We start from the raw sequence: 57,671 nt of genomic DNA, 5'->3' as shown, positions 1-57,671 counted from the left end.
CGAGGCCTCGATCAAGGAAGCCTTCGTCGAGCGCGTGGCCGAGGTCGCCAGGAGCATGAAGGTCGGCGATCCGCTGGACCCCTCCACCCAGTTCGGCGCCATGGTCAGCGAGCGGCAGATGAACACCGCGCTGGGCTACATCGCCATCGCCGGCACCCAGGGCGCGCGGCGGGTGCTGGGCGGCGGCCAGGTGCTGAAGGAGACCGGCGGCTTCTATGTCGAGCCGACCATCTTCGACCGCCTGCAGCCCAGCCACGCCTTGGCGCGGGAGGAGGTGTTCGGTCCCGTGCTGGGGGTGATGAGCTTCACCACCGAGGACGAGGCGATCGCCCTGGCCAACGACACCGTCTACGGCCTGGCCGCCGGCCTCTGGACCGCCGACGTCAACCGCGCCTTGCGCGGGGCGCGGCGACTGAAGGCGGGGCTCGTCTGGGTCAACGGCTGGGACGCCTGCGACATCACCATGCCGTTCGGAGGCTTCAAGCAGTCGGGCTTTGGCCGCGACCGCAGCCTTCACGCGTTGCACAAGTACGCCGACCTGAAGTCGGTGTCCGTGACGCTGAGGTGACCTCCATGACTCTGAATCTCGTTGAAACCGAGGCCTTCATCGACGGCCTCTGGGTCCAGGGCGACAAGACCTTCGACGTGCTCAATCCGGCCGACGGGACGGTGATCGCCCAGGTCGCCGATCTGGGGGCGGACGAGACGACGCTGGCCATCGACGCCGCCCACCGCGCCTTCCCGGCCTGGGCCGCGCGGACCGCCAAGGAGCGCGGGGCGATCCTGCGCAAGTGGAGCGACCTGATGCTCGCCCACGCCGACGACCTGGCCCGGCTGATGACCGCCGAGCAGGGCAAGCCGTTGGCCGAGGCCAAGGGCGAGGTCAGTTACGGGGCGGCGTTCATCGACTGGTTCGCCGACGAGGCCAAGCGCGCCTACGGCCATACGATCCCGACGCCGATGCCCGGCAAGCGGCTGGCCTCGATCAAGCAACCGGTCGGCGTCTGCGCCGCCATCGCGCCGTGGAACTTCCCGATCGCCATGATCACCCGCAAGGTCGGGCCGGCCCTGGCCTCGGGCTGCACCGTGGTGGTCAAGCCGGCGGCCGAGACGCCGCTGTGCGCCCTGGCCATCGCGCGCCTGGCGATCGAGGCGGGCGTGCCGGCCGGCGTGCTGAACGTCGTGACGACCACCAATTCCAGCGCCGTCGGCAAGACGCTGTGCGAGGACGGTCGGGTGCGGAAGCTGTCGTTCACCGGCTCCACCCCGATCGGCAAGGTGCTGTACGAACAGTGCGCCGGCACGATGAAGAAGCTCTCGCTGGAGCTGGGCGGCAACGCGCCCTTCATCGTCTTCGACGACGCCGACCTTGAGGCCGCCGTCGATGGCGCCATCGCCTCCAAGTACCGCAACACCGGCCAGACCTGCGTCTGCGCCAACCGGCTGATCGTGCAGTCGGGCATCCACGACGCCTTCGTCGCGCGCCTGGCGGAAAAGGTCGCGGCGATGAAGGTCGGGCCAGGCACGGGCGAGGGCGTCCAGATCGGTCCGCTGATCAACGAGAAGGCGATCACCAAGGTCGAGGCCCTGGTCCGCGAGGCCGTGGCCGGCGGCGCCAAGGCGGTGGTCGGCGGCGATCGTCACGCGCTGGGCGGCCTCTTCTACCAGCCGACCGTGCTGTCGGGCGCGACGTCCGCCATGCGCCTCTTCAACGAGGAGATCTTCGGTCCGGTCGCCCCGGTCGTGAAGTTCGAGACGGAACAGGAGGCCATCGACCTGGCCAACGCCACGCCGTTCGGCCTGGCGTCCTACTTCTACAGCCGCGACGTGGCCCGCTGCTGGCGCGTGGCCGAGAAGATCGAGGCCGGCATGGTCGGGATCAACGAAGGCCTGATCTCCACCGAGGTCGCGCCGTTCGGCGGGGTCAAGGAAAGCGGCCTGGGCCGCGAGGGCTCGTCCGAGGGGCTCGAGGAGTATCTGGAGACCAAGTACCTGTGCTTTGGCGGGGTGGCCGGATGAGAGTGTCTAGCGCCGCCATTTCAAAAGCTCCGTCATCCCGCGCTTCATGCGCGGGACCCATTCGTCCGTCGCACGTGAGGATGGGGCAGGGCGTGGAGATATCGGCGGCGCTTCACTTGCGGGCTGAACCATGGGTCCCGCGCATGAAGCGCGGGATGACGGCGGTGGAGGTGGCGAGATGATCGCCGAGCTCTCCAGATCGCTCGAAACCCTCCTCGCCGCCGAACGCGCCCGCTTCACGGCCGAGCATCCGCGCTCCGCCGCCATGGCCAAGGCGACGGCCGCCCACTGGCGCGGCGGGGCGCCGATGCACTGGATGAATGATTGGGCCAGCCCAAGCCCTATCTTCGCCGCCCAGGGCGTCGGGGCGCAGATCACCGACGTCGATGGCAAGCTCTATGACGACTTCTGCCTGGGCGACACGCCGTCGATGTTCGGGCACGGCGACCCGTCGGTGGCGGCGGCGGTGGCCGACCAGATCAAGCGCGGCGCGGGCTTCATGCTGCCGACGCCTTCCGCCGCCATCGTCGGCAAGCTGCTGGCCGAGCGCTTTGGCCTGCCGCTGTGGCAGGCGGCGACCACGGCCAGCGACGCCAACCGCGCGGCGATCCGCTGGGCGCGGGCGGTCACCGGCCGGCCGGCAGTCCTGGTGTTCGACGGCTGCTACCACGGCATGGTCGACGACGCCTTCGTGGTGCTGAAGGACGGCCAGCCGGTCATGAAGCCGGGCCTGCTGGGCCAGGTCCACGACCTGACCGCGACGACCTGGGTCGCGCCGTTCAACGACCTCGCCGCGCTGGAAGACGCCTTGGCCTCCGACCAGGTCGCCGCCGTCCTGGCCGAGCCGGTGATGACCAACTGCGGCATGATCCTGCCCGAGCCTGGTTTCCTCGAGGCCCTGCGCCGCCTGACCCGCGACGCCGGGACCTTGCTGATCATCGACGAGACCCACACGATCTCGACCGGCCCCGGCGGCTACACCCGCGCCCATGGCTTGGAGCCGGACGTCTTCGTGCTGGGCAAGGCCATCGCGGGGGGCGTGCCGGCGGCGGTGTGGGGCGTGACCACCGAGCTTTCCGCGCGGATGGACGAGGCCCAGGCGCGGATCGGCCCCGGCCAGTCGGGCATCGGCACGACGCTGTCGGGCAACGCCCTGGCCATGGCCGCCATGCGGGCCATGCTGACCGAGGTGATGACCGACGCGGCCTACACCCGGATGCTGGCCGGCGCCGAGCGGCTGGTGACGGGGCTGAGGGGCGTGATCGCGGCGCGCAAGCTGCCCTGGTCCGTCGTTCATGTCGGCGCGCGGGTCGAGCTGGTCTTCGCCGATCCCCCGCCCAGGAACGCCGCCCAGATGCGAAAAGTGCTGGACCACGAGGCGGTGGAAGCGCTGCATTTGTGGCTGATCAACCGAGGGGTGCTGATCGCGCCCTTCCACAACATGATGCTGGTCTCGCCCGTCACCGACGACGCGGCGATCGACCGGCTGGTCGCGGCCGTGGATGGCTTCGCGGCTCAAGTCGGAGAGATGGAATGATGAGCGGGACGCCAATGGAAACCCTCTCCCAGAGGGAGAGGGCGGGGCCCAAGGCGCAGCCTTGGGAGGGTGAGGGGTTTCACCTCGCGCCGGGCTCGCGCCCTGACTTTTCCGGAAGCGCTCTATCCCCTCACCCCCCCACGTCCTGCGGACGCGGGTCCCGCCCTCTCCCCATGGGAGAGGGGGCATGGTGATGGTCGCCGATCCCCAGGAATGCCGGGACTTCCTGGCCGCCAATCCGCAGGTGCGGTTCGTCGAGGTGTTTTTCACCAGCATGACCGGCGTGCCGCGCGGCAAGCGGCTGCGGGTGCATGAGCTGGAGGCAATCTACACTTACGGCCGCTTCCTGCCGGGTTCGATCCTGGTGGTCGACACCACCGGCGCCGACTGCGAGGACACGGGTCTGGTCTGGGAGGACGGCGACGCCGACCGCCGCGCGCGGCCCGTGCCGGGGACCCTGACGCTGGCGCCGTGGCTTGGCCCCGACGTCGCGCAGGTGATGCTGTCGTTATACGAGCTGGACGGGAAGCCGAACGACCTCGACCCGCGCCACGTGCTGCAAAGGGTGCTGGACCGCTACGCCGCCGACGGCCTGACGCCGGTCGCGGCCTGCGAGCTGGAATACTATCTGGTCGACCTGGAGCGGGGGCCGCGCGGCGAGCTCTTGCCCGCCAAGTCGGCCCTGACCGGCCAGGCGCCGACCGGCATCCAGGTCTACGGCCTGCCTGAGCTGGAGGCCCACGCCCCGTTCCTGCGCGAGCTGTGGGACACGGCGGATACGATTGGCGTGCCCCTGGAAGGCGCGATCTCGGAGTTCGCCCCGGGCCAGGTCGAGCTCACTTTGATGCACAAGCCCGACGCCCTGCGCGCGGCCGATGACGCGGTGCTCTACAAGCGCGCCGCCAAGGGCGTCGCCCTGCGCCACGGCTGCGAGGCGACCTTCATGGCCAAGCCGTGGAGCGACCGGGCCGGCAACGGCTTCCACGTCCATCTCAGCGTCAACGACGCGGCCGGGAACAACCTCTGCGCCAGCGAGGACCTCGAGGGCTCGGACCTGCTCAAGCACGCGATCGGCGGCATGAAGGCGCTGCTGGGCGAGGGCATGGCGATCCTGGCGCCGAACGCCAACAGCTATCGCCGCTTCAAGGCCAACAGCTACGCGCCCGTGGCGCCGACCTGGGGCGTCAACAACCGCACCGTATCCTTGCGCGTGCCTGCCGGTCCGCCCAAGACCCGCCACGTCGAGCACCGCGTGGCCGGCGCCGACGGCAATCCGTATCTCGTTTTGGCCGTGCTGCTGGCCAGCGCCCACCACGGCATCACGAACAAGCTCGATCCGGGTCCGGCGGTGGTCGGCGACGGCTACGCGGCGGCGGCCAAGGAGAACATCCGCCTGCCCAACAATTGGTTCGCGGCGGTCGACCTGTTCGAGAAGTCGGACGTGCTGCGCGACTACCTGGGCGATCGTTTCGTGGACATGTTCGTGTCGGTCAAGCGCACGGAACAGGCGCGTTTCTTCGAGGTGGTCACGGAGTTGGATTTCGATTGGTACCTGCGCAACGCGTGAGGCTGCGTGGTGAGTGGATTTCTCCCTTCCCCCTTTGATGGGGGAAGGGCGGGGATGGGGGTGACAGCGGTTCCGTGGTTAGCGCGCTTAGAGCGCTACCTGTCGGCGGTGTCACCCCCACCCCTACCCCTCCCCCATCCAAGGGGGAGGGATTTGGAGTGTGCTGCGAACGTGATGTCCGTCGTCGGACGACCTAGAGGGAGATAGGGACCATGAGCACCATCACGCGGAGAGGCCTGAACCGCCGCTCGCTCCTGACGGCCACCGGCGCCGCCGCGATCGGCCTGACCTTCACCGCCTGCGGCCAGAAGCCCAAGGCGCCGACCAACGGCGAAGAGCCCAAGCTGAACTTCTACAATTGGGACACCTATATCGGCGAGACCACGCTGGGCGACTTCAAGAAGGCCACCGGCGTCGACGTGAACATGAGCCTGTTCGCGACCAACGACGAGCTGTTCGCCAAGCTGAAGGCCGGTAATCCCGGCTTCGACGTGGTGGTGCCGTCGAACGAGTTCGTCACCCGCATGAGCCAGGCCGGCATGCTCGAGCCGCTGGATCACGCCAAGATCCCGAACATCAAGAACATCGACCCGTCGTTCCTCAACCCGGACTTCGACCCGGGCCGCAAGTACTCGATGCCCTACACCTGGCTGCTGCTGGGCATCGGCTATCGCAAGAGCAAGGTCCAGGGCGTGCCCGACAGCTGGAAGTGGCTGTTCGACAGCGACAAGTACAAGGGCCGCATCGCCCTGTTGTCCGAAAGCGCCGACCTGGTGCGCCTGTCGGCCAAATATCTGGGCCATTCGGTCAACAACATCCCTGAGGACATGCTGCCCAAGATCGAGCAGATGCTGATCAAGCAGAAGCCGTTCGTGAAGGCCTTCCACGACGATAACGGCCAGGACCTGCTGGCTTCGGGCGAGGTGGATCTGGTCCTCGAATACAACGGCGACATCGCCCAGGTGATGAAGGACGATCCGGATCTCGACTTCGTGGTGCCCAAGGAGGGGTCGCTGATCAACTCCGACACCCTGTGCATCCCGAAGGGCGCGCCGCGGCCCAACAACGCCCACGCCTTCATCAACTACCTGCTGGACGCCCAGGCCGGGGCCGAGATCAGCAAGACGATCCTCTACCCGACCCCCAACGCAGCGGCCAAGGCGCTGATGCCGGACGACTACAAGAACAACAAGGTCATCTTCCCGCCCGCCGACGTCATGGCCAAGTGCGAGTACGGCGCCTTCGAGGGGGCCGAGAAGGCCAGCCAGTACGAGGAAATCATCACCCGGGTGCGGGCGGCTTAGCGCTGATCTCTCCTCCCCCTCCGGGGGAGGTGGCCCGGAGGGCCGGAGGGGGCCAGCTCGGCCTATGCGGAGCAGCCCCCTCAGTCGCGGAGTTTATCCTCGGGCGCGCGCTTCGCGCGACCCGGGGGCGACAGCTCCCCCTGAGGGGGAGCAGATTGGAAAAGGGGGAGTGGGATGGAGCAGAGCTGGAAACAGGCCAAAGCCGTCTTCGCCGCGGCGCTGGGACCGCCGCTGGTGTGGCTGGTGCTGTTCTTTCTCGCGCCCATGGCGATCGTCTGGGCCTACAGCTTCGGCCACAACGCGGGCCTGACCGAGATTCAGATCACCGGCACGTTCCACAACTACGCCCGGGCGATCGAGCCGCTGTACCTGAAGATCTTCCTGAAGTCGGCCTGGGTCGCGGCCCTGACCACGGCGCTGTGCCTGGTCGCCGGCTTCCCGGTGGCCCTGGCCATCACCTTCGCCTCCGACAAGGCCAAGGCGTGGCTCTTGCTGCTGATCATGCTGCCCTTCTGGACGAACCTCCTGATCCGCACCTACGCCCTGATCGCCGTGCTGCGCACCGAGGGCTATGTGAACCAGGGGCTGGAATGGCTGTGGAACGGCGGCAGCGGGCTCGCCGCCCTGGTCGGCCTTCAGCCGCTGGGCGACTTCCAGCCGCTGGGCCTGCTGCACAACAATTTCGCGGTGATCCTGGGCCTGGTCTACGTCCACCTGCCGTTCATGGTGCTGCCGCTCTATTCGGCGCTGGATCGCCTCGACAAGTCGCTGCTGGAGGCCAGCCTGGACCTCGGCGCCGGGCACCTGCGGACGATCTTCAAGGTCGTGGTCCCGCTGGCCATTCCGGGCATCGCCTCGGGCGTGCTGATCACCTTCATCCCGGCCCTGGGCGCCTATCTGACGCCGGACCTCTTGGGCGGGCCCGACAGCCAGATGATCGCCAACGTCATCGAGCGCCAGTTCAAGCGCGCCAACGACTGGCCCTTCGGCGCGGCGATGTCGTTCCTGCTGATGTACCTGACCTTCATCGCCATCGCGATCCAGGCCGTCCTGGCCAAGAAGACGCCGGAGGCCAAGGGATGAGCGCCTTCAACCCGACCTTCCCGGCGAATGCCGGGACCCAGATTCAGTCTGAACGATTGGGGTGTTCGCGCCTCTCGATCTATTCCGCTGGTCCGACGCCAATGGGTTCGATCTGGGCCCCGGCATTCGCCGGGGAAATCGGATTGGAGGGGGCGCTCTAATGCCGAAGAAATCACCCCCCGGTCCGCTGGAGTACCTGCGCCGCTGGCCGATGCGCCTGTGGCTGGCCGCCGTCGGAATCTTCCTCTACGCGCCGCTGATCGCCCTGATGGTGTTCAGCTTCAACGACAGCCGGCGCAACATCGTCTGGAAGGGCTTCACGCTCAAATACTATGAGAAGCTGTTCAACGACTCCGCCCTGCTGGAGGCCTTCGCCAACAGCCTTACGATCGCGGCGGTCTCGACCGTGGTCAGCCTGGTCATCGGGGCCCTCGCGGCGCTGGTGCTGTGGCGTTTCCGCTTCCCGGGCAAGACGGCCCTCGACGGGGCGCTGGCCCTGCCGATCGTGGTGCCCGAGATCTGCATGGGCGTGGCCATGCTGGTGTTCTTCGCCAAGGTCATGCCCTGGCCGCAGGGAATGCCCTGGCCGCTGAACCTGGGCGCGATCATCATCGCCCACGTCTCGTTCTCGTTCCCGTTCGTCGCGGTGGTCGTTCGGGCCCGCATGGCCAGCTTCAACCGCGAGATGGAGGAGGCGGCCCGGGACCTGGGCGCGGGCGAGTTCCGCACCATCAAGGACGTGATCCTGCCGCACATGGCGCCCTCGCTTGTCGCCGGCGCGCTGCTGGCCTTCACGCTGAGCCTGGACGACTTCGTCATCACCTTCTTCACCGCCGGGCCCGACACGGTGACCTTCCCGGTGAAGGTCTATTCGATGGTCCGCTTCTCGGTGACGCCCGAGGTCAACGCGGCCTCGACGGTGCTGATCGTTCTGACCGTGCTGCTGACGGCGGCGGCGCTGAAACTGCAAGGCAATCCAGCCGCCACGGCGGGTCATGGGGCGGGGGACGCGAAATGAGGCTCCACTCTCTTCCGACCTTCCCGGCGCCACGGGTCGCGCCTTGCGCGCCCGAGCGTAAACTCCTGCACGGGACCCAGATTCAGCCTGAGCTTTCGCCCTTCCTGGCTTCTTCCAGCCTTATGATCTGGACCCCGGCATTCGCCGGGGAGGTCGGGATTTTGTGTGTCGGGGGACATCCGCAATGACCGCGCCAAAACCCATCATCACCTTCGAGAACGTCACCAAGCGCTTCGGCAAGTTGGCGGCCGTCGACAACGTCTCGCTGACCGTCAACGAAGGCGAATTCTTCGCCCTCTTAGGACCGTCCGGCTGCGGCAAGACCACCCTGCTGCGGATGCTGGCCGGCTTCGAGACGCCGACCGAGGGCCGGATCCTGATCGACGGCCAGGACATCGTGAACGTCCCGCCCAACAAGCGGCCGGTGAACATGGTGTTCCAGTCCTACGCCGTCTTCCCGCACATGACCGTGGCCGACAACGTCGCCTACGGCCTGAAGGTCGACCGCGTGCCCAAGGCCGAGCGCGACGCCCGCGTGGCCGAGGCGCTGGAGCTGGTGCAACTCGGAGGCCTTGGCGAGCGCAAGCCCGACCAGCTGTCCGGCGGCCAGCGCCAGCGGGTCGCTCTGGCGCGCGCCCTGGTCAAGCGGCCGCGCGTGCTGCTGCTGGACGAGCCGCTGTCGGCCCTGGACGCCAAGCTGCGCGAGCAGATGCGCACCGAGCTGTGCACCCTGCAGGAGAAGGTCGGGATCACCTTCATCATGGTCACCCACGATCAGGACGAGGCCCTCGCGCTCGCCTCGCGCTGCGCGGTGATGAGCAAGGGCGTGCTGCAGCAGGTGGCCACGCCCAGCGACCTCTACGAGTTCCCCAACAGCCGCTTCGTCGCCGACTTCATCGGCCAGGTGAACCTGTTCGAGGGCGTGCTGGCCGTCGACGAGCCCAGCCACGCGGTGATCAAGTCGCCGGACCTGCCGGTCGACATCTTCCTGGACCACGGCGTTACCGGGCCGCGCGGCGGGACGGCCTGGGCGGCGATCCGCCCCGAGAAGATCGAGCTGCACAAGAAGGAAGGCGACGAGCCGCCAAACCTGGGCGACTGCCCCAAGGGCTTCAACGCGGTGGCGGGCGTCATCAAGCACGAGGCCTATCTGGGCGGCTCCTCGACCTACGAGGTCGAGATCGCTGGCGGCCGGCGCGTGAAGGTCCAGCGCTCGAACCTGACGCGCTGGGACCAGGAGGATTTCAAGCTGGGCGAGACGGTGTGGCTGTGCTGGCACGCCTGCTCGCCGGCGGTGTTGTTGTCGTGAGTTCAGTCAGAAGCCCAAACAAATGGTGTCATCCCGGACGGCCCGCAGGGGCGATCCGGGACCCAGGGCCAAGCGCAGTGCGGCTCTTCCTGGGTCCCGGCTCTCCGCTTCGCTGCGGCCGGGATGACACGAAGATTTAGTCGATAAACCAAACCGCCTGGTCCCCTATTTTGCGAGGTCAGCGGGATAATGAAGGCAGGGAAAGCGTCATGACCGTCCCCATCCGCAACCACGACGTCGCCGAGCTCAAGCGTCTCGACCTCGCCCACCACCTGCCGGCCCAGGCCGACCACAAGGTCATCGCCGAGCTGGGCGGCAGCCGCATCGTCACCCGGGCCGAGGGGGTCTACATCACCGACGGCGACGGCCACCGCATCCTCGACGGCATGGCCGGTCTGTGGTGCGTCAATGTCGGCTATGGCCGCACCGAGCTGGCCGAGGCCGCCTACGAGCAGATGCTGGAGCTGCCGTACTACAACACCTTCTTCAAGACGACGACGCCGCCGACCGTGAAGCTGGCGGCCAAGATCGCCGAGAAGATGGGCGGCCACCTGACCCACGTGTTCTTCAACTCGTCGGGCTCGGAAGCCAACGACACGGTCTTCCGCCTGGTTCGCCACTACTGGAAGCTCAAGGACCAGCCCCAGCGCAAGGTCTTCATCAGCCGCTGGAACGCCTATCACGGCTCGACCGTCGCGGGCGTCTCGCTGGGCGGCATGAAGCCGATGCACAAGCAGGGCGACCTGCCGATCCCCGGCGTCGCCCACGTGATGCAGCCCTACCCATTCGGCGACGGCTTCGGCGAGGACCCCGCCGCCTTCCGCGACCGGGCGGTCAAGGAGATCGAGGACAAGATCCTCGAGGTCGGTCCCGAGAACGTCGCGGCCTTCATCGGCGAGCCGGTGCAGGGCGCGGGCGGGGTGATCATTCCGCCGGACGGCTACTGGCCGGCGGTGGAAGCGCTCTGCCGCAAGTACGGCATCCTGCTGGTCTGCGACGAGGTGATCTGCGGCTTCGGGCGCCTGGGCCAGTGGTTCGGCCACCAGCACTACGGGATCAAGCCGGACCTGATCGCCATGGCCAAGGGGCTGTCGTCCGGCTACCTGCCGATCTCGGCGGTGGGCGTGGCCGACCACATCGTCGCCGAGCTGCGCGAGAAGGGCGGCGACTTCATCCACGGCTTTACCTATTCGGGCCACCCGACCTGCGCGGCCGTGGCGCTGAAGAACATCGAGATCATCGAACGCGAGGGCTTGGTCGAGCGGGCCCGCGAGGACGCCGGCCCCTATCTCGCCAAGGCGCTGGCCCGGCTGAATGACCATCCGCTGGTCGGCGAGACCCGGTCGCTCGGCTTGATCGGCGCGGTCGAGATCGTCCGCGAGAAGGGGACCAACCATCGCTTCCTCGACAAGGAAGGCGAGGCCGGTCCGATCGTCCGCGACATCTGCATCAGGAACGGCCTGATGGTCCGCGCCATCCGCGACAGCATTGTCTGCTGCCCGCCGCTGGTCATCACCCACGCGCAGATCGACGAGCTGGTCGGCATCATCGAGCGGTCCCTCACCGAGGCCGAGCCCATCCTACGGGCGCTGAAGCCTGAGGCGTGACGGCAAGGGCGTCTTCTGGTAGGTTACATGTAACTTTCGCGGAGAATGAGCCATGGCCTCGACGGGAAACGCGAAGCCAACACGGGTGAAGGTCCAGGAACATCGCGCCCGGCTTCGGGCGCAGGGCCTGCGGCCGATCCAGATCTGGGTGCCGGACGTGCGCTCGCCGGAGTTTCGCGCGGAGGCGCGTCGACAGGCGGCCTTGGTCGCCGCCAGCGAACATGCCGCTGACGATCAGGCATTCATCGACGCGATTTCCGAATGGAACGACGAATGAAGCGGGGAGACATTTGGACGGTCTCCGGCGGCAAGGACTATGCGAGCAAGCCTCGGCCAGTGGTCATCGTCCAGGACGACAATTTCGAGACTACCGACTCCGTCTCTGTGTGCGGTCTGACGACGGATCAGAGTGATGCGCCGCTGTTTCGTCCTCCCGTCGAACCGAGCGCTGGGAACGGGCTGCGTGTGACGTCGCGAATGATGATCGACAAGATCACCACAGTCCCAAAATCCAAGGTGGGGGAGCACATCGGGCGACTTGGCGATGAAGACGTCGTTCGGCTGAACCGGGCGATGATGGTTTTCCTCGGCTTGGCTTCGTCGCCGCAGCCGAGCTCTCGGAGCGCGTCATGAAGCCCAAGCACAACAAGGCCAAGCGCGAGCACACGCTGGACCGGGGCGTTTCGACCCTGGAGGAGGCGGGGGCCTGGTTCGCGCGCCAGAGCATCGAGGAGATCGAGTGCGTGGTGCCGGACCTCGCCGGCGTGGCGCGCGGCAAGATCATGCCGGTGCGCAAGTTCCTCGGGACTCCGTCGATGAACCTGCCGCTGGCGGTGTTCTACCAGACCATCACCGGCGACTTTCCCGAGTTCGAGGGGGCGGTGAACGCGGTGCAGTCCGACACCGACATCTTCCTGACGCCGGACTTCGCCACCCTGGCCGCCGTGCCGTGGGCGCAGGATCCGACGGCCCAGGTGATCCACGACGCCTTCCACCCCGACGGCCGCCCGGTCGAGGAGGCGCCGCGCCAGGTGCTGCGGCGGGTGCTGGCGCTCTATGACGAGAAGGGCTGGCACCCGATCGTGGCGCCGGAGATCGAGTTCTATCTCGTCGATCGCAACACCGACCCGGACTATCCGCTCAAACCTCCGATCGGCCGCTCCGGGCGTCCCGAAACCGGCCGCCAGGGCTATTCGATCAGCGCGGTCAACGAGTTCGACGCCCTGTTCGAGGACATGTACGAGTACTCCGAGCGCCAGGGCCTGGAGATCGACACCCTGATCCACGAAAGCGGCGTGGCGCAGATGGAGATCAACCTGCGGCACGGCCATCCGCTGGAGCTGGCCGACCAGGTCTTCATGATGAAGCGCACCATTCGCGAGGTGGCGCTGGAGCACGAGATCTACGCGACCTTCATGGCCAAGCCGATGGCTAGCGAGCCCGGCAGCGCCATGCACATTCACCAGTCGATCGTCGACAAGAAGGGCCGCAACCTGTTCTCGGACTCCGAGGGCCAGGAGACCGATCTCTTCCACGGCTTCATCGCCGGCCAGCAGACCTTCCTGCCGGCGATCATGGCCATCCTGGCGCCGTACGTGAACAGCTACCGAAGGATCGCGCGGGACTCGGGCGCGCCGGTCAACACCCAGTGGGGCTACGACAACCGCACCTGCGGCCTGCGCGTGCCGCCGTCGGATCCGGCCAACCGGCGCCTGGAGAACCGCATCCCCTCGTCGGACGCCAACCCCTACCTGGCGATCGCGGCTTCGCTGGCGGCCGGCTATCTGGGCATGGTCCAGGGCCTCAAGCCCGCCGAGCCGGTCGCAACCGACGCCAGCGTTAGAGGCGTCGAGCTGCCGCGTAGCCTGTCGGAGTCGCTGAAGCTGTTCGAGGCCTGCCAGCCGCTGGTCGACATTCTCGGCCCCACCTTCTGCGCCGCCTATGACCGCGTGAAGCAGGCCGAGTACGAGACCTTCATGCGCACGATCAGCCCGTGGGAGCGGGAGTTCCTGCTGCTGAATGTGTGAGCGCGGACATGACCCTTCTCCCTCAGGGAGAAGGGGGACCCGCGCCGAGGGCGCGGGGGATGAGGGGTTACAGCGGTGACCGACGAACCCCCTCACCCCTACCCCTCTCCCCATGGGAGAGGGAACTGGTACGCGGACACGGTTCCCGATTTTCCCGACTTGCCGCCCCTCGACGGCGACGTCCAAACCGAGGTCTGTGTCGTTGGCGCGGGGTTCACCGGCCTGGGCGCGGCCCTGGCCCTCGGAAAGCGCGCCATCGTCCTCGAAGCCGCCCATGTCGGCGCCGCCGCCACCGGCCGCAACGGCGGTCAGGTCCATACCGGCCAGAGGCGCGACCAGGCCTGGCTCGAAAAGACCGTCGGCCAGAACGACGCCCACGCCCTGTGGCGCCTGGCCGAGGACGCCCGCGTCCACTTCAGGACCCTGACCGACACCATCGCCTGCGACTGGCGGCCGGGCATGATCCACGCGCGCCACAAGCCCCATGGCGAGGTCGAGGACGCGGCCTACGTGGCGCTGATGGCGATCGAGTACGGCTACGAGCAGCTGGAGCTGATCGGCCAGGATGAGCTCGCCCACGAGTTGGGGACCGACGTCTATCACGGCGGCCTGGTCGACCGCGGCGGCGGCCACGTCCATCCGCTGAAGCTGGCCCAGGGCATGGCGCGCGAGGCGATGGCGGCCGGCGCCGTGCTCTACGAACACACCCGCGCCGAGGCCTGGCGGCGCCAGGGCGGCAAGATCGTCGTCGAGACCGGGCGAGGCCGCGTGACCTGCGAGCGGCTGATCATCACCGGCGATGGATGCCTGAACGCCATGGCCGGCGGAGCGCGGGCGCGGGTCATGCCGATCAACAACTTCATCGCCGTCACCGCGCCTTTGGGCGCTCTGGCCGATGAGATCATCCGCTCGAACGCGGCGGTCTCCGACAGCCGCTTCGTCGTGAACTACTTCCGCAAGACGCCGGACGGCCGGCTGTTGTTCGGCGGCGGCGAGAACTACCGCCCCGGCTTCCCGCGCGACATCGCCGGCCTGGTCGCCAGGAACCTCGCCAGGGTCTATCCGCGGCTGGCCGATGCCCCGATCACCCACGCCTGGGGCGGGACCCTGGGCATCACCCTGAGCCGCATGCCGTTCGTCGGCGAGGTCGCGCCCGGCGTGCGCGTGGCCTCCGGCTATTCGGGGCAGGGGGTGATGCTGGCGCCCTATGTGGGCCGGCTGCTGGCGGAAGAGAACGCCGAGGCGCTCGACCTGCTGGCCCGCGTCCCGACGCCGCCGTTCCCCGGCGGGCGATGGCTGCGCTGGCCGCTGACCGTGGCGGGGCTCAGCTGGTACGCGCTGCGGGACCGGCTGTGAGCCCGCCATCCGCCACTTCGATCGTTTCGCGCCTGGGCGCCCCGTTGGAGGCCGTCGTTTGACCGTGAAGACCTCAAGCCGTAAGCCGCTCGGACTCTGGATGTGCGTGGCCCTGGTCGTGGGCAACATGATCGGGTCGGGCGTGTTCATGCTGCCCGCATCCCTGGCACCCTATGGCTGGAACGCGGTGATCGCCTGGCTGATCACCATCGGTGGGGCCCTGTGCCTGGCCCTGGTCTTCGCGCGGCTCGCCCAGGCCTTTCCCCGCGCCGGCGGGCCGTTCGTCTACACCGAGGAGGCGTTCGGCCGGCCGGCGGGTTTCCTGGTCGCCTGGTCGTACTGGATCTCGGTCTGGGTCTCCAACGCCGCCATCGCCATCGCCGTCGTCAGCTATGCGAGCGTGTTCGTCCCGGCCCTGGCCAGGACGCCCGGCCTGGCGGCGCTCGCGACCGTCGCGGTGGTCTGGGTCGTCACCGCGATCAACTGCCTGGGCGCGCGGGCGGCGGGCTGGACCCAGCTATGGACTACGGTGCTCAAGCTGTTGCCGCTGGCCGGGGTGGCGGCGCTGGCGGGACTGATCCTGCTGCGCAAGGGACCGGCGGCGGTGGCGCCGTTCGAGCCCTCGGCCCTGTCGGGCGGCGGCATCACCGCCGCCGCCACCCTCACGCTGTGGGCCTTGCTGGGCGTGGAGTCGGCGACCGTCCCGGCCGAGCAGGTCGACCGGCCGCAGCGGACCATTCCGCGCGCCACCCTGCTGGGCGCGGCCTTCACCGGCCTCGTCTATCTGCTGGTCTCGTCGGGGGTGCTGCTGCTGACGCCGGTCGCGGTGCTGAAGACCTCGAACGCGCCGCTCGCCGACTTCGTGGCCTATCACGGCGGCGGCGACCTGCGGCTGGTGCTGGCGGCCTTCGCCGCGATCAGCGCCCTGGGCGCGCTGAACGGCTGGATCCTGCTGCAGGGCGAGATGCCGGCGGCGATGGCGCGGGACGGCGTCTTTCCCGCCTGGATGGCCAAGACCAGCGCCAACGGCGCGCCGGTCCGCGCCCACCTGCTGACCAGCGGCCTGGTCACGATCCTGGTGCTGACGAACTACGCCAAGTCGCTGGCCGACGCCTTCACCTTCATGGCCCTCTTGGCCACCGCCTCCAGCCTGTTCGCCTACCTGTTCTGCGCGCTCGCCGTGCTGAAGCTGGGGCGCGAGGGGCGGATGCCGCTGTCGCCGGGCCTGGCGATCGTCGCAGGCGTCGCGGCGATCTATTCGGCCTGGACCTTTTACGGGGCGGGGTGGTCGGTGACCTTCTGGGGGCTGGTGCTGCTGGCGGCGGGCGCGCCGCTCTATGTCTGGATGCGGCGCGGAGCGGGTCGCGCGGCGGCGGGGGGAGACTGACGCCCTGTCGCGCACCGCCCCGCGGCTGCGCCGAGAGGGGCGTCGTGCGCCCTGGCGCATGAAGGGCGCCCCCGGCGCTTCAAGCGCGTGCTTGGAGGGGTTAAAAAACGGTCATATTTCAAGCATTGGCGATATGATCCCATAAGCCATTCTCGTTATTTTGCGTTCCGAACGAATGATACCCGAGGCGTCAAAACATACGCTGGGGGTATTGCATGAACTTCGAGTCAGTAAGCGGCTGTAATCGAGGCAATCTTCACCTGATTACACCCATCATTTTGGCATCTGTCCTTGGCTTGGGTAGCGTCGCCCAGGCTCAGGAGACGAAGAGCCCGGAAACCAAGAACGAGGTCGAGTCCGTCGTCGTCACCGGCAAGCGCGTGTCCGAGGCGGCGATCGCCGTCGGCACCGACCAGGCCACCGCCACCGTGTCGATCACCCGCGAGGCGCTGCTGTCGGCCCCGGCCGGCATCACCGGCCTGAAGATGCTGGAGTCCCTGCCGGGCTTCAACGTCCAGGCCAACGACGCCTTGGGCATGTACGAGTTCGGCAACTCGGTCACCGTCCGCGCCTTCAACTTCCAGCAGGTCGGCTTCCTGCTCGACGACATCCCGATGGGCCGCAGCGACCAGTTCGGCGGCAGCCCGATCTATCGCTATGTGGACAACGAGAACCTGCTGAGGGTGACCGCCTCGTCAGGCGCCGGCGACGTCTCCCTGCCCAGCTACGCCTCGCTGGGTCCGATCGTCGACTACTTCACCCAGCAGCCCGGCGAGACCGCCGGCGGCAAGGTCAGCCAGACGTTCGGCGAGGACAACCTGACCCGCACCTTCCTGCGTCTGGAGACCGGCGAGCATAAGGGTTTCTCCGCCTATGCCAGCGGCTCGGTCATCAACAGCGACCAGTGGCGCGGCCCGGGCACGATCGACCGCGAGCACTACGAAGGCAAGATCCGCTGGGACTTCGGGTCCGGCGACCTGACCTTCCAGACGGTGCACAACGACTATTTCGACTATGACTCCCCGTCGTTCACGATCGCCCAGTACAAGGGAACTGCGAACGACGTCTATGGTCGCAAGGGACGTGACTTCGGTTATGTCGGCTATATCGCCAACCTGCCGCCGACCTCGAGCGGCCTGAAGTACTCCAACGCGAACTACGCACAGTACTACAAGTTTGGCCTGAACGCCCGGACCGACCACCTCTACGGCGTCACCCTGCACAAGGATCTGGCCGAGAACCTGCGCTTCACCGGCACGGTCTATTACGAGAAGAAGGACGGCTGGGGCTCCAGCGGGGTGGGCTATGATACGGCCCTGACCTACTACAACCAGCAGAAGGCCGTGGTGCCGGGTCTGAACGCCCCGCTGGGCCTGCAGTTCGGCATCTCGCAGATCGACGGCATCCGCAAGGGCGCGACCGGCAAGGTCACCTGGACGCTGGGCGACCACAAGGTCGAGGGCGGCGCCTGGTACGAGGACGACGACTACCACCAGCTGTCGAACACCTTCAACGTCGCCGACGGCTCGCCGGAAGGCGCGCCGAACTTCAGCCAGCCAGTCTATCGGACACGCAACTACACCTCCAAGCGCGACACCTGGGAAGGCTTCCTGAAGGACACGGTCGTGCTGGCGGACGGCAAGCTGAAGGTCGACGCGGGCTTCCGCATGCTGAGCGTCGATTACCAGATGCTGGGCAAGCGCAATCGCGAGGACTTCCGTTTCAGCCAGACCGCCAATCTGCGGACCACCTGGGAGGATCTGTTCCTGCCGCAGGTCGGGGCGGTCTACACGATCGGCCGCGGCCAGGTGTTCACGTCGTACTCGGAGAACATGTCGCTGCCGCGTGGCGCCGACGCGGTCTACTACACGCCGGCGACCGTCAATGTGCCCGCGCCGAAGGCCGAGACCTCGAAGAACATCGAGCTGGGCTATCGCGCCAACCACCCGACCTTCAACGCGTCGGTGGTCACCTACTACACCAGCTTCCAGAACCGCCTGCAGTCGTTCAGCGAATATCTGCCAGGCACCACCACCCTGGAAACCTACTACCAGAACGTCGGCGGCGTGCACGCCTATGGCCTGGAGTTCAGCGGGCAGTGGAAGCCGGAAGCGCTGGGCGGCAAGATCTACTTCAACACCAACGCTTCGTATAACAAGTCGGTGTTCGAGGACGGCTTCTCGATCCGCAGCGCCACGGGGGTCACGGACTACCCGCTCAAGGGCAAGAGCGTCCCGGACTTCCCCGAGATCGCCATCCAGGGCGGCGTGACGTTCGAGCCGACCGAGTGGGCGGTCATCAACCTGTCGGCCCGCCACATCAGCGATCGCTACAGCAACTTCATGAACAACGAGAAGACCAAGGGCTACACGCTGTTCAACATGTACGTGGACCTCGGCGAAGGCTTCGACTACGGCCCGCTGAAGGACATCAAGGTCCGCATCAACGTCGATAACATCTTCGACAAGGATTATCTGGGCACGATCTCGACGGTCGTGACCGGCGCGGCCAACTACCGCTCCGGGCCGCACCGCACGGCGCAGATCACGCTGTCGACGAACTTCTAGGGCGCGTCACGGCCGAGCGGTCAAACCCGTTCGGCGAACGCGGAGGAAAGGGGGCGGGCGCCGACAGGCGTCCGCCCTTCGTCGTTTCGGCGCTCCCTGGCCTAGATGCGGCCCCCCCAAGCCTTGCGATGTCGCAAATCGTCCCGTTCCGGGAAGACGGTGAAAAACCGCACAGTTCTGACTGGCCCGGATCATGCATTGTGCGCCGCAGCACGAAATAATTTGTGCAAGCGCGAAACAACTGTCATCTGAGCGTGGTTAAAGCCACGATAGGTCGTCCAGGAGGTCTCCCATGACCGAGAACAACTACTACGTCCGACCCGTGTCCGGTGTCTGGCATGTCACTTGGAACGACTCGGCCGAGCTGATCGGCTGCTACTCCTCGCAACACGAAGCTGAAGCCCTGGCCAAACTGCTGGCCCGCCACATGCATGACCAAGGCCGAAAGGCTAAGGTTCACGTGTTCGAGCCGGAGGTCCGCACGCCCGCTTGGATGCGCAATCGCGTCGCCAATCAGGCCGCGGCCTAGCCTTCGACCACTGCGCCAGTTCGTGCTGGACGGGTAAGTATGCCCGCGCTAAACTTTAGATAAGTTATGCGCCCTCTGCTCGGTCCGCCAAGATCGAGCGTGACGTCTTTCCGGACTTGCTAGCCGGGGACGTTACGTTCCCCGAGAGGGGGCGCCCGGTCTTCCCGGCGAAAGCCGACGTCGAGACGCAGGGGTGGTGGGAATGGCGCCGCAATGACGGCGCGCCCCGGCGTCCACCAGTTCTGGCGTCGCCGGGAAGATCGGAACTACGCGCTCACGCGCTTTCTCCCCGCGGCGTCAGCGCCCTTCGAGCGACAGCCTGAGCGCCAGGGTAAAATCCCTGTCCCGCAGGATTTCGCGCGCGGCGTTGCGCCCGGGATTGCCCGAGACGCCACCGCCGGGATGTGTCCCGGCCCCGCACATGTAGAGCCCGGCGATCGGCGCCCGGTGGCTGGCGTGGCCCAGAAAGGGACGCGTGGCCCACAGCTGATCCAGCGACATGTGGCCGTGCATGATGTCGCCGCCGACCAGGCCGAACTTCCGTTCCAGGTCCAGCGGCGACAGGATCATCCGTCCCACGACCGACGCCTTGAAACCCGGCGCCCAGCGCTCGACCGTGTCGATGATCAGGTCGGCGGCCGCCTCGCGTTCGTCGTCCCAGCTGCGGCCGTCCGGTAGGGTTGGGGCGAACTGCTGGCAGAACAGGCTGGCCACGTGCTGGCCGGACGGCGCGAGGGAAGGGTCGATGGTCGAGGGGATCAGCATCTCGACGATAGGGGCCTTGCTGATGCCCTCGGCCTTGGCGTCGCGATAGGCCGCGTCCATGTAGTCGAGGCTGGGCGCGATCACGATCCCGGACTGGTGATGCTCGGCGACATCCTTGCCGGGCAGGCAGGTGAAGCTCGGCAGCTCCGACAAAGCCACGTTCATTCGGAACGTGCCCGAGCCGTTCTTGTAGCCGTCCACCGCTTTGCGGAAATCGCCGGGTAGGGCCGAGGGGGCGACGAGCTTCTTGTAAAGGAGCGCCGGATTGACGTTGGCGCTGACGATCGGGGCCATGATCTGACGGCCGTCGACGAGCTGGACGCCGACGGCCTTCCCGCCCCCTGGGGCGCTTTCGACATGGACCGCCTCGACCGGCGCGTCGAGCAGGATCTCGACCCTGGCCGCTTCGCAGGCCTTGGCCATGGCCTGGGTGATGGCGCCCATGCCGCCGACCGCGTGGCCCCAGGCGCCCTTCTTGCCATTCACCTCGCCGAAGGTGTGATGCAGCAGGACATAGGCCGAGCCGGGCGTGTCGGGGCTGGCGAAGTTGCCGACCACCGAGTCGAAGCCGAAGGCGGCCTTGACCGGATCGCTCTCGAACCAGCCGTCCAGCACGTCGCGCGCGCTCTTGGTGAACAGGTCCAGCAGGTCGCGCTTGCGCTCGCGGGGAAGCAGGGCCAGCCGCCCGCCCTGGCGGAGGGCGCGCAGGAAGCCCGGCAGGCCGTCGCCCAGGTTCGGCGGCGTCTCCTGGGCGAAGGCGCGCAGCACGTCGCCGATCTCGTCCAGCATGGCGTAGTAGGCCGGCAGCACCTCGGCGTCGCGGCGGCTGTACTTGCGGAATTCCTCCTGGGTGCGCTCCAGGCCGCCGCCCAGCTTCAGGTATTTGTCGTCGCTGAGCGGCAAGAAGTTCGAGATCGGCCGTTCCAGGAAGGTCAGGCCCAGCTCGCGCAGGCCCATGTCGGCGATCACGCGCGGGTTCAGCAAACTGACCGTGTAGCTGGCCGCCGAGTTGCGGAAGCCCGGGTGGAATTCCTCGGTCACCGCCGCCCCGCCGACCACGCCCCGCGCCTCGCAGACCGTGACCTTCAGCCCCGCCTTGGCCAGGTAGAAGGCGCAGACGAGGCCGTTATGCCCGCCACCGATGATGACGGCGTCGCGCGTCTCCGTCGCGGCCATGGTTCGTGCTCCCCCAATGCCTTGGCGGTCGCATCCTACGATAGCGACGCTTCGGCGGCGAAACCTTGGTCGCCCGGATGGACGTTGAACTCAAGCCCCGGCGCCTCTAGATCAGCGCCTGCTCTTTCCGGGAAGGACCTCCCCATGGCCAAGCTCCTGCCGCTCCAATCCTTCAGCCTGCAGGAGACCGAGGACGGCTATCGCCTGCTGGTCTCGGCCATCGGCGGGGAGTCGATCTACGTCTCGATCACGCCCGACCAGATGGACGACATCATCGACAGCCTCGAGAACGCCATGGGCGGCGAGGAAGGCGGCGAGGGCACGGACGAGGACGACGCCGAGTACTGAGCTGCGTCGCCCTCAGGCGCGGAGGTTGGCCAGGGCCCGCAGCCCCCGCGCCAGGGTCGCCCGCTTGCCGGCCGCGCCGAGCGAGATCCGCAGGCCTTCGGTCGTCACGCCGGGCGCTCGGAAGGACTCGGCCCCCACCAGCGCCAGCCCGCGCTCCCTGGCCGCCGCATCGGCGGTCGCGCCCGGCAGCCAGACATGCAGGCTCTCGAGGCCGCCAAGGGCGCCCGGCAGCAGCTCCGCCGCCAGGGCGCGCCGCGCGATCGCTTCCTCCCGGACGCCCGCCAGCACGCGGCCGGCGACGCCCTCGCGGATCCAGCTCGTGGCCACGGCGGCCATCAGCGGCGGCGGCATCTGGGCGATGGCGTGCAGGGTGGCCGCCAAGCCCTCGGCGCGTCCGGGCGGCGCGACGACATAGGCCAGCCGCAGCCCCGGCGACAGCGTCTTGGCGGTGGTCGCGACATGGAACACGCCCTCTGGCCACAGGCTGGCGAGGGCGGGCATTGGAGCGCCGGGCAGCAGGCCATAAGCGTCATCCTCGATGATGGTCACCCCGGACGCCCGCGCGACGGCCACGACCGCCTCGCGTCGGGCCAGATCCATGCTCGCCGCCGTCGGGTTCTGGAAGGTCGGGGTGCAGCAGATCAGGCGCGGCCGATGCTCCGCTATCAGCTGGGCCAGGGCTTCAGGTTCGAGGCCCACGGCGTCCAGTGGGCAGCCCACCACGCGCACGCCGCGCCGCGCCGCCGTTGCCAGCAGGCCCGGGTAGGCGAAGGCCTCGGCAACGATCACGTCGCCCGGCGCGGTCAGGTGGTCCAGCAGGGCCGACAGAACCGTCTGGGCGCCGCTGGCGATGACGATCCGCGCCGGATCGACCTCGCCCAGGCTCGGCGCCAGCCAGGCCGCGCCGGCGGCTCTCTGCGCCAGCGAGCCCGCGCCGGGGTGATAGGCCATCAGCGTCGCGGGATCGGTGCGCGCCAGGATCGCGCCCGTCGTCTCGCGCAGCAGGGCCGCCAGGTTCAGGCCCGCGGGTGGCGGCGGCAGGTTCATCGACAGGTCGACGAGGCCCGCCTCGCCCTCATCAGTCCGTGATCGGATGAAGGTGCCGCGCCCGGTGGTCCCCTCGATCAGCCCACGTTCGCGGGCCAGGGCGTAGGCGCGGGTGACGGTCGTGAAGTCGATGCCGAGCCGGCGAGCGACCTCGCGCTGGGGTGGGATCTGGTCGCCCGGCTGCAGCTCGCCCTCGGCCACGGCGTTCTCCAGGGCCTGGGCGATCCGCCGATAGGCGGGCCCGTCCAGCGCCGCCATGCGGCGTAACCACGCGGCGGCCGGATTCGGTGATCCCGGAGTTGCGCCCATGATCGCATATCCATACATTATCTGCATAATGTATGGATCAATCCTGCGATTGTAGGAAGGGGTCATTCGATGACCGACGACGTATTCTACGACTCTCCGACCCCGGTTGAGGCCGGCCTCAAGTGCTGCTGCCCCCGCTGCGGCCAGGGCAAGCTGTTCCAAGGCTTTCTGAAGCTGGCGCTCAAGTGCGACCAGTGCGGCCTGGACTACGGCTTCGCCGACCCGGCCGACGGCCCGGCCTTTTTCGTGATGAGCGGCGTCGGCATCGTGGTCACCGCCTTCTTCGCCTGGGCGGAGATCGTCTGGCAACCGCCGGTCTGGGTGCACCTGGTCACGACCTTCCCGGCGTTGATCCTGGGCTGCCTGGCGACCCTGCGGCCGGTGAAGGCCTGGCTGGTGGCCTCGCAGTACATCAACAAGGCCGAGGAAGGCCGCTTCGAGAGCCTGGGCCGGCACGATTTCGACGAGCGGCGGCTGTAGGAACGCAATGGCTCCGACCTCCCCGGCGAATGCCGGGGACCAGATGGAAAGGGACTGGCGTGTGCTCTACGAACGCCGCGCTTGTCCCATCATCCTCTGTGACCTGAGATCTGGGCCCCGGCATTCGCCGGGGACATCGGGCTGAAAAGTCACTTCAACAGCAGCTGTCCACGCCGGTTCAACTCGTCCTTGATCTTGCCGGCGGCCATGCCCAGCAGGCCCGGCAGGCTGACGTCGAGTCGGGCGTGGTCGTCCAGCACCTGCACGACGCCGTTGATCGTCTGGCCCATGGCGGCGGCCGAGAAGTTCAGGGTGTCGCCGGCCCAGCTCTGGGTGAATCGGCTGGGATCGCCGCCGGGGATCTGGCCGGCCATTTGCGACAGGCCCTCTTCCAGGCGGCGTTTGGCTTCGGCCGCGCCCAGCTGGTGGGGGATGTTGATGCTGACGGTCTTGGCCATGGCGATCCTCTGAAACTCCCCGGTCAAAACGCGGCCGGAGCGTATGCGGTTCTATACGTCCGTTTCTGGCGCAGGCGAAGGCCAAGGTCTCTTTCATCGCATGAGGGACACGAACGACATGACCGACTTCGCCATCACCCCGCCGTTCGCCGCGCCGCGCCGATTTGTTCGTCCCGGCCGTCCCAGTGGCCTGCTCGGCGCGATCCACTATGCCGGCGTGCTGCTGGTCTGGGCGGCGCTGTTCGTCGTCGACAGGCCCCTGGCGCTGAAGGTGATGGCCGAGCGCCGGGCGGACTCGCCCATCCCGCGTCGCTGGGGCTGGTGATCTAGGCCGAACGGCGCCATCCCTGCGGGCATGTCGATCGCCGTTTCCGCCCGCTCGGTCTCGCATCCGCTGAAGGCCCCGTTCCGCATCTCGCGCGGGGTCAAGACCGCCGCCGAGGTGGTCGAGGTGATCGTGTCCGCTGACGGCCATGCCGGGCGCGGCGAGAGCGTGCCTTATGCGCGCTACGGCGAGACGGTCGAGAGCGTGCTAGCCCAGCTGGCGCCGGCCTTGGCCGCCTCCGATCCCGAAGCCGCCTGCGCCGCCCTGCCGCCCGGCGCGGCGCGCAACGCCCTCGACCTCGCCCTCTGGGACCTGCGCGCCCGCCGCACCGGCGTCAGCGTCGCGGAAGCGACCGGGCTGCCGATCCCGAAAGACCTGATCACCGCCGTCACGGTCAGTCTCGATGCGCCCGAGGCCATGGAGGCCGCCGCCCGCGCCGTAGCTGACGCGCCGCTGATCAAGATCAAGCTGTCGGCCGAGGACCCAGCCGCGCGCCTACGCGTCGTGGCCGCCGCCGCGCCGAATTCGCGCTTCATCGTCGATCCGAACGAGGGCTGGACCTTCGAGATCCTGCGGGACCTCAAGCCCCTGCTGGCCGACCTGCCGATCGCCCTGGTCGAGCAGCCGCTGCCGGCCGGCGAGGACCAGGCGCTGGAGGGCTGGGACCCGCCGTTCACGGTCTGCGCCGATGAGAGCGTCCACGTCGGCGGCGATCTCGCGGCCCTGCGCGGCCGCTACCAGGCGGTCAATCTCAAGCTCGACAAGACCGGCGGGCTGACCGAGGCCGTGGCGATGCTGAAGGCCGCCCGCGCCCTTGGCTTTCAGGTCATGACCGGCTGCATGGTCGCCTCCTCCCTCGGCGTCGCGCCGGCCCTGCACCTGGGCGGGGCGAGCGACTTCGCCGATCTCGACGGACCCTGGTGGCTGGCGGTGGATCATCCGGGCGGCCTGCGGGTCGAGCGAGGGCGGATCACGCCGCCGAAGCCGGGGTTCTGGGGGGATGGCGCGCAGGCGGAAGGGCTGTGGCTTTAAAATCCTCCCCCTAGCGGGGGAGGCGGCGCGAAGCGCCGGAGGGGGAAGAGGCAAGGTCAGCAGGACTTCCCCCTCCGTCGTCGCCGCGCGCCGACACCTCCCCCGCTAGGGGGAGGATTTGATCCTCGTATTCCCCAGGTCGACCGCGCCCTCGCACGCCCCGCACCGCACCACCGGCGCCAACCGCGCCCCACACCGGTGTGTCAGGATTTCAGGACTTCCCTCGCTTCCAGCCAGCCACTGATCGCCCCAGGCCATCAGCGCCACGATCAGCGGGAAGAAGTCGCGCCCTTCCTTTGTCAGGCGGTATTCCCAGCGCTCCGGCCGCTCCTGATAGCGGACGCGCTCCAGCATGCCCCGCTCGACAAGCCGACCCAGCCGGTCGGTCAGGATGTTGCTGGCGATCTTCAGTTCGTCCTGGAACTCCGTGAACCGGCGCTTGCCATAAAAGGCCGCGGCCAGGACGTGGGCGGTCCAGCGGTCGCCCAGCACCTCGATCCCGCGCTCCAGCATCGGGTGCAGCGGCGATCCGCCGACGTCGTCGTGGCTGGCGCGGCGCGAGTGGCGAGCGGGCGGAGCGGGCTCCAGCCCCGCGCCGGGGCCGGGCGAGATCGTCACGTCACGGACCTTCACGGCCTCGCCGCAGGCCCTGCAAGCCAGCACCGGGCGCAGCGGCTGGCCGCAGGTCTGGTGGACGATCTGGTGCGAGGGACAGTCGGGGTCGAACCGCCAGCGCATCTCCCAGCCCAGCAACATCAGCGCCGAGTCGTAGAGATCGCGGCCCATGGCGGTCAGGCGATATTCGGAGCGCGGAGGCCGCGCCTGGTACTGGACCCGCGTCAGCAGGCCGGCGGTTTCCAGGCGCTTGAGCCGGTCGGTCAGCAGCGAGCGCGCGACGCCGGTCATCGCCGCGAAGCCGTCGAACCGCTTCACCCCCATGAAGGCCGCGTACAGCACCAGCAGGGTCCAGCGGTCGCCGATCAGGTTCAGCGCGCGGGCGGCTGAACTGCGACGGACCATTGCCGGCGACGCGGCGGGGGCCTTCTGCGGGACCATGAGGCTTGGTGGGACGCTTCGGCGCGGCGTGTCAACGGCGTGGACTCCGGACAGGTCGCTTGTATAATCGGACTAACTAGAAAATTGGGAGGAGCCGGCATGGTCTATGTGCTGGGCGGTTGGCAGAGCGACTTCGCCGCCAACTGGGCGCGCGAGGGCAAGGAACTGGCCGACGCCTTCGCCGAGGCGGTGGGGCAGGGGCTGGCCGCCGTCGATCTGGATCCCGAAGACGTCGAGACCGGCCACGTCGGCAACTTCGCCGCCGAGCTGTTCGCGGGCCAGGGCCTGCTGGGCGGCATGTTCGGCCTGGTTCACCCCGCCTTCGACGGCCTGCCAACCGCGCGCCACGAGGCGGCCTGCGCCTCGGGCAGCGTCGCCATCCTGGCCGCCGCGGCCGAGATCGAGGCCGGCCGCTATGATCTCGCCTGCGTCGTCGGCATCGAGCAGATGCGCAACGTCCCGGGCCAGAAGGCGGCCGAGAACCTGGGCAGCGCGGCTTGGGCCGGCCACGAGTTCCAGGACGCGCGCTTCCTGTGGCCGCGCGCCTTCTCCGACCTCGCCGACGAGTACGACCGGCGCTACGGCTTGAAGTACGAGCACCTGATGGGCATCGCCGAGGTGAACTTCGCCAATGGCCGGCGCAATCCCAACGCCCAGACGCGGAGCTGGGACTTCAGGCCCGACGCCTTCACCGCCGACGACGTCGCCAATCCGGTGGTCGAGGGCCGCACGCGCAAGCAGGACTGCGGCCAGGTGACCGACGGGACCGCCGTGGTGTTCCTGGCCTCCGAGGCGCGGGCCAAGGCCTATGCCGACGAGCGCGGCGTCGCGCTGGAGAGCATTCCGCGCATCAAGGGCTGGGGGCACCGCTCGGCGCCGCTGAGCTATGCCCGGAAGGTCGAGGCCTCGCGCGACGGGGAGTACGTCTTTCCGCAGGTGCGGCGGGCCATCCTGGACGCCCGCGCCCGGGCCGGGATCGCGCTCGATGTCTCCGGGATCGACGCGGTCGAGACCCACGACTGCTTCACCGCGACCGAATACATGGCCATCGACCACCTGGGCCTGACCGCGCCCGGCGAGAGCTGGAAGGCGATCGAGGCGGGGGATATCGCCATGGGCGGCAAGCTGCCGATCAACCCGTCGGGTGGCCTGATCGGGACCGGCCATCCGGTCGGCGCGACCGGGGTGCGGATGCTGCTCGACGCCTGGAAGCAGACCTCGGGCCAGGCCGGCGACTACCAGGTCGAGGGGGCCCGGACGGTGCAGACGCTGAACATCGGCGGGTCGACCACGACGACGGTGAGTTTCGTCGTGGGTACGTAGGACGGCGGCGTTCTCCTCCCCCTCTGGGGGAGGTGTCGCGGAGCGACGGAGGGGGCTTCTCCGCATCGGCCGCGCTGCCCCCTCCGGCCCTCTGGGCCACCTCCCCCAGAGGGGGAGGAGAAGTCCAAAGCTCACCGCCGCCCGTATCCACCTCATCCTCCGCCCAGAGCCCCCCATGCCGATCCTCACCGTCCTCGCCGTCAACGCCGCCGTTTCGGCGGTCGCGTTCCTCGCCCTGTGGGCCGTCAGCCTGCGGACGAAGGACGTCAGCTTCATCGACGCCTGGTGGGGGCCGAGCATGGCGCTGTTGGCCTGGAGCACACTGCTGCAGGGACCGCATACGCCGCACGGCCTGCTGCTGACGGGGCTCTGCACCCTGTGGGCGGCGCGCCTGGGGCTCTACCTGCTGTGGCGCTGGCGCAAGCACGGCGCGGACCGCCGCTATGTCGCGATCTTCGCCCACTACGAAAAGACCAAGAACTGGAGCTTCGCCACCACCTCGCTGATCATCGTCTTCGGCCTGCAGGCGGTGCTGGGCTATGTCGTCGCCCTGCCGGTGCAGCTGGGCCAGGGACCCGGCCCGCTGGGCGCGCTGGCCTATGCCGGCGCGGCGCTGACGATCGTCGGCATCCTGTTCGAGACCATCGGCGACGCCCAGCTGACCGCCTTCAAGGCCAATCCGGACAACGCCGGCAAGGTCATGGACCAGGGCCTGTGGCGCTACACCCGCCACCCGAACTATTTCGGCGACGCCTGCGTCTGGTGGGGCTTCTACCTGATCGCCGCCGAGACCGGCCTGGGCGCCTGGGCGCTGCCGGGCCCGGTGCTGATCACCGTCCTGCTGACCAAGTGGAGCGGCGTGCCGACCACCGAGGGCAAGATGAAGAAGTCCAAGCCGGGCTATGCGGAGTATGTGGCGCGGACCAGCGGCTTCGTGCCGTGGTTCCCGCGGAAGGGGTGACCTCAAAACCCCGTGTCATCCCGGCCGAAGCGTAGCGTAGAGCCGGGACCCAGGGGCGGCTTGCACAGCGTTCCCGCACCCCCTGGGTCCCGGATAGCCTCTACGAGGATTCCGGGATGACACGGATTGGGTTGGGGAGAGGGGCTCCCCTACGCCCCCAGTTTCCCAATCAGCGCCATCGCCGCCGCCGGGTTCCTCACCTTCGCCCCGGCGATGAAATAGGCGAACACGTCGCCGCGCTTGGCCCATTCGCGCGCCTGCTTCAGCACTCCATCGAGTTCCTCCGAGGTCATCCCCGTCGGCTCGTCCTCCTTGCTCGACATCAGCCGGGCATAGGTGAAATCGGCGGTCGGCTGGTCGATGCAGGGCCAGGTCGGCTCCTCGTCGTCGACGGCGTAGACGATGGCCGCGCCGTACTTGGCGGCCAGGTCGTAGAATTCCTGGCAGGCGAAGGTGGGGTTGCGGACTTCGAGCGCGTGGCGCAGGCGCAGGCCCTTCAGCTCCTTTGGCAGCAACTTCAGGAATCCCTCGAAATCCGCCGGATCGAACTTCTTCGTGCCCATGAACTGCCAGTTGATGGGGCCAAGCTTCGGGCCCAGCTCCTCAAGACCTTGGGACAGGAATTTCTCGAGGGACTCGTTGTTCTCCGACAGCACCTTGCGGTTGGTGCAGTAGCGGCTGGCCTTGACTGAAAATACGAAGTCGTCGGGCGTCTCGTCGCGCCACTTCTGCCAGCTATTGGGCTTGAAGGTCGAATAGTAGGTGCCGTTGATCTCGATGCTGGTCAGCTTCGACGACGCGTATTTCAGCTCGTCCTTCTGCTTGAGATCGTCGGGATAGAACGTCCCCCGCCACGGCTCGAACGTCCAGCCGCCGACGCCGGTTCGGATCTTGCCCATGCGCGGATGTTCCCTTGATGTTCCGGTGGCGCACCCTAGCATCGCGATCTGGCGGAGCAAGGGGTTCTCCTTCCTCCCCCTCTGGGGGAGGGGGACCGGCGAACGCCGGTGGAGGGGCCCTGTGAGGCGGCGACTTCACCGCCGCTTCGCGGACCCCCTCCGTCTCGACGCGTATTCGCATCGATCCACCTCCCCCTAATGGGGAGGAGAGATCAGTCGCTCAACACTCCACCCGGTTCACCGACAGGCCCACCGCCAGACCCCCCATCGAGGTCTCCTTGTAGATCTCGTTCATGTCCTCGCCGGTGCGTTTCATCGTGGCGATGACCTTGTCGAGGCTGACCGAGTGCTGGCCGTCGCCGAGTAGGGCCAGGCGCGCGGCGTCGATGGCCTTGATGGCGCCCATGGCGTTGCGCTCGATGCAGGGGATCTGCACCAGGCCGCCGATCGGGTCGCAGGTGAGGCCGAGGTTGTGCTCCATGCCGATCTCGGCGGCGTTCTCGATCTGGGCGTTGGTGCCGCCCAGCGCGGCCGCCAGGCCCGCCGCCGCCATCGAACAGGCCACGCCCACCTCGCCCTGGCAGCCCACCTCGGCGCCGCTGATCGAGGCGTTGCGCTTGTAGAGCGCCCCGATCGCCGCCGCCGTCAGCAGGAAGGTCCGGACCTGTTCGGGTGAGCCGTTGTGGAAGCGGACGAAGAACCGCAGCACGGCCGGGATCAGGCCCGCCGCGCCATTGGTCGGGGCGGTGACGACGCGGCCGCCGGCGGCGTTCTCCTCGTTGACCGCCATGGCCCACAGATTGACGAAGTCCATGGCGGCCAGCGGGTCGCTGATCTGGCGCTCCATCCGACCCTGGATCGTCTGGTGGATCTGGCGGGCGCGGCGCTTGACGGTCAGGCCGCCGGGCAGGACGCCGTCCTGGCGCATGCCGCGATCGATGCAGGCCTCCATGGCGCCGAAGATGCGGTCGAGGCCGGCGTTCATCTCGCCCTCGCTCATCCGCGCCTGCTCGTTGGCGGCCATCACCTGGGCGATGGTCAGCCCGGCCTCGTCGGCGCGCTGCAGCAGGTCGGCGGAGCTCTCGAACGGGTAGGGGACGGCGGGGCCTTCCTCGGGCGGGGCGTTGCTGCCCATCTCGCGCTCGTCGCGGACGAAGCCGCCGCCGATCGAGAAGTAGGTCCGTTCGGCCAGTTGTTCGCCGCCCTGGTCGTAGGCGGCGAAGGTCAGGCCGTTCGGATGCTGCGGCAGGCGCTCGTGGCCCAGCCAGACGATGTCCTTGGCCTCGTCGAAGGCCATGTCCCGCTCGCCGCCCAGCTTCAGGGACTGGGTGGCGCGCGCTTCCAGCAGCGCCGCCTCGCCGGCGTCGGGATCGAGGTCGGCGGGGACGAAGCCCATCAGCCCCAGGATCACGGCCCGGTCGGTGGCGTGGCCGCGCCCGGTCAGGGCCAGCGAGCCGTAGAGCCGCGTCTCGACCCGTGCGGCCTGCTCCAACTGGCCGGCCGCGCGCAGCCGCGCGACGAACAGCCCCGCGGCCGTCATGGGCCCCATCGTGTGGCTGCTCGACGGGCCGACGCCGAGTTTGAAGAGGTCGAAGACGGAGGCGGTCATGGGATGCTCTGGATACTCCAGCCCTCACAAGGTCCGATCTCCCCGGCGAATGCCGGGGCCCAGATCGAACCCACGAGCGCTTGCCGAACGGTCGAGGCCGCTGGCGCGTCACCTTCAACCGTTCAGGCTGAATCTGGACCCCGGCATTCGCCGGGGAGGTCGGGGGAGGGGACGGCGACCGCCCATCTCCGCCCATGGTCGAACCTTACTTCCGCTGCGCCGCCGTGGCGTCGCGCAGGGCCTTGAACTCCGAGCCGGCCTGCCATTGCGGCCATACGCGGCTGTTGGCGAGGTCGCGGCCGATCTCGTAGACGAGGCCGATGTCGGCGGCCTGGCCCGAGAGATCCCAGTCGGGCGACCATTCGTCGGCCGGCTGGTGGTAGCGGTTCTCGGTGTAGTCGGCCTCGGCCTTCTCGCCGGCTTCCTTGCCGCCCTTCACGAGGTCCGTGCCCGAGCCGATCGAGATGGCCGGCACGCCGCGCTTGGCGAACGGGAAGTGGTCCGAGCGGTAGAAGTGCCCCGCCTGCGGCGCGGGATCGGGCGAGAAGTAGCGGCCGTGGGCCTTGGCCTTGGCGACCAGCATGTCCTGAAGGTCGACCTTCCCGTCGCCCGAGGTGGTGATGTCCTTGGCCGGACCGGCCGCCGACAGCGCGTCGATATTGATGTCGCCGACCGTTTTGGCCAGCGGGAACAGCGGGTTGGCCCCGTAGTATTCCGAGCCCAGCAGGCCCTTCTCCTCGGCGGTCACGGCCAGGAACAGGATCGAGCGCTGCGGCGCCGGCTGGCTCTTGAAGGCGCGGGCCAGTTCAAGGATGGCGGCGATGCCGTCGGCGTTGTCGACAGCGCCGTTATAGATCTTGTCGCCGCGCACGTCGGGGGCGCCGACGCCCAGGTGGTCCCAGTGGCCGCTGTAGATGATGGTCTCGTCCGGATACTTGGTCCCGACGATGCGGCCGGCGATGTTCTTGGAGACGATCGTCTCGTGCTTGACCTTGTAGTCGGCCGAGAAGGTCGCGCCGGGCAGCACCACGGGCTTGAAGTCGCGGGTCTGGGCCTGCTTCTTCAGGGCCTCGAAGTCGAGGCCGGCCTGCTTGAAGAGGTCGACGGCGACGTCGCGCTGGATCCAGGCCTCCATCGAGGGGTGCGACTTGGCCGGCGCCTTGCGGACGATGTCGAACATCACGTTGGTGTTGGAGTTCTTGACCGTGTTCCAGCCGTACGAGGCCGGAGCCGTCTCGTGGACGATCAGCACGCCGGCCGCGCCCTGGCGGGCCGCTTCCTCGAACTTGTAGGTCCAGCGGCCGTAATAGGTCATGGCCTTGCCGCCGAAATCGCCGGAACCGGTCTCGAAGTCGGGGTCGTTGATCAGCACGACCAGGATCTTGCCCTTCAGGTCCATGCCCTTGAAGTCGTCCCAGTTGCGCTCGGGCGCCCTGACGCCATAGCCGACGAAGACCAGCGGCGCGTCCTTGATCGAGACGGCGTCGACATTGGTCATGGCGGCGCGGATCGCGACCTGCTCGCCCTGAGCCAGGGCTTGCGCCTTGCCGCCGATAGTGACGCTGGCGCTGACGGGGCCCGCGATCTCGAACTTGGCCAGCGGGACGTCCTGGGTCCAGGCGCGCTTGCCGTCCTTTTGCACGTCGCCGGCAGGAGACAGGCCGATGGCCTTCATCTGATCGACGATATAGCCGACGGCCTTCTTCTCGCCCGCGGTGGCCGGACCGCGGCCTTCGAATTCGTCGGACGAGAGGACCTTGATGTGGGCCGAGAGTTTGGCGGGGTCGATCTTGGGCGCGTCGGCCGCGTGGACCAGCATCGGCGCGGCGAGAAGGGCGGTGGCGAGCAGAAGGCGTTTCATCGCAACTCCGTTCGGGAGCAAAACTTGTCGGCGGCGCGGACCCTAGAGCGTGTCCGGGCCGGAGGGAACCGTCTAAGCCGACAAACCGGCGCGCCGGGAGCCTCTTGCCTGACCTAGGGGCCGCTTGCCCATAGTCCCTCCCAAACAACAGGGAGAGGACGCGCCATGGCCATCAAGACCCGCTTCACCGAGCTGTTCGGGGTGGAGCATCCGATCGCCCAGGGCGGCATGCAGTGGGTCGGCAAGGCCGAGCTGGTCGGGGCGGTGGCCAACGCCGGCGCGCTGGGCTTCCTGACCGCCCTGACCCAGCCGACTCCAGAGGCGCTGGCGAAGGAGATCGCCCGCACCCGCGAGATGACCGACAAGCCGTTCGGGGTGAATCTGACGATCCTGCCGGCCATGACCCCGCCGCCCTATGCCGAGTATCGCGCGGCGATCATCGAGAGCGGGATCAAGATCGTCGAGACCGCCGGCTACAAGCCGCAGGAGCATGTCGATCACTTCAAGGCCCACGGCGTGAAGGTGATCCACAAGTGCACCGCCGTCCGCCACGCGCTGTCGGCCGAGCGGATGGGCGTCGACGCCATCTCGATCGACGGCTTCGAGTGCGCCGGCCATCCGGGCGAGGACGACATCCCCGGCCTGGTGCTGATCCCGGTCGCCGCCGACAAGGTGAAGATCCCGATGATCGCCTCGGGCGGCTTCGGCGACGCGCGCGGCCTGGTCGCGGCCCTGGCCCTGGGCGCCGACGGCGTCAACATGGGCACGCGCTTCTGCGCCACGCGGGAGGCCCCGATCCACGAGAACTTCAAGCAAGCGATGGTCGAGAACGACGAGCGCGCCACCGACCTGATCTTCCGCACCCTGCACAACACGGCGCGCGTGGCCAGGAACGCCATCAGCCAGCAGGTCGTCGCGATCGAGCGGGCCGGCGGCGCGAAGTTTGAGGATGTCGCCGACCTCGTGAAGGGCGCGCGGGGCCGAGAAGGGCTGGAGAGCGGCGACGTCGATCACGGTGTCTGGACGGCGGGCATGGTCCAGGGCCTGATCCACGACGTACCGACCGTGCGCGAGCTGGTCGACCGCATCGTCTCCGAGGCCGAGGCCCTGATCCGCGGGCGCCTGGCGGGGATGGTCTCTTAGCGCTCGGCCAGAAGACGGCGCCTGTCGACGCCGGCCGGCGGTCGAGGCCAAGATCTTAGGATCGGATTCACTAAGAATGCTGCCGGTGTAATCTATACGTGTACCCAAAGTGGGGTGTCGTTAATTACGCGCAAATCTTTAGGCGCGACGAAATGGCCCGTCATCGAGGGCTCGACGACAGGGCTGTCACGCTCTATCGATCGACGAAGACCGATGTTCTGTAGTTTCTGGCCGTAGTTTCTGGGGGCATGACCATGGCGACCTACACCTTCTCCAAGATCACCGCCGCCGAAGCCCAGCGCTTCAACATCCTCAGCTACGACACCCTGGTCTTCACCTCCGGATCGGCGACCGACGTCGACATCGCGTTCTATCCGCAGTCGAACGGCTATGGCTCGTATCAGCTGACGCTAGGAACGCGGTCGGTGTTCTTCCCGCAGGCGGGCGTGAACTTCGGCCTGCCGGCGGCGGCCTCGGCCGACCGGATCAAGTTCTCCGACGGCTCGCACCTGTTCATCGGCGGCGTGGGCAATGACGCCTACGAGCCCACGGTCGCGGCCTCGACCCACGCGATCGCGGCGTTCGGCGGGGCCGGCGACGACATCCTGACCGGCGGCGACGCCGCGGACCACCTGGTGGGCGGCGTGGGCGACGACATCCTCGACGGGGCCGGCGACAACGACGTGCTGGACGGCGGCGACGGCGCCGATGTCCTGGTCGGCGGCGACGGCGACGACACCCTCACCGGCGGCGCGGGCGCCGACACCCTGCAGGGCGGTTCGGGCGCAGACCATCTGAACGGCGGCGCGGGCGACGATATTCTCGACGGCGGTTCGGGTAACGACACGCTGATCGGCGGCTCCGGCGCCGACAAGCTGACCGGCGGTCGCGGCAATGACGTGCTGGACGGCGGAACGGGCGACGACACCCTCGCCGGCGGCCTGGGTAACGACACCCTGACCGGCGGGGCCGGCGACGACATCCTGACGGGCGGGGCCGGCCAGGACGAACTGAGCGGCGGCGCCGGCGCCGACACCTTCGTGTTCGGCGTTTCGGATTCCCTGCCCTCGGCGCCCGACCACATCCTGGACTTTGACGAAGAGGACGCGCTGGACTTCACGGGCCTGGCGGCCGCCACGATCGCCAACTACCAGCAGTTGCCGGGCGCGACCTCCTACGAGGCGGCGCTGGTCGCCGCCAACGCCGCCTTCACGGCCAAGGCGGCCCTGCTCTATGTCGGGGCTCAGGTCGGCGACGACTTCTATGTTTTCGCCGACACCCTGGCGCTGCATCAGGTCGGCGCCGTGGTGGTGCTGAGCGAGGTCTCCGGCTTCGACGCCCTGACCGGACTGATCTGAGGCGGCCCGCCGTCACGCATCGGCCGCTCGACCCTCGATCGCGCGGCGCTCCTTCCAGCGGGCCCGGATGACCTCATCCGGGCCCGTTGTCTTTGTCGCGACCCTCTTGCCCGGACTATTCGTGCGGATGCGACAATAGAGCGCGGGGCTTTGACTGTGCAGTTTGCTCTGAGTTCGTATACCGGTGATCTTGCATCGCGCGGAGAACAATCTCAGATGATGAAAGATGGGCGATAGTACAGCCGGGTCAAAGTTGCGAGGGTACTGAAGCAAATTTCATCCATGGGTAGTAATCGCGTTTTCCGTGTCCTCTGTGCTACCCGTTTCGGGTTGCGATAGCGGTGCGTGTGCATTCACGCACTTGACCCGCTTCCATCCGGGGCGCATACATGCTGCTCAATCATGGGGTTGTTTTTGTAAGTTATTTCGCGGCGTGCGAGGCGTAAATAAAGGAATAATAATGATAAACTGGGAGTTGAAACGCGGATAGCTCTTCCGATTCTTGAATCTGCGAGCTCTACCAAGTCTCAACGATTAATTAGCCACGATGCGACGGAAAGCAGCAATTCGCGGTTCTTTTTCAGGTTTGAGAGTTTCCGTTTAAATCGAAAATTTCGAATTCATCTCTAATCAAGTGATCGCTGCACTGATTGGAACGAAGGAAGTGGCCAGTGAGCGACGTAAGCGCCCTGATGGATAAGTTGAAGACCACCGTCAGCTACAAGCAGTTCGACGCCCCGCGCGCCTCGGACCAGACTTGGCCTGTCCTGGAAAAGATCGCGCGCGCGCAGAGCGCGCTGGCGGATCCCCAGTCCCAATCGCTGGCCCCTGAGGCTCAGGCGACGGCCCCCGCGACGACCGCTGTCGCCGCCGGCGCGGCGGCCGAACCCGTGACGCAGGCCGTGGCTCCGGCGCCCAGCCCCGCTGCGGCCCCCAACCCTGCTCCGGCCAGCGGTTCGCTGTTCGCGCGCCTGCAGGTTGACGCTGCGTCGCCCAAGGCCGGCGCGTTCGGCCGCTACACCGTGGGTAAGCCGGCTGAGGACGGTCCCCAGGCCCTCTCGGAAATCTTCGAGCGTATCGGGCGGAAGGCGGTCTAATGGTTCTCCTCGTCGTGTCGTCACCCAAGGGGGGCGTGGGTAAGACGACGCTCGTCGCCAACCTCGCCGTGGCTTTGCGCCGGCGAGGCCGGCCCGTCACTGCAATCGATTTCGACTCCCAGAACGCGCTGCGTTTCCTGCTGGCGCCGGGCCATGACGGCGAGCTTGGGGTCGCGCGCTGCACCGCCCAGGGATTGCCTTGGTCGTCCGCCGTGGTCGACGGTCTGGATGGCGTGCGGGTCGCGCCGTATGGCGAGGCCACGACGGCCGAACGGCTGCGCATGAAGGATGTGCTGGTCGAGCCGACCCTGGCCGAGGCGCTGAACAGCCTCGCGCGGTCCCCCGACGAGATCGTGATCGCCGACACCACGCCCGGCGACGGACGCCTGCAGGAACGCCTCGAAGCCCTGGCCGACCTTAAGCTGATCGTGCTGCTGGCCGACGCCGGCTCGATGGCGCTGGTGCCGACCTATCGCGATGGGCTGATGCTGCGGCCGATGTCGGAGCAGCCCAACACCTTCGGGGTTCTCAACCAGGTCGATCCGCGGCGCCGACTGAGCCGCGATATCGCCGAGTTCATCGCGGCCCACGCCGCCGAGCGCTTCATCGGCGTCGTGCACTACGACGAGTCGCTGGCCGAGGCGGCCGCGCGGGGCGAGGCCGTCGTCGCCGTGGCCTCCGACAGCGTCGGGGCCATGGACATCGACGCGATCGCCGGACGTCTCGACCGACTGACATCCTCGGGGTCTCGCTGACCATGACCATCAAGGGGGCTCTGGACCTCGGCGACGGCCTGTTCGGCCGCGTCGCGGCGTCCGCGCCGGCGCGCTACGCGATCTTCGCGATGGCGGCGGCGATCATCGTGCTGGCGGTCATCGTGCCGCTGGACACCAGCGGCCAGCTGATCTTCGGCCTCGGCTCCTTCGCCGCGGCCGCCGCGATCGGCCAGCTCAGCGACGGCCGGCGGATGACCATCGGCCTGGTCGTGGTCTCGACCGCCCTGTCCACCCGCTACATGTGGTGGCGCACCACCCAGACGCTGCACTTCGACAATCCCCTGGCCGCCGGCCTGGGGATCGGCCTCTATATGGCCGAGCTCTATGCCTGGCTGATCCTGGTGCTGGGCTATGTGCAGTGCGTCTGGCCGCTCAATCGCAAGGTCCGCGAGATCACCGGCCCGCCCGAGACCTGGCCCACCGTCGACATCTTCATCCCGACCTACAACGAGACCCTGGAGCTGGTTCAGGACACGGTGTTCGGGGCGATGGACCAGGACTATCCGCCCGATCGCTTCAAGGTCTACATCCTCGACGACGGCCGCCGGCCGGAGTTCGAGGAGTTCGCGCGCAAGGTCGGCTGCGGCTACATCACCCGGACCGACAACAAGCACGCCAAGGCGGGCAATCTCAACAACGCCATCCCGCAGACCACCGGCGAGCTGCTCTGCATCTTCGACGCCGACCATGTGGCCACGCGCGCCTTCCTGCAGCTGACCGTCGGCTGGTTCCAGGCCGACCCGAAGCTGGCCCTGATGCAGACGCCGCACTACTTCTACTCGCCCGATCCGGTGCAGCGGAACATCCGCGCCGTGAAGGACATCCCGGGCGAGGGCGACCTGTTCTACGGCGTCGTCCAGAAGGGCAACGACTTCTGGAACGCGACCTTCTTCTGCGGCTCCTGCGCGGTGATCCGGCGCTCGGCCCTGCAGGAGACCAACGGCTTCGCCGGCGAGACCGTCACCGAAGACGCCCACACCGCGCTCAAGCTGCAGCGCAAGGGCTGGAACACGGCCTATCTGAACACGCGCCTGTCAGCAGGCCTGGCCACCGAGCGCCTGGCCCTGCACATCGGCCAACGCGCCCGCTGGGCGCGGGGCATGACCCAGATCTTCCGGATCGACAATCCGATGCTGGGGCCCGGCCTCGGGCTGGGCCAGCGCCTTTGTTACCTGAATGCGATGCTGCACTTCCAGTTTCCGCTGCCGCGCATCGTGTTCCTGACCTCGCCGCTGGCCTATCTGATCTTCCAGCAGAACATCATCGCCGCCGCGGCCTGGACCATCGTCACCTACGCCTTGCCGCACCTGCTGCTGTCGATCCTGGTCAACGAACGGATCCAGGGCCGCTATCGCCGCGCCTTCTGGGGCGAGGTGTACGAGTCGCTGATCTCGTTCCACCTGGTGGGCCCGACGATCCTGCCGCTGCTGGATCCGAAGAAGGGCAAGTTCAACGTGACGGACAAGGGCGGGCTGCTCGAGGAAGGCTATTTCGACTTCAAGGTGCTGCTGCCCCTGCTGATCACCACCGGCCTCCTGTTCGGCGGCATCGGTTCGGGCGTCGCCAAGCTGTTCCTGCCGCAATATTTCGACGTGCAGCTGGGCACCGTGCTGCTGAACGTCGCCTGGTCCAGCTTCAGCCTGCTGATCCTGATCACGGCCATCGCCGTGGGGCGCGAGACGCGCCAGGTCCGCAAGCACGAGCACCTGGGCGTGGCGCTGCCGGCGCGGCTCTATTTCGACGATGGCCACGTGATCACGACCGAGACGCTGAACATCTCGATGGGCGGGATGGCGGTTCCGGCGCCGGACGACGACGTTATCGAAGGACGAACCGTGACCCACGTAGAGGTGTTCGCGGCCGAAAAGATGTTTGGGTTCCCGGTCGAGATGTTGGGAAGCGGGAAGGGTGGGCTGAGGTTTATGTTCAGGGACATGACGCTGGAATCCCGGCGACAGCTGGTGCGGGTCGTGATGGGGCGCGCCGACGCCTGGCCGCTGATCGATGATCACGTCTCGTGGTCGGCCTGGCAGTCCTTCGCCGACCTGATGCGCGCCTCGATGTCCATCCTGTTCTGGTGGCGCTATCGCGACACGCCGCGGGCCTCGGTGGCCTACAAGCGGGCGGGGACCTCGGCCGCCGCGGCGCTCCTGGCCGTCGCCCTGGGGCTGGGCGCCCTAGGATCGAACCCGGCCCACGCCGCGCCGGTCGCCCGCGCCAAGGGAGAGACCGCCCCCGCCGCCGCGCCCGCGGCCAAGCCCTCCGGCGGCGTCCGCACCCTGTCGATGACCCTGGAGGACCTCAAGGTCAGCCGTCCGCTCAGGCTGATGGGCTCGGCGGGCGAGGCCGGCATCCCGGTCAACCTGCGCCAGGACGAGGTCGTCACCCAGGCCCAGCTGACCCTGAACTTCGCCTATTCGCCGCAGCTGTTGGCCGAGCTCAGCCACCTGACCGTCCTGCTGAACGACGAGGTCATCGGCACCGTGCCGCTGACCCCGGACGGCGCCGGCGGCGTGGTCGTCACCCTGCCGATCGATCCGGGCCTGTTCACCAACGAGAACCGCCTGGGCTTCCGCTTCATCAGCCACTACACGCGCAGCTGCGAGGACCCGCTGCACTCGACGCTGTGGGCCAATATCAGCAATACCCGCAGCCGCCTGAGCCTGACCCTGCAGCAGCTGTCGGTCGGCGACTCGCTGGCCCGCCTGCCGGGGCCGTTCTTCGACGCCACCGAAGGCCGCCAGCTGAAGCTGCCGTTCGTCTTCGCCGGCGCGCCCTCGAACGAACTGATCGCCGCCGGTTCGGCCGCCGCCTCCTATTTCGGCATGACGGCCAGCTTCCACGGCTTCTCGTTCCCGGTCCTGTTCGGCGACCTGCCCGAAGGCAACGCCGTGGTGCTGGCCCGTGGCGGCAGCCAGATCGGCGGCTGGACCGCGCCGGACGCCTCCGGCCCGGTGATCAGCCTGGTCCGCAACCCGCGCAACGCCTACGCCACCCTGCTGGTGATCTCCGGCGGGTCGGACGAGGACGTCCTGGCCGCGGCGCGCGTGCTAGCCTCCGCGCCCAAGAGCCTGTCGGGCCAGAGCGCCCAGGTCTCGCCGCAGCCGATCGCGCGGCGCAAGCCCTATGACGCCCCGCGCTGGGTCAACACCGACCGTCCGGTCCGGTTGGGCGACCTTGTCGGCCAGTCCAACCTGGAAGGCGCGGGCCTGCGCCCGGGTCTGCTGACCGCGGAGTTCCGCACCGCGCCGGACCTGTTCTTCTGGCCCAGCGCCGGCCCGAAGCTGACGTTCGGCTATCGCTACCCGGCCGGTCCGTGGCTCGACTATTCGATGTCGCGGCTCGATGTGCTGGCTAACGACAAGTACATCCGCTCGATCCCGCTGAAACCCGAGAAGACGGCCGAGAAGGTTCGCGACGCGATCGGCCTGTCGGCCATCCAGAACAAGGCCTCGGTGGACATCCCCGGCTACAACGTGTTCGGCCAGAACCAACTGCAGTTCTATTATGACCTCCACGCCAAGAAGAAAGGCGCCTGCGAAGGCACCCTTCCGGTCGGTGTGCGGGTGGGCATCGACGCCGACTCGAAGCTGGACATGACCGGCGCGCACCACTTCTCGCGCATGCCCGATCTGGCCTTCTTCGCCAGCTCCGGCTTCCCGTTCAGCCGCGTCGCCGACCTGTCGGAGACCCTGGTCCTGATCCCGGAGCAGCCGCAGCCCGACACGCTGCAGGCCCTGTTCACCCTGATCGGCCGCATCGGCGACGCCACCGGCGCGCCGGCCGTGGGCGTCACCATCGCCCGCCCGGGCGAGTCGCCCAGCCTGCGCGGTCGCGACATCCTGGTGGTGGGGCCGCTGTCCCTGGCCTCCCAGGCGGCGGAGCTGTTCCAGAGCGCGCCCGTGCGCGTCGAGGGCAGCCAGCTGCGCGTGGCCTCGACCTCGCCGATCGCGCGGCTGTTCTCGCGGTTCGGCTCCAATGTCGACCAGCGCGATCCCGCCGCGGCCGAGGCGGCCCTGGTGACGGTCGGCGACTTCGCCGGCGTGTCCAGCTGGCGCTCGCCGTTCGACAAGACCCGCGTCGTCGTCGCCGTGCTGGCGGCGAGCCCGGCGCGCCTGCCTGAGATCGTCAATTCGATGTCCAAGCCCGAGGCCAACGCGGCCATGCAGGGCGATCTAGCCATCGCGACCGACAAGAGCTTCAATAGCTTCCAGGTTGCGCCGGGATTCTGGTCCGGTCACCTGCCCTGGTGGGTGGCGGTCATGTGGTGGTGCAGCCGCAATCCGTTGCTGCTGGCCCTGGCGGTGATCGGCGCCTCCCTGGTAATCGGGGCGGGCTTCTGGGTCGTCCTCGGCGCCCTTGAGCGTAAGCGCCTGGCCGACACGGAAGTGGACCCGCGATGAAGATAGTCGCCTGTATCTCGTTGGCGTCGAGCCTGCTGGCCTCGACGGCCATCGCTCAGGTCCAACCGCGTCTGCCGACCGACAAGCCCGTGGCGCTGCCGCTGGTGCCGACCTCCAAGGGGCCGGCGCCCCAGGCGGTCGCGCCGGCGGCGCCGCAGGCCTCGCAGGGCGGCGTCGTGCAGGCGCTGCTGAACCAGGCGGCCAGCCAGCGCAAGCGGGGTCGAAAGGACCTTGGCCTTCAGGCCCTGCAGCGGGCCCTGACCCAGAGCCCGAATAATCCGCAGGTGCTGCAGCGCCTGGCGTCCTACGCCCTCGAGGACGGCGACATCGCGTCGGCTGATCGCTGGACCCGGCAGCTGCGCGCGGCGACCGGCGACTCCGACCCGCGCGTCGCGGCGCTGGACAAGGCGCTGAAGGCGCGGGCCGACGCTTCCGTGCCCAGCAACCCGGACGCCGCGGCGACCGAGATGCGGCAGGCCAAGAGCGACGCTAAGCCGGCGCCGGCCATCGACCCCAGCGGCGCGTCGCGCGCCGCCGGTTTCGAGGCGCTCGAGCGCAAGGACCTCGCCGCCGCCGAGCGCCTGTTCAACCAGGCCCTGCGCGAGCGGTCGAACGACCTCGACGCCGCCGGCGGCCTCGGAATCATCCGACTGCAGCAAGGCCGCTTCGCCGACGCCGAGGAGCTGCTCAAGCGCGCCAGCAAGGGAGCCTCCGGCGACCAGCGCTGGGGCGAGGCCCTGCGGTCGGCCCAGTTCTTCGCGACCCTGTCGCGCGCCCGCGCCGCCTATGAGGGCGGCCGCTACGCCCAGGCCGAGCAGGACGCGCGTCCCCTGGCGCTGGGCCAGAGCCCCGATCGCATCGAGGCGCAGGTGCTCTGGGGCCAGTCGCTGGCCGCCCTGGGGCGTCCGGCCGAAGCCGAAAACGCCTTCCGGGCGGCGCTCGCCACCGCGCCGCAAAGGGCCGAGGCCAGCGCCGGCCTCGCCCAGGCCCTGGCCGACCAGGCCCGCTATGACGAGGCCAGCCAGGTCGCCGCCACCCTGACCGGCCCCACGGCGGGACAGACCCGCGCCGCCATCGAGCGGGCGCGGGCCAACGAGCTGCAAAGGCGCGGCGACACCTTTGGGGCCGGCGCGGCCCTGTCGGCGGCGCTGTCGGCCAATCCGTCCAACCCCTGGTCGCGTTACGACTACGCCCGATTCCTGGCCGAGCAAGGCCAGGAGGCCGAGGCCCAGTCGCTGATGGCGCCGCTGTACCAGTCGAGCGATCCGGAGAGCCTGCAGGCCGCGGCGCTCTACTCGGAATCGCGCGGTCGCAACGATGAGGCCGTGGGCCTGCTGCGTCGCGTGCCCGAGGCCAGCCGCACGCGCGCGGTCAAGGACCTGATCGCCCGGGTCGATGCGCTCAGCACGATCGAACAGGCCAAGCGCTGGGGCGCCCAGGGCCGTCCGGTCGACGGCGTGAGCCTGCTGCGCGGCCTGCTCAGCCGCACGTCGCCCAGCTTCGGCGTGCGCGGCCGCATCGCCGAGACCCTGCTGGACCTGGGCGACAGCTACCAGTCCACCGCGCTGGCCCTGGAGGCCGCCCGCCAGCCGCCGGCCAGCTTCAAGCCGTCCGAGGCGGCCGGCTTCCTGGCCGTGCTGGCCCAGACGGGGCAGGACCCCGCCGCCATCAGCCTGCTCAACGCCGCCGCCCAGCAGCAGCCGCAAGGCGAGTACCGCAGCCTGGCGGCGCTCTACAGCGCCCGCCGCGCCGACCGCCTGCGCCTTGCCGGCGACTTCGCCGCGGCGTTCGACACCCTGTCGCAGGGCTTCGCCGTCTCGCCGCGCGATCCGCTGCTGCTGTCGGCCCTGGCGCGCCTGTACGACACCGGCGACCTGGCCCCGCAGGCCGCCCAGACCTACGAGGCCCTGCTGTCGATCAATCCGAACGACTACGACGCGCTGGCCGGCTCGGCCCGGGTCGCGGTCCGCACGGGCGACTACGACCGCGCCGACGGCCTGCTGCGCCGCGCCATCGCCATCCAGCCCAACAACGCCGATCTCTACTACCAGCTTGGCCAGATGGAGCAGGCGCGGGGCCGTGAACGCGCGGCCCTGAAGGCGTTCGAGCGCGCCCAGACCCTGCTGGCGCGGGGGCCGGGCGCCCAGCCGGGCGCCCCCGCCACCGCGGCCGGCGCCCTGGGCCCCAACCCGTTCGCCGTGCGCGCGATCGCCCAGGCGGCCGACGCGCCGACCTATGGCGCGCCGGCGGCGTCCTCGGGCTCGACCCCGGCCTTCGCCCTGCCGCAGCCGCCCTCGCAGCCGCAGGCCTACGCCGGCTACGCGCCCGCCGCCGCGCCGGTCCAGAGCTTCGCGCCCGTTCCGGCCAACGCGCCGCAGAGCGACTATGGCGCGAGCGCTGGGGGCGCGAGCCTGCCGGCCAATTCGAACCCGACGGCCATCCCGCCGCCGGCGACGCCGACCTATGCGGCGTCCAGCTACGCCGCGGCCCCGAGCTATTCGTCGCCGGCCTATCCGGCCTCGCCCTATGCGGCGGCCGGGCCCGCCGCCTTGGCGCCGCTGCCGACCCCCGCCCCGGCCTATGCGCCGCCGCGCCCCGACAAGGGCCGGACCCAGGTGGCGGGCTCGGCGTCGGACGCCAGCGCGCCGCTCCCGACCAAGGTCGGCCGCGAGATCGCGGCGCTGCGCCAGTCGACCGCGCCGCAGTTCGAGGGCACGGCCAACCTGCGCGCCCGCAGCGGCGAGGAGGGCACGAGCCGCCTGTTCGAGGCCGACACCCGGATCACCGCCTCGGTCTCGCCGTTCGGCGTCGGCCGGCTGGGCGTCGCGATCAATCCGGTCGTCATCAGCGCCGGCGCGCCCAACCAGGCGGCGATCGCCAACATCGGCGCCAACCCGCTGGTCGCGGCGGAGGCGATCGTCGCGGGCAACACCATCGTCCTGCCCGCTTTGGACAGCCGCAGCCGGGCCGGCGCCGGGATGTCGATGTTCTACGACTCCGGTCCGATCTCGCTGGACGCGGGCGTCACGCCGCTGGGCTTCATGCGCAAGAGCTTCACCGGCGGCCTGACCGGCCGGCTCGACCTGGGCGACGCCCAGATCCGCGCCACGGTCGAGCAGCGTCCGGTGACCGACAGCGTGCTGGCCTATTCCGGCGACCGCGACCCGCTGACGGGCGTGGAGTGGGGCGGGGTGATCAAGCGCAACGCCAGCCTCGGACTCTCGGGCAATTTCGGCTCGGCCGGCGCTTATATGGACGCGGCCTATCGCCAGCTGAAGGGTCTCAACGTCGCCAGCAACACCGGCTACGAGATCAACGCCGGGGCCTATTTCCGCCCCATCAACACCGACAGCGACGTGCTGCAGATCGGCCTGAACGCCAACCTGCAGGCCTATGACAAGAACCTGCGCTTCTTCAGCTTCGGCCAGGGCGGCTATTTCAGCCCGCAGCAGTTCGTCAGCGTCGCCCTGCCGGTCTCCTACGCCAAGGAGAGCGAGCACTGGCGCGCCAAGGCCGGCTTCAGCGTCGGCGTGCAGCACTACAGCGAAGACAGCTCACCGATCTTCCCGAACAATCCCGCGGCGCAGCAGGCCATCGAGACCTACGCCGCCGCCGACAGCACCGTCCTGGCGCGCTACGACTCGGCCAGCAAGACCGGCGTCGGCCTGACCGGCCAGCTTTTGGGCGAGTACAAGTTCCGCGGCGGTTCGGCCGCCGGGGGCGAGGTCTCGCTCGACACCTTCGGGATCTACAACGAGTACAAGTTCCGCTTCTACCTGCGGCGGATCCTGGCCAGCCAATAGGAACAACGGATGTTGAAGAGCCTTTCGTCCCGGACCGCGCCCGAAGCGGTCAAGGTCACCGAGACCTCGGACCTGCGCTACCTTGCCGCCCGCCAGTTCAGCGTCCAGTGGCGCGCCGTCCTGCTGGCCATGGCCGACGAGCTGTTCGAGAACTTCAGCGCCGAGGAGGCCTGGGGCTTCTACCGCCAGATCGGCGTGCGGGTGTCGCAGTCGGTCGTGCTGCCCGCCGTCACCACCCTGGACGAGCTGGAGGCCTCGCTGAACGCGGTCCTGGCCGAGATGGACTGGGGTTATGTCTCGCTGTCCCTGGCCGAGAACGCGATCGCCATCCACCACCGCGCCTATCCGGGCCAGCACCTGGAAGACGCCAGCGGCCACTGGCGGCGCGCCTTCGCCGCCCTGCTGGAAGGGGTCTACACCGTCTGGCTGCAGAGCCAGGGCGGCCGGCCGGAGATGGCCGCCACCCACCGCGAAGGCGCCGGCGACGAGGTCCTGGAATTCTCCTATGGCCTCTAGGCGCGCGGCCCTGCTGGCCGTGGTCGCGGCCCTGAGCTTTCAGGCCGTGACGATCAGCGCCTGCGCCGCGCCCACGCCCGGCAACTGGGCGGACTACAAGACCCGCTTCGTCCTGCCCGACGGGCGTGTGGTCGACACCGGCAACGGCAATGTCAGCCACTCCGAGGGGCAGGGCTTCGCCATGATCATGGCGACCGCCTACGACGATCCGGCCACGTTCAAGACGCTGTGGACCTGGACCGACCGCACGCTGTCGCGGCCCGACACGCGCCTGTTCAAGTGGCGTTACCAGCCAACCGGCGACCTGCACGTCGCCGACCCGAACAACGCCCTCGACGGCGACCTGCTGATCGCCTGGGCGCTGCTGCGCGGCGGTGAGCGGTGGAAGAAGCCCGACTATCTCGAGGCCAGCGCCCAGATCCGCAAGGCCATCCTGGCCAAGCTGCTGGTCAAGCAGGGCGACCGCCTGCTGCTCGCGCCGGGGATCGACGGCTTCGTCACCGCCCAGGGCATGATCTTCAACCCGTCCTACGCGATCATGCCGGCGCTGGACGCCTTCGCCGCGCGCGAGCCCAAGTCGCTCTGGCCGCAGGTCCGCGACCAGGCCCTTCGCGCCCTCCGCGACGCGCGCTTCGGCGCCGCCGACCTGACGGTCGACTGGGTCAAGGTCGACACCGCCGGCGCGATGTGGACGGACCCCGACCGCCCGCCGCGCTTTGGCTTCGACGCCATCCGGGTTCCGCTCTACATGTGCTGGTCGGGCCGCGGCGCCGACGCCTCGCTCGATCCCGTCAAGCGCTGGTGGACCTCGTTCCGCGCGGCGGGCAAGCCGGCCCCGGCCTGGATCGACGTGCGCAGCGGCGAGGTCGCCGAGTTCGCCGCGCCGGTCGGCATGGCCAGCGTCGCCGACCTGACTTTGACCGGCCGCGCTTCCGAGGCCCGGATCCAGAACGAGGACTACTATTCCTCGTCCCTGCTGATCCTCAGCCAGATCGCGGCCAGCGAGCGCCGGGATAAGGCCGCGCCGCCCCCCAAGCGGTGACGCCGAGCGCCGGGACGCCGTCGCGGCCTGGAGATCCGTTCCGGTTGAGCCGGCGCAATAGTGGCGATCCTGGATCGTCCGCCATGACGCCGCCGATGCGGCTGAATACACTTCAGGCTGTGTATCAGGCGGAGCCTCTTCAGGTGACCCGCCTTGGTTTATGGCTCCTGGTCTGAGGGTGTGCTAAGGGCGTTCACAGGGAGCCATGCCGGACTCGTCCGGTGGGCTTAAGGGGGAGCGGAGATTTCCCATGGCCGAAAACATAGCGGAGGGACCGACGACGACGCGGTTCGCCCTCCATCGCTCGGTCTGGCCCTATCTGATCCTGCTCGGCTTCGTGGCCTTCATGGCGTTCGACTATCACCCCAGCGCCAAGTCGGCGCAGGTCGAGACGCCGCTCGCCCTGCCGCGAATCCGGCAGATGGAGCTCAGCGGCGCCCAGTGGACCGTGAAGCGCCACCTGGAAGTCTGGGACAATGTCGCCTTCCGGGGCGACCATATCGAGCACCGCCAGGGGCGGGTCGCGGTCTGCGGCGAGGTGAGGCTCGGCGCGGACGCCGAGTTCCAGCCCTATATCGTGGTCAACGGCCGCGCGGCCCTGGCCCGCGACAAGCAGAGCGACCTGCACGCGGTCTGGGTCGAGCTGTGCTCGGTCGGCGGAAAAGATCCGCAGAGCGCGTCCTGACGGCCAGCTAGACGGCGATCGCAGCGCCTGGCGACGCCGCGCCAAACCGGACGCGCTGCAGACGGTTGTGGATGTCGGTGGCGGCGATGGCGGCCTCGGCGGTCGCCACGGCGATCTGGTTCAGGCCCCGGACGACGTCGCCGGCCGCATAGAGGCCGTCGACCGAGGTCTGCTGATGGCCGCTGACCAGAAGTCGGCCCTCGTCGTCGCGCTCGGCTCCGACCTGGCGGGCCAGGTCCTGCTGGCTGTCGAAGCCCAGCGCCAGATAGAGGCAGTCGAAGCTTTCCGCCGCCTCGCCGGCCCCGCGCACGGCGACCGCGTCGCCCGTCAGCACGATGTCGTCCAGGACGATGGATCGGCGCGAGACGCCGCCCTCGTCGCCGCGTGGCGCGTCCGGCCTCAGGTCCAGCAGGGTCACGGTCGCGGAATAGGTGGTCAGGAACGCCGCCTCCCGCGCGCCGTGATCGCTGTCGCCGAGCACGGCGATGCGCTGGCCGCTGGCCTCGTAGGCGTCGCAGATCGGGCACAGGCGCACCCGGGCGGCGCGGATGGCGTCCTCCACGCCCTCAAGGTCCGGCAGCCGGTCCACCACCCCGGTCGCCAGCAGCAGGAAGCGGGCGCGCACGATCGCCGGCGCGTCGCCGCCCTGGGCCGCGATCCCCAGCACGAAGCCGTCGGCGCCGCGGACTAGGCTCCGCGCCCGCCCGACCCGGAGCTCCGCGCCATAGCGGCCGGCTTGTTCGCGCAGGCGGCCCAGCAGCGCCTCGCCGCCGACGCCGTGCGGGAAGCCGGGGGTGTTGTGGCTCTCGGGGATCCAGCTGGCGCGCGAGGGCCCGCCGTCCAGCACCAGCACCTTGCGGTGGAAGCGCCCCAGATAGGTCGCGGCCGTCAGGCCCGCGGGGCCGGCGCCGACGATGATGGCGTCATAGGTGTCCGAGGCGGGGCTGTCCGTTGCGGGCGTCATCGGCTTGTCCAGGCGAAGAAACGCCCCGGCGGTCTCCGGAGCCGAGCAGCAACGGCCGGCCTCGACCCCGGTTCCCGCCCGCGCCGGACCTCATCGGAGGGGTCTTGGAACCGCCGAAAGGGGCCCTACGTTCTGTCCGCTTCCTCAGAGCAGGTAAGCGTCCATTGGATTGGAGAGAGCCATGCGGAGTATTTTCGTGGTCTCCCCCTTCGATGGGGGATGGTGCGTGAAGGTCGCCTCGACGGGTGAGGTGATGACCTTCGACACCGGCGGCCAGGCCGAGCGCCGGGCCCGCGCCCTGGCGGCGGAGGCCAGCCGCCACCTCAACACCGCCGAAGTCTGGATCCACGACGCCGCCGGCCGCCTGGTCGGGCGGTGGGTGAATGAGCGGTACGAGATCGTCGCGCCGGGCGAGGCGGTGGCGGCGTAGGGGGCGAGGTTGCTGGCGCGGCCCTCACGCCATCCCGGACACCAACCCAAGATGCTCAGCGAACGGCTCGAAGTCCCGGTCGCTGAACAGCAGCGCGTGACCGCCCTCGATGCATCGCGTCGCGATCAGGGTGTCGATGGTCTTGCGCGGCGTCACGCCTCGGGCGCGTAGGGCCTGGTAGTTGCGGGCGGCCTGGAGCGCTACGTCATGGCCGCCGATCTCGATCATCGGGAAGGCGCTCAGCGCCGCCAGGGCTTGGTCAAAGTCCCTCTGGCGCGTGAATCCTTGCAGCACTTCGGTCAGGATCAGGTCGCCGACCGCCAGGGGCTCCGCGCCTAGCAGGTTGTCCAGTCGCTCGACCTGGGGCGTGGATACGCCTCGGAAGAAGTCGATCCAGACGCTGGAGTCGACGAGGATCACGCCTCGTCGGTCCGCATCGCGTCGAGGTCGCCCTCCCAGGCCAGCTTGCCGCGCAACCCGCGGATCGCCGCCTGACGGCGCAGGTCGAGCAGGGTCCTGAGGCCCAGCTCGACAGCTTCGCGCTTGGTCTTGAGGCCCGTGACCCTGAGGGTCTCGGTCATCAGGGCGTCATCGATGACGATGTTGGTGCGCATAGTGTGTATCTTCTCTCGAATGTATACACATAGCATGGCTTGCGGGCCTCGGCCAGCGCCGCTCCCTCCACCGGCGGTCGTCGCGCCGCCTCCCGCAGAGGGGCGCCTGACGCCTCGCCCTATCGCCCCACCACCGCCCTCAACGTCACCCGCTCGGCCGGCGGCAGCGGGCGCCCCACCTGTTCCAGACACCCCGGCTCGACGCTGACAAACCGCGGCACGCCGCTGGCCCGCAGGCGCTGGTCCAGCACCGCCAGGCGCGGGACCAGGTCGGCGATCTTGTCCTCCGGCCGGGCCAGGTTGGCTTCGCGGCCGGTGGGGAAGGCGACGTCGTAGTTGAGGGCGAAGCTGTCGGCCTTGTCGCCTTTCACGCAGGCGGCGGCGATGCTGGTCGCCGCGCCCCAGGACCAGTATTCCCGAGGCTTGCCGTCCTTCAGCCAGCTGACGCCGAACGGCGTGGCGACGGCGACCTCCGCGCGGCCGAAGACCGCGCCCACGCCGACGCCGGCGGCGACCAGGGCCGCCGCCACGCCGACGACGGCCCAGCGCCTGCGCGCGGACAGCAGCGGCGGGACCTGGCGATGGCTCAGGCCGAACGCGCCGGGGATCAGGGCCAGCGGCGGGAAGGCGATCAGGAACAGCGCCCAGAAATAGGCCGACGGCTCCGCCTCGCGCCACAGGACCAGGACGTCCGGGATCGTGGCCACGACCGCCGCGTTCGGCTTGTCCAGAAACGCCTGGACGGCGTTCAGCCCCAGCAGCCCGGCGAGGGTCAGGCCGAAGGCCAGCGCCAGGCCCAGGGCCCGGCGCCCCAGGATCGCCCGGACGCTCTCTTGAGGTCGCTGCGGCCTCGGCGCGTCGCTCGCCAAGGCCCTAGCGCCGCTTCTTGCGGAACTCGGCGGCCTTCTCCTCGCGGATCTCGGCGCGCAGGCGCTTGGGGGCGGCCTTGTCGACCTCGTCGCCTGTGGCGGCCAGGACCTCGTTGGCGAACTCCAGGTCCATCAGCTTCATGCGCTTGATCTCGTCGCGCAGGCGGGCGGCGGTCTCGAACTCGAGGTTGGCGGCTGCCTCGCGCATCTTGGCCTCCAGATCCTTGAGCGCGGCCTTGAAGTTGTCGCCGCTGAACGGGCGGTCGTCGGTCTCGGACATGCCCATCGGCACCAGCACGCGGTCGCCGCGCTCGTAGGGGCTGTTGAGGATGTCCTTGATGTCGCGCTTGACGCTCTCGGGCGTGATGCCGTGCTCGAGATTGTAGGCGTGCTGCTTCTCGCGGCGGCGGGCGGTCTCCGCCATGGCCCGCTCCATGCTGCCGGTGATCCGGTCGGCGTAGAGGATGACCTTGCCGTCGACGTTCCGCGCGGCCCGCCCGATCGTCTGGATCAGCGAGGTTTCCGACCGCAGGAAGCCCTCCTTGTCGGCGTCGAGGATGGCGACGAGGCCGCACTCGGGGATGTCGAGGCCCTCGCGCAGCAGGTTGATGCCGACCAGCACGTCGATGTTGCCCATCCGCAGCTCGCGGATGATCTCGATGCGCTCCAGGGTGTCGACGTCGCTGTGCATGTAGCGGACGCGGATGCCCTGTTCGTTCAGGTACTCGGTCAGGTCCTCGGCCATCTTCTTGGTCAGGACGGTGACCAGGGTGCGGTAGCCCTTGGCGATGGTCTGGCGGATCTCGTCGACCACGTCGTCGACCTGGGAGGCGTTGTCCTTGGAGACCGGGCGCACCTCGACCGGCGGGTCGATCAGGCCCGTGGGGCGGATGACCTGCTCGGCGAAGACGCCGCCGGCCCGCTCCAGCTCCCAGTCGGCTGGGGTGGCGCTGACGTGCACCGACTGCGGCCGCATGGCGTCCCACTCCTCGAACTTGAGGGGGCGGTTATCCAGGGCCGAGGGCAGGCGGAAGCCGTACTCGGCCAGCGTCCATTTGCGGTTTCGGTCGCCCTTGTACATGGCGCCGATTTGCGGAACCGTCTGGTGGCTCTCGTCGGTGAACAGCAGCGCGTTGTCGGGGATGTATTCGAAGAAGGTGGGCGGCGGCTCGCCGGGCTTACGGCCCGACAGGTAACGGCTGTAGTTCTCGATGCCGGCGCACGAGCCGGTGGTCTCGATCATCTCCAGATCGAAGGTGGTGCGCTGTTCGAGGCGCTGGGCCTCCAGCAGCTTGCCGTTGGCGGTCAGCCACTCCAGCCGGTCCTTCAGCTCCTTGCGGATCTCGATGATCGCCTGGCGCAGGGTGGGGCGCGGGGTGACGTGGTGGCTGTTGGCGTAGACTTTGATGGTCTCCAGCTCGGCGGTCTTCTTGCCGGTCAGGGTGTCGAACTCGGCGATCGCCTCGACCTCGTCGCCGAACATCGTGACGCGCCAGGCGCGGTCCTCGTAGTGGGCGGGGAAGATCTCGATGGTGTCGCCGCGGCGGCGGAAGGTGCCGCGCTCGAAGGCCTGATCGTTGCGCTTGTACTGCTGGGCCACGAGGTCGGCGATCAGCTGCTTCTCGTCGACCCGCTGCCCGACCTCCAGGGTGAAGGTCATGGCGGTGTAGGTCTCGACCGAGCCGATGCCGTAGATACAGCTGACCGAGGCCACGACGATGACGTCGTCGCGCTCCAGGATCGCCCGGGTGGCCGAGTGGCGCATCCGGTCGATCTGCTCGTTAATCGAGCTGTCCTTCTCGATATAGGTGTCGGTCCGGGGCACGTAGGCCTCGGGCTGGTAGTAGTCGTAGTAGCTGACGAAGTACTCGACCGCGTTCTCCGGGAAGAACGACTTCATCTCGCTGTAGAGCTGGGCGGCCAGGGTCTTGTTGGGGGCCAGGATCAGGGCCGGGCGCTGGGTGCGCTCGATGACCTGGGCCATGGTGAAGGTCTTGCCCGAGCCGGTCACGCCCAGCAGCACCTGGTCCTGGTCGCCGTTCTGGATGCCCTCCACCAGCTCGGCGATGGCGGTCGGCTGGTCGCCGGCGGGCTGGTAGTCGCTGACCAGCTTGAATTTCTTGCCGCCCTCGGACTTGTCCGGGCGCGCGGGCCGGTGCGGGGTCCACAGCATGGGCATGACGCCGACGGAAACGTCGCCGACGGCGCCCCCGAGGGTGTCCATCACGAAGGGCGTCGAGACGTCCGAAACGCCGGGGTTTGGGCTGCGAGGCATGACCCCAAGGTAGGCGCGGGGACGCGCCACGGCTAGAGGGGCTGCTGACGGGGAATGGCAGCAGCTTGGCGGGAGGCGCGCGCGCCCTTGGGTTGCGGTGCGGCGCCGGAACGCTACTGTAGCGATCAAGAGGGGGCGTACATGCGGTTTGGATATGCTTTGTCGGGCGCGGCCACGATCGCGCTGGTGGCGACGGCCGCGAGCGCGGCGGACCGGGTGGTCTATTACGGCGCCCCGCCGTCCTGGGTGAAGCCGGCCGACCTGCCCCCGCCGCCGGAAGCCGAGCCCGGCGCCGCGTCGTCGCTGGTCCTCTATGACGAGCAGACCCGCTATGACGGCCTTTATGGCGAGACAACCCTGCGGACCGCCTCGAAGGTGATCTCCGAACAGGGGCTCGACGACCTCGGCTCCATCGTCGAGGACTGGGACCCCGAGACCGAGCGGGTCACGGTCAACCGCGTGGCGATCATTCGCGACGGCAAGGTCATCGACGTCCTCAAGAGCGAGAAGTTCGAGGTCCTGCGACGCGAGACCAATCTCGAATCGGCGATGCTGAACGGCCAGCTGACGGCGACGCTGCAGCTGAAGGACCTGCGGGTCGGCGACATCGTCGACGTCCAGGTCAGCCGCCGCTATCGCGATCCCCTCGGCAGCGGCCGCTTCGACTCGACGACGGCCCTGCAGGCGAGCGGGACGGTCGGCCGGATGCGCATCCGGCTGCTGTGGCCCAAGGGCGCGCCGCTGCGCTGGCGCACGACCGAGGGCTTTCCGAAGACGACCGTCACCGAGACGGCCACGGGCAGCGAACTGCTCGTCGACGCCAGCAACCTGAAGCACCGCCGCCTGCCGGTCGGCGCGCCGATGCGCTACGCCCAGGCCGGCACGATCGAATGGACCCAGCTTTCGGACTGGAGCGAGGTCTCGGCCCTGCTCGCCGGCCTGTACGCGACGGCTGGGACGCTGAAGCCCAACTCGCCGCTGCTGGCCGAGGTGGAGCGCATCCGCGCCGCCAGCCCCGATCCGCTGGTTCGCGCCACCCTGGCCCTGAAGCTGGTCGAGACCCAGGTGCGCTATGTCTATATCGGCATGGGCGCGGGGGCCTATGCGCCCGCCGCCGCCGACGAGACCTGGACGCGGCGGTTCGGGGACTGCAAGGCCAAGACCGCCCTGCTGATGGCGCTGCTGAAGGCGCTCGATATTCCGGCCGAGGCCGCCCTGGTCAACAGCGACGGCTGGGGCGATGGCATGGAGCAGCGCCTGCCCAGCCTGGCGCGGTTCGACCATGTCATCGTGCGGGCGACGATCGGCGACGAGGTCTACTGGCTGGACGGCACCCGCCAGGGCGACGAGGCCCTGGCCAACCTCCAGGTCCCCGCCTACGGCTGGGCGCTGCCCGTCCGCGCCAAGGCCGCGACGCTGGAGCGCCTGACGCCCAAGCCGCTGATGCTGGCCCAGGACAGCACCGTGGTGCGGATCGACGCCGCCGCCGGCCTCGAAACGCCGGCCAAGGTGACGGTCGAAGCCATCCTGCGCGGGGACCAGGCCATTTCGTCGGCGCGGACCTTCGCCAGCCAGCCCCGTGACGATGTCTCGCGCGGGCTGCGCCGAGGCTGGGGCAAGATGCTGGGCTGGGTGGATTTCGAGACGGCGGACTGGTCCTACGACGCGCCCAAGGCCGAGCTGACGATGCGCGCGACCGGGTCCGGCAAGCTGAACCTGGTCAACGATCCGCGGCTGGGCCAGCTGTGGCCGCTGCCGATCTCGGAGCTGTTCGCCCCCGGCTACGAGCGCGACTCCGAGCAGGACCAGACCGCGCCCTACGCCATCAACTATCCCTATTTCGACCGGACGGTGGTCTACGCCACCCTGCCCAAGACCGATCGCTATCGGCTCAGCGGCATGTTCGTGAAGCAGACGCTCGGCGGCTACGACGTGACGCGCGCCGCCTACCTCCGCGACAATCAGGTGCTGTTGATGCGCAGCTCCCGCGCGGTGGGGCCCGAGATCACCGCCGAGGACGCCAAGGCCAGCCAGGAGAAGGCGCGGCGGGGTTTCCAGGCGTTCGGCGGCTATGTCGTCGAGATCGTCAACGACAAGACCCCGGGCGCCGATCCGGTGGGCGAGGGCTTCCAGGCCCTGGGGGAGCGCCGCTACGACGCCGCCGAGGCGGCCTTCCGCACGGCGCTGAAGTCGCCGGACTTCGAGCGCGGCGCCTATGCCGGCCTGGTCCAGACGGCGATGGCGCGGAAGGCCTACCCCCAGGCGCTGAAGCTGCTCGACCAGGCCGAGGCGCGGCTGCCCGGCGCCTCGACGGCGTGGCTGGGCATGCGGGTGGACGTGCTGTGGGCGTCGGATCGGCGCGAGGAGGCCGAGGCCGTCGCCGTGGCCGCGGCGGCCAAGTCGCCAAAGGATCCCGAAGTCCTGCTCGTCCTGGCCAGGACCCAGCTCGCTCGCGAAAAGTACGACGCCGCCCTGGCGACCGCGCGCCAGGCGCAGGCTCTGGATCCCAAAAGCGCCGACGCCGTGCTGGCGGAGGGGCGGGCTCTGTTCGGGCGGAAGGATCCGGCTGGCGCCCTGAAGCGCGGTCTGGCGGCCCAGGCCCTGGAGCCGAACAATGTCGAGGTGCTGTCGACCGTCGCGGCGATGCAGCTTCGGCTAAAGCAACCCGAGGCCGCGCTCGTCCTGACGACCGAGGCCATCCGCATCGACCCGCTGAGCGCCGGCCTGCAGGCCTCGCGCGCCGATGTGCTGGACCAGATGGGGCGCACGGACGAGGCCTTGGCGATGTTCGACGCGGCCCTGAGCCAGGATCCGAAGAACGTGACCCTGCTGAACGGCCGCTGCTGGCTGCGGGCGACGCGCAACCGCGAGCTCGACAAGGCGCGGGCCGACTGCGACCAGGCGCTGGCGCTGCGGCCGGACCTGGCTGCGGCGCTGGACAGCCGGGCCCTGGTCAACTTCCGGGCCGCCCGGTTCGACGCCGCGCTTCGCGATTACGACCAGGCCCTGAAGCTGGCGCCCAAGCAAGGCGCGTCGTTGTTCGGGCGCGGCCTGACCCGCTTGAGCCTCGGCGATCGGGCGGGCGCCGAGGCCGATCTGGTGGCGGCGCGCGGCCTGGACGCCGAGGTCGAGACCCGCTTCGCCGAATGGGGGCTCAAGCCCTGAGGCGGGTCGGTCGGCGAAAACGCGCCCGGCCGCGCGACGTGGCTGGCGGTCGCGGGGCGTTCGGCCATAAGCTGCCCTCCGTGACGGAAAGGGTTGCGGCGTTGCCGATGAGCACGGGCCAGGAGCGAAACGCGTGACGGCGGTCCTGCGCGGGCTTGAACGCGCGAACCTGACGCCCCGCACCGTTCGGGAGTGGCTGCTGGTCGCCAGCCTGGGCCTGATCTACTGCGTGGCCGCGGTGCTCAGCCTGCGCTGGGCCGTGGTGCCGGGGGCCGGGACGGCGTTCTGGCCCGCCGCCGGGATCGCCCTGGCGGCGGTCGCCTACTACGGCCCGCGGGTCTGGCTGGGCGCGCTGGTCGGGCGCCTGCTGACCTTCTGGGTCATGGGGGCGCCGCAGCCGCTGTGGGCGCAGCTGGTGATCGCCCTGGCCACCGCGCTCGGCGCGCTGGTTCCCGTCCTGATCCTGAACCGCCTGAAGACCAACGCCCGGCTGGACAGCCTGCCCAGCGCCCTCTGGCTGGTCACCGGGGCCGGGGCCGGCGGCGCCACCATCTCGGCGGGAACCGGGGCGCTGATGCTGTTCCTGGGCGGCTCGCCCGCCGACAAGATCGACCAGGCGTTCATCAACTGGTGGTTCGGCTTTCTCACCGGCGTCCTGACCTTCGCCCCGCCGTTCCTCACCTGGCGCGGGCCCCTGGAGCGCTGGACGTCCTCTCGCATCGCCCACCTGACCCTGATCTGCATCGCCACCAGCGCCCTGGCCTATCTGATCTTCCTGCACGGCGAGGGCGCCTACGCCCGCGCCTGGTTCGTCTTTCCGTTGCTGGTCTGGGCGGGCCTGGCCTTCGACGCCCGCGGCGCGGCCCTGGCGTCGGTGCTGGTCAGCCTGTGCGCCTTCCTCGGCACGCTGCAGGGGCGCGGGCCCTTCCACGACGCCGGGCCCTCGGCCGCCATCCTGCTGACCCAGCAGTTCGTCGCGGTGATGGCCTCGACCACCCTGATCCTGGCGGCGGTCGCCAGCGAGCGGCGCGGCCGCGAGGCCCTGGAGCGCAGCGAGGGCCGCTACAAGGCCGAGAGCGCGGCCCTGGCCGTGCTGAACGAGACCGGCGCCGTCATCGCCGCGGAGCTTGATCTGGAGCGCGCCGTCCAGGTGGTGATCGACGCCGGCGCGGCCCTGACCCGCGCCCGCTACGCCGCCTTCTTCTACAAGGCCCCGGACGCCGACGGCCGGGCGATCATGCTCTACGCCCTGTCGGGAGCGCCCCGGTCGGCTTTCGAGAAGTTCGGCCATCCGCGGGCGACGGAGGTGTTCGCCCCTACCTTCGACGGCGCCGGCACGGTGCGCTCGGGCGACATCACCCAGGACCCCCGCTACGGCCACAACGCCCCGCACTTCGGCATGCCGGAGGGGCATCTGCCGGTGCGCAGCTACCTGGCCGTGCCGGTCCGCTCGCGCTCGGGCGAGATCATCGGCGGTCTGTTCTTCGGCCATTCCGATCCCGACGTGTTCGACGAGCGGGCCCAGTGGCTGGCCGAGGGCGTGGCCTCGCACGCGGCGATCGCCATCGACAA

At 69.0% G+C, this 57,671-nt stretch carries 45 protein-coding genes and 2 pseudogenes (2 of these 47 running past the window's edge); 34 read left to right on the top strand and 13 right to left on the bottom strand.

Annotated elements, in window-relative coordinates:
- From DI526_RS00775 to DI526_RS00740, 8 genes are all read left to right on the top strand, one after another.
- On the top strand, window positions 1–568 hold the 3' end of the coding sequence (locus tag DI526_RS00775) for an aldehyde dehydrogenase (RefSeq protein ID WP_304272852.1). 923 nt of this gene lie to the left of the window's left edge; 568 of the gene's 1,491 nt are visible here — the last part of the coding sequence; its start codon lies beyond the left edge, outside the window; it ends in the stop codon at window positions 566–568.
- Window positions 565–2,019 carry an NAD-dependent succinate-semialdehyde dehydrogenase gene (locus DI526_RS00770; protein WP_304272850.1) on the top strand — a complete coding sequence of 485 codons (1,455 nt, stop codon included), beginning with the start codon at window positions 565–567 and terminating at the stop codon, window positions 2,017–2,019. Before DI526_RS00775 ends, DI526_RS00770 begins: the two co-directional genes overlap by 4 nt.
- A gap of 130 nt (window positions 2,020–2,149) precedes the next feature.
- The gene (locus DI526_RS00765) at window positions 2,150–3,556 is read left to right on the top strand and encodes an aspartate aminotransferase family protein (RefSeq protein ID WP_304272847.1); all 1,407 of its coding nucleotides are present in this window, start codon (window positions 2,150–2,152) and stop codon (window positions 3,554–3,556) included.
- 187 nt (window positions 3,557–3,743) lie between these two features.
- The gene (locus DI526_RS00760; RefSeq protein ID WP_304272844.1) at window positions 3,744–5,123 is read left to right on the top strand and encodes a glutamine synthetase family protein; all 1,380 of its coding nucleotides are present in this window, start codon (window positions 3,744–3,746) and stop codon (window positions 5,121–5,123) included.
- Window positions 5,124–5,335: 212 nt separating this feature from the next.
- Window positions 5,336–6,427 carry a PotD/PotF family extracellular solute-binding protein gene (locus DI526_RS00755; RefSeq protein ID WP_304272839.1) on the top strand — a complete coding sequence of 364 codons (1,092 nt, stop codon included), beginning with the start codon at window positions 5,336–5,338 and terminating at the stop codon, window positions 6,425–6,427.
- A 174-nt stretch (window positions 6,428–6,601) separates the two neighbouring features.
- The gene (locus DI526_RS00750; protein ID WP_304272838.1) at window positions 6,602–7,510 is read left to right on the top strand and encodes an ABC transporter permease; all 909 of its coding nucleotides are present in this window, start codon (window positions 6,602–6,604) and stop codon (window positions 7,508–7,510) included.
- A gap of 142 nt (window positions 7,511–7,652) precedes the next feature.
- On the top strand, window positions 7,653–8,528 hold the full coding sequence (locus DI526_RS00745) for an ABC transporter permease (RefSeq protein WP_304272921.1): 876 nt from the start codon (window positions 7,653–7,655) through the stop codon (window positions 8,526–8,528).
- Between the two features lie 163 nt (window positions 8,529–8,691).
- Window positions 8,692–9,837, top strand: a complete 1,146-nt coding sequence (locus tag DI526_RS00740) for an ABC transporter ATP-binding protein (RefSeq protein WP_304272835.1) — start codon at window positions 8,692–8,694, stop codon at window positions 9,835–9,837.
- 6 nt (window positions 9,838–9,843) lie between these two features.
- On the opposite strand, the pseudogene DI526_RS00735 reads toward DI526_RS00740, so the two are convergent.
- Window positions 9,844–9,975, bottom strand: a pseudogene (locus DI526_RS00735) (hypothetical protein); the annotation flags it as partial.
- A gap of 71 nt (window positions 9,976–10,046) precedes the next feature.
- Here DI526_RS00735 and DI526_RS00730 point away from each other — a divergent pair.
- The 8 genes from DI526_RS00730 (at window position 10,047) to DI526_RS00695 (ending at window position 19,310) form a co-directional block, all read left to right on the top strand.
- Window positions 10,047–11,444 (top strand): aspartate aminotransferase family protein, encoded by a 1,398-nt coding sequence (locus tag DI526_RS00730; RefSeq protein ID WP_304272834.1) that lies wholly within the window; start codon window positions 10,047–10,049, stop codon window positions 11,442–11,444.
- A 52-nt stretch (window positions 11,445–11,496) separates the two neighbouring features.
- Window positions 11,497–11,721, top strand: a complete 225-nt coding sequence (locus DI526_RS00725; RefSeq protein ID WP_304272831.1) for an antitoxin MazE family protein — start codon at window positions 11,497–11,499, stop codon at window positions 11,719–11,721.
- Complete coding sequence (locus DI526_RS00720) at window positions 11,718–12,077, top strand: type II toxin-antitoxin system PemK/MazF family toxin (protein WP_304272830.1); 360 nt, start codon at window positions 11,718–11,720, stop codon at window positions 12,075–12,077. The genes DI526_RS00725 and DI526_RS00720 overlap by 4 nt, the downstream gene beginning before the upstream one ends.
- On the top strand, window positions 12,074–13,471 hold the full coding sequence (locus DI526_RS00715; RefSeq protein ID WP_304272827.1) for a glutamine synthetase family protein: 1,398 nt from the start codon (window positions 12,074–12,076) through the stop codon (window positions 13,469–13,471). The genes DI526_RS00720 and DI526_RS00715 overlap by 4 nt, the downstream gene beginning before the upstream one ends.
- A gap of 75 nt (window positions 13,472–13,546) precedes the next feature.
- Window positions 13,547–14,827 carry an FAD-binding oxidoreductase gene (locus tag DI526_RS00710; RefSeq protein ID WP_304272824.1) on the top strand — a complete coding sequence of 427 codons (1,281 nt, stop codon included), beginning with the start codon at window positions 13,547–13,549 and terminating at the stop codon, window positions 14,825–14,827.
- Window positions 14,828–14,927: 100 nt separating this feature from the next.
- Entirely contained in the window at window positions 14,928–16,214 is a 1,287-nt protein-coding gene (locus DI526_RS00705; RefSeq protein WP_304272918.1) for an APC family permease, read from the top strand.
- A 215-nt stretch (window positions 16,215–16,429) separates the two neighbouring features.
- Entirely contained in the window at window positions 16,430–18,781 is a 2,352-nt protein-coding gene (locus DI526_RS00700) for a TonB-dependent receptor (RefSeq protein ID WP_304272820.1), read from the top strand.
- Between the two features lie 292 nt (window positions 18,782–19,073).
- On the top strand, window positions 19,074–19,310 hold the full coding sequence (locus tag DI526_RS00695) for a hypothetical protein (RefSeq protein ID WP_304272818.1): 237 nt from the start codon (window positions 19,074–19,076) through the stop codon (window positions 19,308–19,310).
- Between the two features lie 297 nt (window positions 19,311–19,607).
- Here the strand turns inward: DI526_RS00695 and DI526_RS00690 are convergent, their stop codons facing one another.
- Window positions 19,608–21,251, bottom strand: a complete 1,644-nt coding sequence (locus tag DI526_RS00690; protein ID WP_304272814.1) for an NAD(P)/FAD-dependent oxidoreductase — start codon at window positions 21,249–21,251, stop codon at window positions 19,608–19,610.
- A 144-nt stretch (window positions 21,252–21,395) separates the two neighbouring features.
- On the opposite strand from DI526_RS00690, the gene DI526_RS00685 reads away from it, so the two are divergent.
- Entirely contained in the window at window positions 21,396–21,599 is a 204-nt protein-coding gene (locus tag DI526_RS00685) for a hypothetical protein (protein ID WP_304272811.1), read from the top strand.
- Window positions 21,600–21,611: 12 nt separating this feature from the next.
- On the opposite strand, the gene DI526_RS00680 is transcribed toward DI526_RS00685, so the two are convergent.
- Window positions 21,612–23,021: a PLP-dependent aminotransferase family protein gene (locus tag DI526_RS00680; protein WP_304272810.1), complete on the bottom strand. Its 1,410-nt coding sequence runs from the start codon at window positions 23,019–23,021 to the stop codon at window positions 21,612–21,614.
- 3 nt (window positions 23,022–23,024) lie between these two features.
- Between DI526_RS00680 and DI526_RS00675 the strand changes: the two genes are divergently transcribed.
- Window positions 23,025–23,435, top strand: a complete 411-nt coding sequence (locus DI526_RS00675; RefSeq protein ID WP_304272808.1) for a DUF983 domain-containing protein — start codon at window positions 23,025–23,027, stop codon at window positions 23,433–23,435.
- Between the two features lie 149 nt (window positions 23,436–23,584).
- On the opposite strand, the gene DI526_RS00670 is transcribed toward DI526_RS00675, so the two are convergent.
- Window positions 23,585–23,893, bottom strand: coding sequence for a polyhydroxyalkanoic acid system family protein (locus DI526_RS00670; protein WP_304272806.1), 309 nt, complete (start codon window positions 23,891–23,893; stop codon window positions 23,585–23,587).
- A gap of 118 nt (window positions 23,894–24,011) precedes the next feature.
- On the opposite strand from DI526_RS00670, the gene didA reads away from it, so the two are divergent.
- On the top strand, window positions 24,012–24,218 hold the full coding sequence (gene didA, locus DI526_RS00665) for a DNA damage-induced SOS-independent cell division inhibitor A (RefSeq protein WP_304272804.1): 207 nt from the start codon (window positions 24,012–24,014) through the stop codon (window positions 24,216–24,218).
- 30 nt (window positions 24,219–24,248) lie between these two features.
- Window positions 24,249–25,250, top strand: coding sequence for an N-acetyl-D-Glu racemase DgcA (dgcA, locus tag DI526_RS00660; protein WP_304272803.1), 1,002 nt, complete (start codon window positions 24,249–24,251; stop codon window positions 25,248–25,250).
- 105 nt (window positions 25,251–25,355) lie between these two features.
- Here dgcA and DI526_RS00655 read toward each other — a convergent pair whose 3' ends face one another.
- Window positions 25,356–26,306: a helix-turn-helix domain-containing protein gene (locus DI526_RS00655; protein ID WP_304272801.1), complete on the bottom strand. Its 951-nt coding sequence runs from the start codon at window positions 26,304–26,306 to the stop codon at window positions 25,356–25,358.
- A 99-nt stretch (window positions 26,307–26,405) separates the two neighbouring features.
- Here DI526_RS00655 and DI526_RS00650 point away from each other — a divergent pair, with 99 nt between their 5' ends.
- Both DI526_RS00650 and DI526_RS00645 read left to right on the top strand, forming a co-directional pair.
- A complete protein-coding gene (locus DI526_RS00650; protein WP_304272798.1) occupies window positions 26,406–27,629 on the top strand; it encodes an acetyl-CoA acetyltransferase in 1,224 nt (407 codons plus the stop codon).
- A gap of 139 nt (window positions 27,630–27,768) precedes the next feature.
- Window positions 27,769–28,590: pseudogene (locus DI526_RS00645) on the top strand (DUF1295 domain-containing protein); the annotation flags it as partial.
- Window positions 28,591–28,739: 149 nt separating this feature from the next.
- Here DI526_RS00645 and DI526_RS00640 read toward each other — a convergent pair.
- From DI526_RS00640 to DI526_RS00630, 3 genes are all read right to left on the bottom strand, one after another.
- Window positions 28,740–29,489, bottom strand: a complete 750-nt coding sequence (locus DI526_RS00640) for a DUF72 domain-containing protein (RefSeq protein WP_304272796.1) — start codon at window positions 29,487–29,489, stop codon at window positions 28,740–28,742.
- Between the two features lie 220 nt (window positions 29,490–29,709).
- Window positions 29,710–31,098: an L-serine ammonia-lyase gene (locus tag DI526_RS00635; RefSeq protein ID WP_304272793.1), complete on the bottom strand. Its 1,389-nt coding sequence runs from the start codon at window positions 31,096–31,098 to the stop codon at window positions 29,710–29,712.
- 205 nt (window positions 31,099–31,303) lie between these two features.
- A complete protein-coding gene (locus DI526_RS00630) occupies window positions 31,304–32,959 on the bottom strand; it encodes a M28 family metallopeptidase (RefSeq protein WP_304272791.1) in 1,656 nt (551 codons plus the stop codon).
- 165 nt (window positions 32,960–33,124) lie between these two features.
- Here DI526_RS00630 and DI526_RS00625 point away from each other — a divergent pair, with 165 nt between their 5' ends.
- The 9 genes from DI526_RS00625 to DI526_RS00585 all read left to right on the top strand — a co-directional run bounded on the left by DI526_RS00625 (window position 33,125) and on the right by DI526_RS00585 (window position 47,782).
- Complete coding sequence (locus DI526_RS00625) at window positions 33,125–34,102, top strand: nitronate monooxygenase family protein (protein ID WP_304272790.1); 978 nt, start codon at window positions 33,125–33,127, stop codon at window positions 34,100–34,102.
- Between the two features lie 254 nt (window positions 34,103–34,356).
- Window positions 34,357–35,460, top strand: a complete 1,104-nt coding sequence (locus DI526_RS00620) for a calcium-binding protein (protein WP_304272786.1) — start codon at window positions 34,357–34,359, stop codon at window positions 35,458–35,460.
- Between the two features lie 671 nt (window positions 35,461–36,131).
- Window positions 36,132–36,557: a hypothetical protein gene (locus DI526_RS00615; protein WP_304272783.1), complete on the top strand. Its 426-nt coding sequence runs from the start codon at window positions 36,132–36,134 to the stop codon at window positions 36,555–36,557.
- On the top strand, window positions 36,557–37,312 hold the full coding sequence (gene bcsQ / locus DI526_RS00610; RefSeq protein ID WP_304272781.1) for a cellulose biosynthesis protein BcsQ: 756 nt from the start codon (window positions 36,557–36,559) through the stop codon (window positions 37,310–37,312). The genes DI526_RS00615 and bcsQ overlap by 1 nt, the downstream gene beginning before the upstream one ends.
- 2 nt (window positions 37,313–37,314) lie before the next feature.
- On the top strand, window positions 37,315–41,736 hold the full coding sequence (gene bcsA, locus DI526_RS00605; protein ID WP_304272778.1) for a UDP-forming cellulose synthase catalytic subunit: 4,422 nt from the start codon (window positions 37,315–37,317) through the stop codon (window positions 41,734–41,736).
- Window positions 41,733–45,539, top strand: coding sequence for a cellulose synthase subunit BcsC-related outer membrane protein (locus DI526_RS00600; RefSeq protein ID WP_304272775.1), 3,807 nt, complete (start codon window positions 41,733–41,735; stop codon window positions 45,537–45,539). The genes bcsA and DI526_RS00600 overlap by 4 nt, the downstream gene beginning before the upstream one ends.
- Window positions 45,540–45,548: 9 nt before the next feature.
- On the top strand, window positions 45,549–46,055 hold the full coding sequence (gene bcsD / locus DI526_RS00595) for a cellulose biosynthesis protein BcsD (RefSeq protein WP_304272772.1): 507 nt from the start codon (window positions 45,549–45,551) through the stop codon (window positions 46,053–46,055).
- On the top strand, window positions 46,045–47,097 hold the full coding sequence (locus DI526_RS00590; RefSeq protein WP_304272769.1) for a glycosyl hydrolase family 8: 1,053 nt from the start codon (window positions 46,045–46,047) through the stop codon (window positions 47,095–47,097). Before bcsD ends, DI526_RS00590 begins: the two co-directional genes overlap by 11 nt.
- Before the next feature lie 250 nt (window positions 47,098–47,347).
- Window positions 47,348–47,782, top strand: coding sequence for a hypothetical protein (locus tag DI526_RS00585; protein ID WP_304272767.1), 435 nt, complete (start codon window positions 47,348–47,350; stop codon window positions 47,780–47,782).
- 7 nt (window positions 47,783–47,789) lie between these two features.
- On the opposite strand, the gene DI526_RS00580 is transcribed toward DI526_RS00585, so the two are convergent.
- Window positions 47,790–48,746 carry an NAD(P)/FAD-dependent oxidoreductase gene (locus DI526_RS00580; protein ID WP_304272764.1) on the bottom strand — a complete coding sequence of 319 codons (957 nt, stop codon included), beginning with the start codon at window positions 48,744–48,746 and terminating at the stop codon, window positions 47,790–47,792.
- A 181-nt stretch (window positions 48,747–48,927) separates the two neighbouring features.
- Between DI526_RS00580 and DI526_RS00575 the strand changes: the two genes are divergently transcribed.
- The gene (locus DI526_RS00575) at window positions 48,928–49,176 is read left to right on the top strand and encodes a DUF2188 domain-containing protein (protein ID WP_304272761.1); all 249 of its coding nucleotides are present in this window, start codon (window positions 48,928–48,930) and stop codon (window positions 49,174–49,176) included.
- A gap of 24 nt (window positions 49,177–49,200) precedes the next feature.
- Here DI526_RS00575 and DI526_RS00570 read toward each other — a convergent pair whose 3' ends face one another.
- The 4 genes from DI526_RS00570 to uvrB all read right to left on the bottom strand — a co-directional run bounded on the left by DI526_RS00570 (window position 49,201) and on the right by uvrB (window position 52,934).
- Window positions 49,201–49,596 carry a PIN domain nuclease gene (locus DI526_RS00570; protein ID WP_304272758.1) on the bottom strand — a complete coding sequence of 132 codons (396 nt, stop codon included), beginning with the start codon at window positions 49,594–49,596 and terminating at the stop codon, window positions 49,201–49,203.
- Entirely contained in the window at window positions 49,593–49,790 is a 198-nt protein-coding gene (locus tag DI526_RS00565; protein WP_304272755.1) for a type II toxin-antitoxin system VapB family antitoxin, read from the bottom strand. The genes DI526_RS00570 and DI526_RS00565 overlap by 4 nt, the downstream gene beginning before the upstream one ends.
- A gap of 119 nt (window positions 49,791–49,909) precedes the next feature.
- The gene (locus tag DI526_RS00560) at window positions 49,910–50,659 is read right to left on the bottom strand and encodes a hypothetical protein (RefSeq protein ID WP_304272754.1); all 750 of its coding nucleotides are present in this window, start codon (window positions 50,657–50,659) and stop codon (window positions 49,910–49,912) included.
- Window positions 50,660–50,663: 4 nt separating this feature from the next.
- Window positions 50,664–52,934: an excinuclease ABC subunit UvrB gene (gene uvrB, locus DI526_RS00555; protein ID WP_304272752.1), complete on the bottom strand. Its 2,271-nt coding sequence runs from the start codon at window positions 52,932–52,934 to the stop codon at window positions 50,664–50,666.
- A 141-nt stretch (window positions 52,935–53,075) separates the two neighbouring features.
- Between uvrB and DI526_RS00550 the strand changes: the two genes are divergently transcribed.
- Complete coding sequence (locus DI526_RS00550; RefSeq protein WP_304272749.1) at window positions 53,076–56,099, top strand: DUF3857 domain-containing protein; 3,024 nt, start codon at window positions 53,076–53,078, stop codon at window positions 56,097–56,099.
- Between the two features lie 133 nt (window positions 56,100–56,232).
- Window positions 56,233–57,671, top strand: partial view of an MASE1 domain-containing protein gene (locus tag DI526_RS00545; protein WP_304272745.1) — the 5' portion only. The gene runs 667 nt beyond the window's last position; only the first 1,439 of its 2,106 coding nucleotides appear in the window; it begins with the start codon at window positions 56,233–56,235; the stop codon falls past the right edge of the window.

It is taken from the genome of Caulobacter segnis, from assembly GCF_003243465.1.
Lineage (GTDB): Bacteria > Pseudomonadota > Alphaproteobacteria > Caulobacterales > Caulobacteraceae > Caulobacter > Caulobacter segnis_A.
Note: the sequence above shows the minus strand (reverse complement) of the source record. Positions and strands in the feature narration are given on the sequence as shown.

Bases quoted from the DNA above. Each gene is read 5' to 3' on its own strand.
- DI526_RS00765 (WP_304272847.1), top strand. From the start codon at position 2,150: ATGGGTCCCGCGCATGAAGCGCGGGATGACGGCGGTGGAGGTGGCGAG.
- DI526_RS00760 (WP_304272844.1), top strand. From the start codon at position 3,744: ATGGTGATGGTCGCCGATCCCCAGGAATGCCGGGACTTCCTGGCCGCC.
- DI526_RS00755 (WP_304272839.1), top strand. From the start codon at position 5,336: ATGAGCACCATCACGCGGAGAGGCCTGAACCGCCGCTCGCTCCTGACG.
- DI526_RS00750 (WP_304272838.1), top strand. From the start codon at position 6,602: ATGGAGCAGAGCTGGAAACAGGCCAAAGCCGTCTTCGCCGCGGCGCTG.
- DI526_RS00730 (WP_304272834.1), top strand. From the start codon at position 10,047: ATGACCGTCCCCATCCGCAACCACGACGTCGCCGAGCTCAAGCGTCTC.
- DI526_RS00725 (WP_304272831.1), top strand. From the start codon at position 11,497: ATGGCCTCGACGGGAAACGCGAAGCCAACACGGGTGAAGGTCCAGGAA.
- DI526_RS00720 (WP_304272830.1), top strand. From the start codon at position 11,718: ATGAAGCGGGGAGACATTTGGACGGTCTCCGGCGGCAAGGACTATGCG.
- DI526_RS00715 (WP_304272827.1), top strand. From the start codon at position 12,074: ATGAAGCCCAAGCACAACAAGGCCAAGCGCGAGCACACGCTGGACCGG.
- DI526_RS00705 (WP_304272918.1), top strand. From the start codon at position 14,928: ATGTGCGTGGCCCTGGTCGTGGGCAACATGATCGGGTCGGGCGTGTTC.
- DI526_RS00700 (WP_304272820.1), top strand. From the start codon at position 16,430: ATGAACTTCGAGTCAGTAAGCGGCTGTAATCGAGGCAATCTTCACCTG.
- DI526_RS00695 (WP_304272818.1), top strand. From the start codon at position 19,074: ATGACCGAGAACAACTACTACGTCCGACCCGTGTCCGGTGTCTGGCAT.
- DI526_RS00690 (WP_304272814.1), bottom strand. From the start codon at position 21,251: ATGGCCGCGACGGAGACGCGCGACGCCGTCATCATCGGTGGCGGGCAT.
- DI526_RS00685 (WP_304272811.1), top strand. From the start codon at position 21,396: ATGGCCAAGCTCCTGCCGCTCCAATCCTTCAGCCTGCAGGAGACCGAG.
- DI526_RS00680 (WP_304272810.1), bottom strand. From the start codon at position 23,021: ATGACCCCTTCCTACAATCGCAGGATTGATCCATACATTATGCAGATA.
- DI526_RS00675 (WP_304272808.1), top strand. From the start codon at position 23,025: ATGACCGACGACGTATTCTACGACTCTCCGACCCCGGTTGAGGCCGGC.
- DI526_RS00670 (WP_304272806.1), bottom strand. From the start codon at position 23,893: ATGGCCAAGACCGTCAGCATCAACATCCCCCACCAGCTGGGCGCGGCC.
- didA (WP_304272804.1), top strand. From the start codon at position 24,012: ATGACCGACTTCGCCATCACCCCGCCGTTCGCCGCGCCGCGCCGATTT.
- dgcA (WP_304272803.1), top strand. From the start codon at position 24,249: ATGTCGATCGCCGTTTCCGCCCGCTCGGTCTCGCATCCGCTGAAGGCC.
- DI526_RS00655 (WP_304272801.1), bottom strand. From the start codon at position 26,306: ATGGTCCCGCAGAAGGCCCCCGCCGCGTCGCCGGCAATGGTCCGTCGC.
- DI526_RS00650 (WP_304272798.1), top strand. From the start codon at position 26,406: ATGGTCTATGTGCTGGGCGGTTGGCAGAGCGACTTCGCCGCCAACTGG.
- DI526_RS00640 (WP_304272796.1), bottom strand. From the start codon at position 29,489: ATGGGCAAGATCCGAACCGGCGTCGGCGGCTGGACGTTCGAGCCGTGG.
- DI526_RS00635 (WP_304272793.1), bottom strand. From the start codon at position 31,098: ATGACCGCCTCCGTCTTCGACCTCTTCAAACTCGGCGTCGGCCCGTCG.
- DI526_RS00630 (WP_304272791.1), bottom strand. From the start codon at position 32,959: ATGAAACGCCTTCTGCTCGCCACCGCCCTTCTCGCCGCGCCGATGCTG.
- DI526_RS00625 (WP_304272790.1), top strand. From the start codon at position 33,125: ATGGCCATCAAGACCCGCTTCACCGAGCTGTTCGGGGTGGAGCATCCG.
- DI526_RS00620 (WP_304272786.1), top strand. From the start codon at position 34,357: ATGGCGACCTACACCTTCTCCAAGATCACCGCCGCCGAAGCCCAGCGC.
- bcsQ (WP_304272781.1), top strand. From the start codon at position 36,557: ATGGTTCTCCTCGTCGTGTCGTCACCCAAGGGGGGCGTGGGTAAGACG.
- bcsA (WP_304272778.1), top strand. From the start codon at position 37,315: ATGACCATCAAGGGGGCTCTGGACCTCGGCGACGGCCTGTTCGGCCGC.
- DI526_RS00600 (WP_304272775.1), top strand. From the start codon at position 41,733: ATGAAGATAGTCGCCTGTATCTCGTTGGCGTCGAGCCTGCTGGCCTCG.
- bcsD (WP_304272772.1), top strand. From the start codon at position 45,549: ATGTTGAAGAGCCTTTCGTCCCGGACCGCGCCCGAAGCGGTCAAGGTC.
- DI526_RS00590 (WP_304272769.1), top strand. From the start codon at position 46,045: ATGGCCTCTAGGCGCGCGGCCCTGCTGGCCGTGGTCGCGGCCCTGAGC.
- DI526_RS00585 (WP_304272767.1), top strand. From the start codon at position 47,348: ATGGCCGAAAACATAGCGGAGGGACCGACGACGACGCGGTTCGCCCTC.
- DI526_RS00580 (WP_304272764.1), bottom strand. From the start codon at position 48,746: ATGACGCCCGCAACGGACAGCCCCGCCTCGGACACCTATGACGCCATC.
- DI526_RS00575 (WP_304272761.1), top strand. From the start codon at position 48,928: ATGCGGAGTATTTTCGTGGTCTCCCCCTTCGATGGGGGATGGTGCGTG.
- DI526_RS00565 (WP_304272755.1), bottom strand. From the start codon at position 49,790: ATGCGCACCAACATCGTCATCGATGACGCCCTGATGACCGAGACCCTC.
- uvrB (WP_304272752.1), bottom strand. From the start codon at position 52,934: ATGCCTCGCAGCCCAAACCCCGGCGTTTCGGACGTCTCGACGCCCTTC.
- DI526_RS00550 (WP_304272749.1), top strand. From the start codon at position 53,076: ATGCGGTTTGGATATGCTTTGTCGGGCGCGGCCACGATCGCGCTGGTG.